Origin of the sequence: Sphingomonas sp., assembly GCF_036677245.1 — a bacterium.
In the GTDB taxonomy this organism is placed as follows: Bacteria; Pseudomonadota; Alphaproteobacteria; order Sphingomonadales; family Sphingomonadaceae; genus Allosphingosinicella.
Map to the genome: position 1 here is coordinate 1 of NZ_JAKFCG010000004.1, position 57,154 is coordinate 57,154.

Annotated in this window: 51 protein-coding genes and 2 tRNA genes (1 of these 53 cut by a window edge); 21 read left to right on the forward strand and 32 right to left on the reverse strand. The window is 66.4% G+C overall.

What is annotated here, in order from left to right:
• Positions 1–331, forward strand: a 331-nt coding sequence (locus V6M48_RS00245) for an energy transducer TonB (protein ID WP_332810510.1), incomplete at its 5' end; no start/stop codon positions are given.
• Positions 332–455: 124 nt separating this feature from the next.
• On the opposite strand, the gene V6M48_RS00250 is transcribed toward V6M48_RS00245, so the two are convergent.
• Together V6M48_RS00250 and V6M48_RS00255 are read right to left on the reverse strand one after the other, a co-directional pair.
• A complete protein-coding gene (locus tag V6M48_RS00250) occupies positions 456–2,105 on the reverse strand; it encodes a L,D-transpeptidase family protein (protein WP_332810511.1) in 1,650 nt (549 codons plus the stop codon).
• Between the two features lie 13 nt (positions 2,106–2,118).
• A complete protein-coding gene (locus tag V6M48_RS00255) occupies positions 2,119–2,478 on the reverse strand; it encodes a YMGG-like glycine zipper-containing protein (RefSeq protein ID WP_332810512.1) in 360 nt (119 codons plus the stop codon).
• A gap of 423 nt (positions 2,479–2,901) precedes the next feature.
• On the opposite strand from V6M48_RS00255, the gene V6M48_RS00260 reads away from it, so the two are divergent.
• The 8 genes from V6M48_RS00260 (at position 2,902) to V6M48_RS00295 (ending at position 10,630) form a co-directional block, all read left to right on the forward strand.
• Complete coding sequence (locus V6M48_RS00260; RefSeq protein WP_443019016.1) at positions 2,902–3,945, forward strand: lytic murein transglycosylase; 1,044 nt, start codon at positions 2,902–2,904, stop codon at positions 3,943–3,945.
• A gap of 147 nt (positions 3,946–4,092) precedes the next feature.
• Positions 4,093–5,265: a D-alanyl-D-alanine carboxypeptidase family protein gene (locus tag V6M48_RS00265; protein ID WP_332810513.1), complete on the forward strand. Its 1,173-nt coding sequence runs from the start codon at positions 4,093–4,095 to the stop codon at positions 5,263–5,265.
• A 16-nt stretch (positions 5,266–5,281) separates the two neighbouring features.
• On the forward strand, positions 5,282–5,905 hold the full coding sequence (tmk, locus tag V6M48_RS00270; RefSeq protein WP_332810514.1) for a dTMP kinase: 624 nt from the start codon (positions 5,282–5,284) through the stop codon (positions 5,903–5,905).
• On the forward strand, positions 5,902–6,915 hold the full coding sequence (locus tag V6M48_RS00275) for a DNA polymerase III subunit delta' (protein ID WP_332810515.1): 1,014 nt from the start codon (positions 5,902–5,904) through the stop codon (positions 6,913–6,915). Before tmk ends, V6M48_RS00275 begins: the two co-directional genes overlap by 4 nt.
• Positions 6,908–8,482 carry a methionine--tRNA ligase gene (metG, locus tag V6M48_RS00280; protein ID WP_332810516.1) on the forward strand — a complete coding sequence of 525 codons (1,575 nt, stop codon included), beginning with the start codon at positions 6,908–6,910 and terminating at the stop codon, positions 8,480–8,482. The genes V6M48_RS00275 and metG overlap by 8 nt, the downstream gene beginning before the upstream one ends.
• Positions 8,482–9,255, forward strand: a complete 774-nt coding sequence (locus V6M48_RS00285) for a TatD family hydrolase (protein ID WP_332810517.1) — start codon at positions 8,482–8,484, stop codon at positions 9,253–9,255. Before metG ends, V6M48_RS00285 begins: the two co-directional genes overlap by 1 nt.
• Positions 9,256–9,272: 17 nt before the next feature.
• Positions 9,273–10,037 (forward strand): MBL fold metallo-hydrolase, encoded by a 765-nt coding sequence (locus V6M48_RS00290; protein WP_332810518.1) that lies wholly within the window; start codon positions 9,273–9,275, stop codon positions 10,035–10,037.
• A complete protein-coding gene (locus V6M48_RS00295; protein ID WP_332810519.1) occupies positions 10,034–10,630 on the forward strand; it encodes a retropepsin-like aspartic protease family protein in 597 nt (198 codons plus the stop codon). The genes V6M48_RS00290 and V6M48_RS00295 overlap by 4 nt, the downstream gene beginning before the upstream one ends.
• A gap of 26 nt (positions 10,631–10,656) precedes the next feature.
• On the opposite strand, the gene V6M48_RS00300 is transcribed toward V6M48_RS00295, so the two are convergent.
• The 3 genes from V6M48_RS00300 to V6M48_RS00310 form a co-directional block, all read right to left on the reverse strand.
• Positions 10,657–11,220 (reverse strand): VOC family protein, encoded by a 564-nt coding sequence (locus V6M48_RS00300; RefSeq protein WP_332810520.1) that lies wholly within the window; start codon positions 11,218–11,220, stop codon positions 10,657–10,659.
• A 308-nt stretch (positions 11,221–11,528) separates the two neighbouring features.
• Positions 11,529–12,278, reverse strand: a complete 750-nt coding sequence (locus V6M48_RS00305) for a bestrophin-like domain (protein WP_332810521.1) — start codon at positions 12,276–12,278, stop codon at positions 11,529–11,531.
• Positions 12,279–12,573: 295 nt separating this feature from the next.
• Positions 12,574–12,933: a cytochrome c gene (locus V6M48_RS00310; protein ID WP_332810522.1), complete on the reverse strand. Its 360-nt coding sequence runs from the start codon at positions 12,931–12,933 to the stop codon at positions 12,574–12,576.
• 353 nt (positions 12,934–13,286) lie between these two features.
• On the opposite strand from V6M48_RS00310, the gene mazG reads away from it, so the two are divergent.
• On the forward strand, positions 13,287–14,048 hold the full coding sequence (gene mazG, locus V6M48_RS00315) for a nucleoside triphosphate pyrophosphohydrolase (protein ID WP_332810523.1): 762 nt from the start codon (positions 13,287–13,289) through the stop codon (positions 14,046–14,048).
• Between the two features lie 3 nt (positions 14,049–14,051).
• Here mazG and hflX read toward each other — a convergent pair whose 3' ends face one another.
• The 5 genes from hflX to dusB all read right to left on the reverse strand — a co-directional run bounded on the left by hflX (position 14,052) and on the right by dusB (position 20,762).
• A complete protein-coding gene (gene hflX, locus V6M48_RS00320; protein ID WP_332810524.1) occupies positions 14,052–15,362 on the reverse strand; it encodes a GTPase HflX in 1,311 nt (436 codons plus the stop codon).
• A 2-nt stretch (positions 15,363–15,364) separates the two neighbouring features.
• Complete coding sequence (hfq, locus tag V6M48_RS00325; protein WP_332810525.1) at positions 15,365–15,859, reverse strand: RNA chaperone Hfq; 495 nt, start codon at positions 15,857–15,859, stop codon at positions 15,365–15,367.
• 113 nt (positions 15,860–15,972) lie between these two features.
• Positions 15,973–17,367 (reverse strand): nitrogen assimilation response regulator NtrX, encoded by a 1,395-nt coding sequence (gene ntrX, locus V6M48_RS00330; protein WP_332810526.1) that lies wholly within the window; start codon positions 17,365–17,367, stop codon positions 15,973–15,975.
• A 4-nt stretch (positions 17,368–17,371) separates the two neighbouring features.
• A complete protein-coding gene (locus V6M48_RS00335) occupies positions 17,372–19,537 on the reverse strand; it encodes a sensor histidine kinase (protein ID WP_443019020.1) in 2,166 nt (721 codons plus the stop codon).
• A 226-nt stretch (positions 19,538–19,763) separates the two neighbouring features.
• A complete protein-coding gene (dusB, locus tag V6M48_RS00340; protein ID WP_332810528.1) occupies positions 19,764–20,762 on the reverse strand; it encodes a tRNA dihydrouridine synthase DusB in 999 nt (332 codons plus the stop codon).
• A gap of 127 nt (positions 20,763–20,889) precedes the next feature.
• On the opposite strand from dusB, the gene V6M48_RS00345 reads away from it, so the two are divergent.
• Positions 20,890–22,074 carry a bifunctional 2-C-methyl-D-erythritol 4-phosphate cytidylyltransferase/2-C-methyl-D-erythritol 2,4-cyclodiphosphate synthase gene (locus V6M48_RS00345; protein WP_332810529.1) on the forward strand — a complete coding sequence of 395 codons (1,185 nt, stop codon included), beginning with the start codon at positions 20,890–20,892 and terminating at the stop codon, positions 22,072–22,074.
• Positions 22,071–22,619: a CinA family protein gene (locus V6M48_RS00350; RefSeq protein ID WP_332810530.1), complete on the forward strand. Its 549-nt coding sequence runs from the start codon at positions 22,071–22,073 to the stop codon at positions 22,617–22,619. The genes V6M48_RS00345 and V6M48_RS00350 overlap by 4 nt, the downstream gene beginning before the upstream one ends.
• On the opposite strand, the gene V6M48_RS00355 is transcribed toward V6M48_RS00350, so the two are convergent.
• The gene (locus tag V6M48_RS00355; protein WP_332810531.1) at positions 22,544–23,041 is read right to left on the reverse strand and encodes a type II toxin-antitoxin system RatA family toxin; all 498 of its coding nucleotides are present in this window, start codon (positions 23,039–23,041) and stop codon (positions 22,544–22,546) included. The genes V6M48_RS00350 and V6M48_RS00355 overlap by 76 nt on opposite strands.
• Before the next feature lie 20 nt (positions 23,042–23,061).
• On the reverse strand, positions 23,062–23,997 hold the full coding sequence (gene lipA / locus V6M48_RS00360) for a lipoyl synthase (RefSeq protein ID WP_332810567.1): 936 nt from the start codon (positions 23,995–23,997) through the stop codon (positions 23,062–23,064).
• Positions 23,998–24,082: 85 nt separating this feature from the next.
• Between lipA and V6M48_RS00365 the strand changes: the two genes are divergently transcribed.
• Positions 24,083–24,715, forward strand: a complete 633-nt coding sequence (locus V6M48_RS00365) for a carbonic anhydrase (protein WP_332810532.1) — start codon at positions 24,083–24,085, stop codon at positions 24,713–24,715.
• Between the two features lie 146 nt (positions 24,716–24,861).
• Positions 24,862–25,431: a PAS domain-containing protein gene (locus V6M48_RS00370; protein ID WP_332810533.1), complete on the forward strand. Its 570-nt coding sequence runs from the start codon at positions 24,862–24,864 to the stop codon at positions 25,429–25,431.
• 57 nt (positions 25,432–25,488) lie between these two features.
• On the opposite strand, the gene V6M48_RS00375 is transcribed toward V6M48_RS00370, so the two are convergent.
• On the reverse strand, positions 25,489–25,830 hold the full coding sequence (locus V6M48_RS00375; protein WP_332810534.1) for a hypothetical protein: 342 nt from the start codon (positions 25,828–25,830) through the stop codon (positions 25,489–25,491).
• Positions 25,831–26,005: 175 nt separating this feature from the next.
• Positions 26,006–27,685: an energy-dependent translational throttle protein EttA gene (gene ettA, locus V6M48_RS00380; RefSeq protein ID WP_332810535.1), complete on the reverse strand. Its 1,680-nt coding sequence runs from the start codon at positions 27,683–27,685 to the stop codon at positions 26,006–26,008.
• Positions 27,686–27,783: 98 nt separating this feature from the next.
• Here ettA and V6M48_RS00385 point away from each other — a divergent pair, with 98 nt between their 5' ends.
• Positions 27,784–29,148, forward strand: a complete 1,365-nt coding sequence (locus V6M48_RS00385) for a M20/M25/M40 family metallo-hydrolase (RefSeq protein WP_332810536.1) — start codon at positions 27,784–27,786, stop codon at positions 29,146–29,148.
• Between the two features lie 59 nt (positions 29,149–29,207).
• On the opposite strand, the gene V6M48_RS00390 is transcribed toward V6M48_RS00385, so the two are convergent.
• The 13 genes from V6M48_RS00390 to V6M48_RS00450 form a co-directional block, all read right to left on the reverse strand.
• Positions 29,208–29,927: a sulfite exporter TauE/SafE family protein gene (locus V6M48_RS00390; RefSeq protein WP_332810537.1), complete on the reverse strand. Its 720-nt coding sequence runs from the start codon at positions 29,925–29,927 to the stop codon at positions 29,208–29,210.
• Between the two features lie 249 nt (positions 29,928–30,176).
• Positions 30,177–31,235, reverse strand: coding sequence for a hypothetical protein (locus V6M48_RS00395; protein WP_332810538.1), 1,059 nt, complete (start codon positions 31,233–31,235; stop codon positions 30,177–30,179).
• A complete protein-coding gene (locus V6M48_RS00400) occupies positions 31,204–32,586 on the reverse strand; it encodes a Dyp-type peroxidase (RefSeq protein WP_332810539.1) in 1,383 nt (460 codons plus the stop codon). The genes V6M48_RS00395 and V6M48_RS00400 overlap by 32 nt, the downstream gene beginning before the upstream one ends.
• A 12-nt stretch (positions 32,587–32,598) precedes the next feature.
• Entirely contained in the window at positions 32,599–33,204 is a 606-nt protein-coding gene (locus tag V6M48_RS00405; RefSeq protein ID WP_332810540.1) for a hypothetical protein, read from the reverse strand.
• A 27-nt stretch (positions 33,205–33,231) separates the two neighbouring features.
• A complete protein-coding gene (locus tag V6M48_RS00410) occupies positions 33,232–34,002 on the reverse strand; it encodes a transporter (protein WP_332810541.1) in 771 nt (256 codons plus the stop codon).
• A 762-nt stretch (positions 34,003–34,764) separates the two neighbouring features.
• The gene (locus V6M48_RS00415; protein WP_332810542.1) at positions 34,765–35,262 is read right to left on the reverse strand and encodes a hypothetical protein; all 498 of its coding nucleotides are present in this window, start codon (positions 35,260–35,262) and stop codon (positions 34,765–34,767) included.
• A gap of 142 nt (positions 35,263–35,404) precedes the next feature.
• Positions 35,405–35,481, reverse strand: a tRNA-Pro gene (locus tag V6M48_RS00420).
• Positions 35,482–35,563: 82 nt separating this feature from the next.
• Entirely contained in the window at positions 35,564–39,205 is a 3,642-nt protein-coding gene (gene putA, locus V6M48_RS00425) for a trifunctional transcriptional regulator/proline dehydrogenase/L-glutamate gamma-semialdehyde dehydrogenase (protein ID WP_443019018.1), read from the reverse strand.
• A 55-nt stretch (positions 39,206–39,260) separates the two neighbouring features.
• Positions 39,261–39,647, reverse strand: coding sequence for a hypothetical protein (locus tag V6M48_RS00430; protein ID WP_332810543.1), 387 nt, complete (start codon positions 39,645–39,647; stop codon positions 39,261–39,263).
• Positions 39,648–39,727: 80 nt separating this feature from the next.
• A tRNA-Ile gene (locus V6M48_RS00435) sits at positions 39,728–39,802 on the reverse strand.
• 58 nt (positions 39,803–39,860) lie between these two features.
• Positions 39,861–40,898: a polysaccharide deacetylase family protein gene (locus V6M48_RS00440; RefSeq protein ID WP_332810544.1), complete on the reverse strand. Its 1,038-nt coding sequence runs from the start codon at positions 40,896–40,898 to the stop codon at positions 39,861–39,863.
• A 26-nt stretch (positions 40,899–40,924) separates the two neighbouring features.
• Complete coding sequence (locus tag V6M48_RS00445) at positions 40,925–42,595, reverse strand: sensor histidine kinase (RefSeq protein WP_332810545.1); 1,671 nt, start codon at positions 42,593–42,595, stop codon at positions 40,925–40,927.
• A gap of 292 nt (positions 42,596–42,887) precedes the next feature.
• Entirely contained in the window at positions 42,888–44,120 is a 1,233-nt protein-coding gene (locus V6M48_RS00450) for a tetratricopeptide repeat protein (RefSeq protein ID WP_332810546.1), read from the reverse strand.
• Positions 44,121–44,374: 254 nt separating this feature from the next.
• Between V6M48_RS00450 and yaaA the strand changes: the two genes are divergently transcribed.
• The 3 genes from yaaA (at position 44,375) to trmFO (ending at position 49,455) form a co-directional block, all read left to right on the forward strand.
• The gene (yaaA, locus tag V6M48_RS00455; RefSeq protein ID WP_332810547.1) at positions 44,375–45,136 is read left to right on the forward strand and encodes a peroxide stress protein YaaA; all 762 of its coding nucleotides are present in this window, start codon (positions 44,375–44,377) and stop codon (positions 45,134–45,136) included.
• Positions 45,137–45,311: 175 nt separating this feature from the next.
• Positions 45,312–48,050 (forward strand): DNA gyrase subunit A, encoded by a 2,739-nt coding sequence (gene gyrA / locus V6M48_RS00460; protein ID WP_332810548.1) that lies wholly within the window; start codon positions 45,312–45,314, stop codon positions 48,048–48,050.
• Positions 48,051–48,126: 76 nt separating this feature from the next.
• Positions 48,127–49,455, forward strand: coding sequence for a methylenetetrahydrofolate--tRNA-(uracil(54)-C(5))-methyltransferase (FADH(2)-oxidizing) TrmFO (gene trmFO, locus V6M48_RS00465; protein ID WP_332810549.1), 1,329 nt, complete (start codon positions 48,127–48,129; stop codon positions 49,453–49,455).
• A gap of 34 nt (positions 49,456–49,489) precedes the next feature.
• On the opposite strand, the gene V6M48_RS00470 is transcribed toward trmFO, so the two are convergent.
• Together V6M48_RS00470 and V6M48_RS00475 are read right to left on the reverse strand one after the other, a co-directional pair.
• On the reverse strand, positions 49,490–49,921 hold the full coding sequence (locus V6M48_RS00470; protein WP_332810550.1) for an EF-hand domain-containing protein: 432 nt from the start codon (positions 49,919–49,921) through the stop codon (positions 49,490–49,492).
• A gap of 152 nt (positions 49,922–50,073) precedes the next feature.
• Entirely contained in the window at positions 50,074–50,766 is a 693-nt protein-coding gene (locus V6M48_RS00475; protein ID WP_332810551.1) for a squalene/phytoene synthase family protein, read from the reverse strand.
• A 184-nt stretch (positions 50,767–50,950) separates the two neighbouring features.
• On the opposite strand from V6M48_RS00475, the gene V6M48_RS00480 reads away from it, so the two are divergent.
• Genes V6M48_RS00480 through V6M48_RS00490 form a run of 3 tightly spaced genes read left to right on the forward strand, consistent with a single transcriptional unit; the run spans position 50,951 to position 54,380 of the window.
• Complete coding sequence (locus tag V6M48_RS00480; protein ID WP_332810552.1) at positions 50,951–53,077, forward strand: pilus assembly protein; 2,127 nt, start codon at positions 50,951–50,953, stop codon at positions 53,075–53,077.
• On the forward strand, positions 53,074–53,706 hold the full coding sequence (locus V6M48_RS00485) for a TadE/TadG family type IV pilus assembly protein (protein WP_332810553.1): 633 nt from the start codon (positions 53,074–53,076) through the stop codon (positions 53,704–53,706). The genes V6M48_RS00480 and V6M48_RS00485 overlap by 4 nt, the downstream gene beginning before the upstream one ends.
• 8 nt (positions 53,707–53,714) lie before the next feature.
• Positions 53,715–54,380: a TadE/TadG family type IV pilus assembly protein gene (locus V6M48_RS00490; RefSeq protein ID WP_332810554.1), complete on the forward strand. Its 666-nt coding sequence runs from the start codon at positions 53,715–53,717 to the stop codon at positions 54,378–54,380.
• Between the two features lie 21 nt (positions 54,381–54,401).
• On the opposite strand, the gene V6M48_RS00495 is transcribed toward V6M48_RS00490, so the two are convergent.
• The 3 genes from V6M48_RS00495 to V6M48_RS00505 all read right to left on the reverse strand — a co-directional run.
• Positions 54,402–55,823: a pyruvate dehydrogenase complex E1 component subunit beta gene (locus V6M48_RS00495; RefSeq protein ID WP_332810555.1), complete on the reverse strand. Its 1,422-nt coding sequence runs from the start codon at positions 55,821–55,823 to the stop codon at positions 54,402–54,404.
• Positions 55,823–56,830: a pyruvate dehydrogenase (acetyl-transferring) E1 component subunit alpha gene (gene pdhA, locus V6M48_RS00500; RefSeq protein WP_332810568.1), complete on the reverse strand. Its 1,008-nt coding sequence runs from the start codon at positions 56,828–56,830 to the stop codon at positions 55,823–55,825. The genes V6M48_RS00495 and pdhA overlap by 1 nt, the downstream gene beginning before the upstream one ends.
• A gap of 254 nt (positions 56,831–57,084) precedes the next feature.
• On the reverse strand, positions 57,085–57,154 hold the end of the coding sequence (locus V6M48_RS00505; protein WP_332810556.1) for an FtsB family cell division protein. It continues 224 nt past the right edge of the window; 70 of the gene's 294 nt are visible here — the last part of the coding sequence; its start codon lies off the right edge, out of view — the gene reads right to left on this strand; the stop codon is at positions 57,085–57,087.

The window sequence follows — 57,154 nt, forward strand, 5'->3', positions numbered from 1 at the left end:
GGGAAGCGGCCAGGGCGCCGGGGGCGAGGGGGCTGGAGCGGGCGGCGCGGTGCATGCGCAGCGGCGCAGCGGCAGCCTGCGCGACCGCGATTATCCGCCTGCGGCGCGGCGGGAAGGAGCGGAAGGCATCGTCCATGTGCGCTTCACCGTCGACACCGACGGCCGGGCCGGGGGCTGCACCGTGACCCGCTCGAGCGGCCATGCCGCGCTCGATACGACCACCTGCAGGCTGATCGAGGAGCGCTTCCGCTACCTCCCGGCACGCGACGCGGAGGGGCGACCGGTGCCGGAGACGATCAGCCTTTTCTATCAATGGGGCCTGCGGCGGTAGAGTGATTTCAAGTCAGGTAGAATCACCTGACGACTCGGAAATCACGGAAAAACAAAGAAAATTAGACGCAATCCGGGTTCAATCAAACCGGAATTGTGTCTGAGGCTGCACACGGTTAAGCCGGTCAGCGCCCCGCGAACACCCGGCCTTTCGATCTCGCCATCTGCGCGCCGTCACGGCCGTAGACGTCCGATCGGAACGCGATGCCGCGCCCTTCGGGAGCCGCCGTCAGATAGGTGATGTAGACCGGCACCGGCCGCGGCAGGTCCACCCGCGATTCGGGCGGGCCGGCCGGTACCTTGAGCGGCTTGCCGAACAGCCAGCGCGCCAGGCGCGCCGCGTCCTCGAGGCGCACGCAGCCGGAGCTGAACTGGCGCTCGTCCTTGCGGAGCAGATCCTTCTCGGGCGTGTCGTGGAGGTAGATGCCGAGCGCGTTCGGGAACATGAACTTCATCTTGCCCATCGCATTCTCAGGGTTTGGAAGCTGGCGGACGCGCAGCTCCTGCGGGCCGTCGAGCACCGCTTTCCAATCGACCATCGCCGGATCGACGACCCGCGCCCTGTCCGACCAGTCGGACAATATCTGATAATGCTTCTCGCGGAGAAAGCCTTCGCCATGCTCGAGCACGCCGGCGGCGACCCGCTTGCGGACAAGATCCGGCGGAATGTTCCAATAGGGATTGACCATCGCGAAGCGGATGACGCCGGCCATCATCGGCGTCTGCTCGCTCGGCTTTCCGACCACGACTCGCATCGTGTCGCGCACCTGCCCGTCTTCATAGGCATAGAGGCGGGCCGAGGCGGCATCGACGAGGATGTGGCGGCCGCGCGGATCGGCCGGCAAGGCGCGGGCGCGCTGCAGATTGATGCGCAACAATTGCTGCTGCTCCGGCGAAGCGCCGCGGGCGGCCGGAGCGGGACGATTGATCGCGGCGAGCGTGCGGGGGCCGAGCCGGCCGTCCTGGGGCAGGCCATTGGCCGCCTGGAAGCGGCGCAGCGCACTCGCCACCGAGGCGTCGAACTGGCCATCGCGCTCAAGGCCGAGGCGCTCGCGAAGCAAGGCGACGCGCTCGCCGGTTGCGCCGAGACCAAGCGTCGGACCGGCGGGAAGCGGCGCTTGCGATCGTGGCGGCGCACCAGCCAAAGCGGCGGCGAGCGCATTGCGAAGCTTGCCGTAGATCGGGTGCATCCATCCGATATCGTCGAGATGCTGCCGCAACGACGGCGCGGCTGCCGCGGCATCGAGCACTTCGCGGGCCTTCGGCACCCTCGGTGCCAGCGGCTTCTCGACATAATGCATGGCGGCGGCGCGCTGCTTGCGAACATCGCGAACATAATCCGTGAAGCGCCGCGAGAGCAGCATCTCGGCCTTGGCCAGCGCCTCGGGCGCGCCGGTTCGCGCCTCGTCGATCGCATCGGCCAGCGCCTGCGGCCGGTAATCGTCCGGATCGAGGCCTTCGACGTCAGCCGTCGCGACCAGATCGAGGAACTGGTCGGCCTCGGCGCCGATCGTCGCGCCGCGGATCCATAAAGGGCGATAGCCGCGCGCCTTGTAGAAGGCGCGGACGTCGCGGGGCCCGCCTTCGGAGCGCAGCGCTGCCTCGACCGCGGCCCCAGAAGCAGCCGACGACGCGTAAGTCGGAACGGGGCCCTGCGCCTGCAGCACGGCCGGAGCCGCCGCCAGCGCGACGGTCGTGGCAACGAGCCAAGTCCGGGAAGGGGGGGTACGCGCCGGCCGCTGAGGGCCGGCGCGATGGTGGAACATCAAACGCATAGACGGTGGGTTATCAGCCTCGCTCGCCGCTGCGGACTTGAGGCGGCGGCTCGTAAGCTGCCGGAGCGGGGGCGGCAGGAGCGCCCTGATAATATTGGCCTTCGCGGACATAACCGTCAGCATAGCCGTCCTTGTCCTGGTCCGCCCAGACGGCACCGGCAAGACCGCCTACGGCCGCACCGATCGCGGCACCTGCGATCGGCGAGAGGCCGCCGACGACTGCCCCGACACCCGCGCCAGCGACCGCTCCGATCGCAGCGCCCGTTCCGGCGCTCTGAAGCGTATTTTCCTCCTGGGGGGTCGTCTCGCATGCGGTGAGCGAGAGGGAGCCGGCAAGCGCCAGCGCCAAGGTGGACGTTTTTACATGGTTCATATGCATCTCCTCGCAAATCGGGCCGAGGATGAACTTGGTCCACTCCTCAACAAACGCCGTGATCGGATGCCGCGGCGGCCCACACGTTTGCCCCCGCCCAACGTGACTATTGGAGAAACGTTCCAGCCGGGCAACGGAGCGAGAATATGCGCGTTTCACTGCAACCGCCGCCTCTCACAGGGGTTCATGTCGACGTTGCGCGCCTGATCGGCCGATGCTCGAACCTGCCCCGGAGCGCGTGGCGGGGCCAGTGTGCCGCCCGCGTTTGAGCCCTGGCGTGCCGCTGGTGCGATGGACCGGATTTGAGGCCGCTTCGGCCTGTGGCACGCCCACCTGAGTTGAGGGGCCTGAGCTTAAGGGGTGAGCTTAAGGGGCGGAAGTTTAAGGGCCGGAGTTTGACGGCCGGAGTGTAAAGGGGTGAGTATGCGTCGATTGTCCTGCCTCGCCGTGGCCATTGCTGCCGCCATCATGCCCCCAGCGGCGCCCGCGATCGCGCAAAGCGGGGCCTATAGCGCCGAGGGGTTCCGCGCCTATCTGCCGGCGCTGCGCGCGCAAGCGCTGGCCGCCGGCGTCAGCCGCGCCACGATCGACCGGATCTTCCCCGGCCTGAGCTTCAGCGCGCGGACGATCGAGCTCGATCAGGCGCAGCCCGGGGGCACTGCGGGCAGCCCGGCGATCCCCCCGTTCGCGCCCTATCAGCAACGCCATGTCACGCCCGATCTGATCGCGCGCGGGGCGAGCCGCTATGTCGCCAATCGCGCGCAGCTCACCGACATCGCACGGCGTTACGGCGTCACGCCGTCGGTGCTGGTCGCGATCTGGGGCCATGAGACCAGCTACGGCGCCGTCACGGGCAATTTCGATCTGCTCGATTCGCTCGCCTCGCTCGCTTACGAGGGGCGGCGGCGCCAATTGTTCGCCGACGAGTTCATCGCGACCCTGAAGCTGATCGACCGCGGCATTCCGCGCAGTCAGCTCAAAGGCAGCTGGGCCGGCGCGACCGGCTATCCCCAATTCCTGCCGAGCGTCTATCTCCGCCTCGCGGTCGATTGGGACCGCAACGGCCGCGCCGACATCTGGGGCAGCCAGGCGGATGCGCTGGCGTCGATCGCCAACTACCTCAGCAATGCCGGCTGGAAGCCGAACGTGCCGTGGGGCGTGCGGGCGAGCGTCCCGTTCAACCTCGACCGGGCTTCGCTTGCTACGCGCCTCGTCTCGCCCCGTTGCGGCCGGGTCCACCAGCGCCACACGCGCTGGCTGACGATCGGCGAGTGGCGCGCGCTCGGCGTCATCCCGCAAGGCAGCGCGCGCCTCGGCGACCGCGAGCTGGCAAGCCTGATCGAGCCTGACGGCCGCGGCGCCCCGGCCTATCTGCTCACCACCAATTACCGCGCGATCCTCGATTATAATTGTTCGAATTTCTACGCCTTGTCGGTGGGCTTGCTCGCCGACGCTGTCGAGCGCTGAAGCGGCTGGCGAGCGCTGAAGCGGCCGGCGAGCGCCGAACCGGCTGGCGAACCGGCAACCCAGTGGTTAAGGGTGGCGATCGGCGGATCGCGGCGGGCGATCTCACGCCGCACCATTATGTCGGGCCACATTCGGGAAAGTTGATCTATGAAGCCTAAGGCGCTGCTTGTCGGGTTGTTTGCCACCGCCCTCACGCTTCCGGCCGAAGCCGCCGCGCCGCCGTTCGACACGCCCGCGCCGGTCGCCTTCCTCAAGGATCTCTCGTCGGGCGCGGTGCTCTACGCGAAGGATGCGGATCGGCGCATGCCGCCGGCATCGATGGCGAAGATGATGACCACCCATATCGCGTTCAACCTGATCAAGTCGGGCGAGCTCAAGCTCGAGCAGATGTGCACGGTGCGGCCCGAGACCTGGCAGCAATGGCACGGGCCGCAGGCGGGCTCGACGATGTTCCTCTCCCCGGGTGAGCAGGTTAGCGTGCGCAATCTGCTGCACGGCATCGTCACGCTCTCGGGCAACGATGCGAGCGTCGTCCTGGCCGAATGCATCCGCGGCACCGAGCCGGCGTTCGCCGCGCTGATGAACGAGGAAGCCAAGCGGCTTGGAATGAACAATTCCAACTTCGGCAATTCCAACGGCTGGCCCGACGAAGGCGTCACCTACACCACCGCGCGCGATCTCGCGACCTTGGCCGAGGCGACGATCCAGGGCACGCCCGACCTCTACAAGCAATTCTATACCCAGCTCGAATTCACCTGGGGGCGGACGATGGGCGCGGGCAATCCGATCACCCAGGGCAACCGTAACCCGTTGCTGGGGCGGATCGCCGGCGCCGACGGCCTCAAGACCGGGCACACCGAGGAAGCCGGCTACGGCTTCACCGGGTCGGCCGAGCAGAATGGGCGGCGGCTGGTGATGGTCGTCGCCGGGCTCACCAGCTTCAATCAGCGCATCGAGGAATCGGTCAAGTTCATGAACTGGGGCTTCCGCGCCTGGTCGGCGCAGCCGCTCTACCCCAAGGGCAAAAGAGTCGGCGAAGCTCAGGTCCAGCTCGGCGACGAGGATCAGGTCGGGCTGGTCGCGCCGCGCAACCTCGCCGTGACGCTTCCGACCGGCACGGCCAAGGGCAATATCCGGGTCAAGATCGTCTACAACGGCCCGGTCAAGGCGCCGATCAAGGCCGGCCAGCATATCGCCGATCTCGTCATCACCACCGGCGACACCACCCCGCAGACGATGCCGCTGGTGGCGGAGAAAGCGGTCGGCGAGGCGGGCTTCTTCGGGCGGATCTGGGCCGGCCTCGCCTCGTTCTTCGGCTGAGCATGGCAGCCTGAGCATGCCAGGGCGCTTCATCACGCTCGAAGGCGGGGAGGGGGTCGGCAAGTCGACCCAGCTGGATCGGCTCGCGGCGGCGCTGCGCGAACGCGGCCACGAAGTCGTCGAGACGCGCGAGCCCGGCGGCAGCACCGGCGCCGAGGCGATCCGCCGGCTGCTGCTCGAGGGCGACCAGGAGCGCTGGTCGGCACCCGCCGAAGCCTTGTTGTTCGCCGCGGCGCGCGCGGACCATGTCGCGCGGACGATCAGGCCGGCGCTCGCGGAGGGCAGATGGGTGCTGTGCGACCGCTTCCTCGACAGCTCGCTCGCCTATCAGGGCGGCGCCGGCGGCGTCGGCGCCGATGCGATCAGGCAGCTCCACGAGATCGGCAGCGGCGGCCTGCTCCCGGACCGGACCTTGCTGCTTCGGCTCCCCGCTGAGGCGGCCGCGGCACGAGCACGCCGCCGCGACGGCGATGGGGCAGACCGCATCGGCGCGCGCGACGCGGCCTATCACGGTGCGGTCGCCGCGGCCTTCGCCGCGCTCGCCACCGATGAGCCCCATCGATTTCGCACGATCGACGCCGATGGTCCGCCCGAGCAGGTGACCGGCAAGCTGCTCCACGCGCTCGAGGATTTGCTGTGACCCCGTTGATCGGCCATGATCAGGCGATCGCCGAGTTCAGCGCAGGGCTCGCGAGCGGCCGGCTCCACCATGCCTGGTTGATCAGCGGGCCCGAAGGCATCGGCAAGGGCCTGTTCGCACGCAAGGCGGCGCTGAGGCTGCTCGCCGAAGGGGCGGGCAACGCGGCGGGCGGCCCGGGAGGCGGCGGAGCGCCGTTCGATGTCCCCGATGCTCATCCGGCGGTGAGCCTGATCGAGGCCGGAAGCCACCCGGAATATGCCGTGCTCGAACGGCTGACGCGCGAACCGTCGGGCGAGCTCGCGCGCAGCATCGTCGTCGACCAGGTCCGCGCGCTGCAACGGCTGTTCGCCAACACCCCGGCGCTGTCGCCGTGGCGGGCGGTGGTGATCGACTCGGTCGACGATCTCGAACGTTCCGCGGCGAACGCCTTGCTCAAGAATCTCGAGGAGCCGCCCGCCAAATGCGTGTTCTTCCTGGTGAGCCACGCATCGGAGCGCGTGCTGCCGACCTTGCGCTCGCGCTGCCGCCAGTTGCGCCTGTCTCCGCTCGGCGATGACGCCATGACGTCAGCTTTGCAGGCGGCGCTTCCCCAAGCGGACGACGAGGAGATCGCCGGACTGGTGCGCGCGGGAGGAGGGTCGCCCGGGCGGGCGATCGCATTCCGCGGGCTCGAGATCGACACGCTCGACGCAGCGCTCGACGATCTGGTGCGCAACGGCGATCCGACCAATGCCAAGCGCAGCCGGCTCGTCCAGAGCTTGTCGGGCAAGGCGGCGCAGCCGCGTTACGAGGCGTTCCTCGCGCGCGTGCCCTCGGTGATCGCCGCCCAAGCCAAGCAGCGCCGGGGCCCCCCGCTTGCCGAGGCGCTGCGCTTATGGGAAAGGGCGCACGACCTGGCCGGGAGCGCAACGCCGCTGTCGCTCGAACCCCAGAGTGTCGTCTTCGAGCTCGCCGGGATGCTCGCGGCGCTCGCAAATCCACAGAATCGTGACCAAAAGGCAGATGGCTGACCCTTTCTACATCACCACCGCGATCAGCTACCCCAACGGGCGTCCGCACATCGGCCATGCCTATGAGGCGATCGCCACCGACGCGATCGCGCGCTTCCAGCGGCTCGCCGGGCGCGACGTCTTCTTCCTGACCGGAACCGACGAGCACGGTCTGAAAATGGCCCAGACCGCCCGCGACAAAGGCATCGAGCCGGCGGCGCTCGCCGAGGAGATGTCGGCCTATTTCAAGCAGATGGATGATCGTCTGAACATCTCATACGATCGTTTCATCCGCACCACCGAGCCCGATCATCATCGTGCCAGCCAAGCCCTATGGCAGGCGATGGTCGACCGCGGCGACATCTACCTCGGCCGCTACGAAGGCTGGTATTCAGTTCGCGACGAAGCTTATTACGACGAGAAGGAGCTGGTCGACGGCGACGATGGGCAGCGCCTGTCGCCGCAAGGGACGGTCGTCGAATGGACGGTCGAGGAAAGCTGGTTCTTCCGGCTGTCCGCCTATCAGGAGCGCCTGCTTGCGCATTATCGCGACCATCCCGACTTCATCCGCCCGGAAACGCGCCGCAACGAGGTCGTGCGCTTCGTCGAGGGCGGGCTCTCCGACCTGTCGATCTCGCGCAGCAGCTTCGATTGGGGCGTCAAGGTTCCCGGTGCGCCCGATCATGTCATGTACGTCTGGGTCGACGCGCTGACCAATTATCTGACCGGCGTGGGTTATCCGGACGATACAGAGGCTTACAGGAAGTTCTGGCCGGCCAATATCCACATCATCGGCAAGGACATCATCCGCTTCCACGCGGTCTATTGGCCGGCGTTCCTGATGTCGGCGGGCCTCGCGCTGCCGCGCCAGGTGTTCGGCCACGGTTTCCTGCTCAACCGCGGCGAGAAAATGTCCAAGTCGGTCGGCAACGTCGTCGATCCGCTCGCGCTCGCCGAGGCGTTCGGGGTCGACCAATTGCGCTACTTCCTGCTGCGCGAGGTGACCTTCGGCCAGGACGGCAGCTACGGCGCCGAGGCGATCGTCAATCGGGTCAACGCCGATCTCGCCAACAGCTTCGGCAATCTCGCGCAGCGCACCTTGTCGTTCATTGCCAAGAATTGCGACGGCGTGCTTCCCGAAGGGGGGAAGGGCGCTCCGGCCGATCAGGAGCTGCTCGCTTTGGTTTCGGCAGCGACGCGCGAGGAGGTGCCGCGCGCGTTCGAGGAATTGGCGCTGTCGCACAGCATCGAGGCGTGGCTGCGCGCGGTGTTCGCCTGCAACCAATATATCGACGCCCAGGCGCCGTGGGCGCTGCGCAAGACCGACCCGGAGCGGATGCAGTCCGTGCTCGCGACGCTCTATGCCGCGATCCGCGACCTCGCGATCGCGATCCTGCCGGTGATCCCAGCCTCCGCAGGACGCTTGCTCGACCAGATGGGCATCGCGGCGGAGGAGCGCACTTATGCCGCGCTGGCCGACGAGCAACGCTATTCGAGGCTGGCTGCGTCGGGCTTTCGCCTCCAGGCGCCGACCCCCATATTCCCACGGCTGGAGATGCCGGCAGACGCAGTTCAGACCGAGGCCTGATGTTCACCGACAGCCATTGCCACCTCAACTACAAGGGGCTGGTCGAGGACCAGGAGGGGGTGCTTCGCCGCGCGCGCGCAGCCGACGTCACGACGATGCTCAACATCTCGACCCGCGCGAGCGAATGGGACGAGGTGATCGCCGTCGCCGAGCGCGAGGATGACGTGTGGGCGTCGGTCGGCGTCCATCCCCATGACGCCGACACCCATCCCGACGTCGAGACGGCAACCCTGGTCGACAAGGCGCAGCATCCGCGGGTCGCCGGCATCGGCGAGACCGGGCTCGATTTCTACTACGACCGCTCCGACCGCGCTCGCCAGGCGGCCAGCTTTCGCGCCCATATCGCCGCCGCGCGCGAAAGCGGCCTGCCGGTGATCGTCCATACGCGCGATGCCGAAGCCGAGACCGCCGGTATTCTCGCGGAGGAGATGGAGAAGGGGCGCTACGGCGGCGTCATCCATTGCTTCACCGCGAGCACCGATTTCGCCCGCAAGGCGCTCGATCTCGGCCTTTATATCTCGATCTCGGGCATCGTCACGTTCAAGAACGCGCGCGACCTGCAGGAAACCGCCCGGGCATTGCCGCTCGAGCGGCTGCTGATCGAGACCGATAGTCCATTCCTCGCGCCGGTGCCGCATCGCGGGCGGCCGTGCGAGCCGGCGTTCGTCGCCGACACCGCCCGCTTCCTGGCCACGTTGCGCGGCGAGCCGCTTGAGCGGCTCGCCGAGGCGACGAGCGCGAACTTCCGCAGCTTGTTCGCCAAGGCGGCCTGAATGGCGGGCGCGGCGCGGTGAAGGTCCGCATCCTCGGCTGCGGCACCTCATCGGGCGTGCCGCGTATCGGCAACGACTGGGGCGAATGCGATCCCGCCGAGCCAAAAAACCGCCGCCGCCGCGTGTCGATCCTGGTGGAGGAGGGGGAGACGCGCGTGCTGGTCGACACCAGCCCCGATCTTCGCGACCAGCTGATCGACGCCGGTGTCACCGCGCTGAGCGCCGTGATCTGGACGCACGATCATGCCGACCATTGTCACGGCATCGACGATCTGCGCCAGCTCTACCATTTCCGCGGCGCTCCGATCCCGGGCTATGCGCGGCAGGAGACGCTCGACAGCCTGCATCAACGTTTCGGCTATGTGTTCAACGGTGCCGGCGGCTATCCGGCGATAGCCGAGGCCCATCTGCTTCCTGACCGGCTGACGATCGGCGAACTCGCGATCGCGATCGTCGATCAGCCGCACGGCCCGATCACTTCGGCGGGGATCCGCTTCGACGCCGGCGGGCGCTCAATCGTTTATTCGACCGATTTCAATGTGCTGACCGAAGAAATGGCGGCGCAGTTCAAGGGCGTCGACCTTTGGATCGTCGATGCGCTGCGGCGGCGCCCGCACCCGACCCACCCGCATCTCGATCAGGCGCTGGCCTGGATCGATCGCATCGCGCCGCGGCGCGCGATCCTCACGCACATGGATAATTCGATGGATTATCAGGCGCTTCGTGCGATGCTTCGAGAGGATGTCGAGCCCGGTTACGACGGCATGGCGATCGACTTATGAGCGCCGGCGATCAGGCGGTGAACTTCATCTATCTGCTGGGCGTGCTCGTGCTGGTGCTGAGCGCGCTGCTGGCGCAGCGTGTTCCGGTCCGCAAAAGCCTGCAGATGGCGGCGGCCTGGGCGCTGATCTTCGCGGCAGCCTTCGTCGCGTTCACGCTCAAGGACGATTTCGTCGATCTTGGCCGGCATGTCATGGCCCAGGCGCGGCCCGGCACGAGCGCGGTCGCCGAAGGCGAGACAATGCGCATCCGCCAGTCGCCCGACGGGCATTTCTGGGTCGCCGCGACGATCAACGGCAGGAGCGCGACGTTCATGATCGACAGCGGCGCCACGATCACCAGCATCTCGACCTCGACCGCGCGCGCTGCCGGGATCGAGCCGAGCGGAATGCCGGCGGTCGTGCAGACCGCCAACGGGATGGCGCGGGTCGAGCGCGGCCGCGCCGAGCGGCTCGCAATCGGCACGATCGAACGCGAAGACGTCGCCGTCCACATCAGCGAGGGCTTCGGAGAGGTCAATGTGATCGGGATGAACTTCCTGTCATCCTTGTCCGGGTGGGGCGTCGAAGGGCGCTGGCTGGTGCTCAAACCCTAAGCGCACCGGGCAACCAGGCCGCCCGCTCATGCAGGGGGAGGGCCGGGATACCATTCTTCCGGTTCGGGAAGCGAAAAATTCTCCGGCAGCTCGACGAGCTCGACCCCAAAGCCGGTCGAATTCTCGGTATCGACATAACAATAAGGCACCTGGCCCATGAAGCGGCCGCTCTGGGTGACCGTATAGCCGCGGCGGACGAATTCCTTGATCCGATCCTCATAGCTCATGCCGTTGCAGTCGACGGCGACGTGGTGGATGCTGTCGCCGTGCTTTTCGAGCCATTCGCTGTAGATCGAATTGCCAGTGAGCGGCTGGATGACTTCCCACCACATCGCGCCCGACCAGGCGATCGCGAGCCGCGCCGAATGGCCGTTCTTCTCGCCGCGATAGACGAGGTCTTCGATCAGATCGTCGTTGAACGTGTAGATCTTCCACGGTCCGATCCCGATGCGGACGAACTGCTCGAGCGTCCGGTATATGTCTGCGGTGACGACGCAGATCTGGAACGTCTCCCCGACGAAACTGTTCGAAAGGGTGGTCGGAGAGGTCACCTTCACATCCATTTTAACCACCGGCATCTCCTCGCCCATTGATTTTCTCCTTATGGTTCAGCTGGATCCCTCGTTGAGTTCGGGACGCTTGGCAGCTCCTATGGAAGGCGCCCCTGGTCACACGCCGCATGTCATTTGCCGCCGCGAAGGACGCTGCGACAGCACAAAGTGAGTATGTCGCATACGCAATGCATGTCAATCGAGCTGTCGGCCGACGCAAAGCTGCGCTCACCCGCCATGCGCATGCCAGGGAGAGATGTCGCGACGGCGTCTGGAGCGGCGGCAGATACTCCAGAATTCTGATCTGCGCTGCATTCCCACTTCGCGGAAGCGTGGGGCCGGGTGCCTCAGCGATCGAAACGTTGGGGTGGCTGCGACTTGAGGGTCTCGAGGAGCATGATCATTGCCTTCTGGGACTCGCGGGCATGACCCGATACCGGACGGTTGAGGTCCGCAATGATGGTGATGGAGAGCGAGACCAGAAGAAACAGGACAAGCGCGGCGCGCTTGCCGCGCGGTCCGTCCACCTGGCGACCGACCACGGCGGCAGTGACGCCCAGATAGACGATGATGAGCAACAGCACCTCGACCGGAACGCGCAGATCCCAGGCGATCTTTCGCTTGGCATCGAGATCGATCACCTCGTTGAAGGTCGTCAGCAGGGCGGTCGTCAGCCCGTGCGCCGCAGCGGAGTCGCGCGCCGCCTTCACATTTGCCCAGATCTCCACCAGCAGGGCGTCGTTGCGCCTGAGATAGTCGCCGGCACCCGCACCTGCGGTCGCAAGCTGAATGCGGTTCTGGGTGTAGTTCACCAGGAGCTTGCTGAGCGCTCCACGATGAGGCTCGTCGAGGAGCTGGGCGCGCAAATAGGCGGTGCCGATCGCATTGGCTTCCTGCGTTACCAGCTCGCGCCGCGTCTCGTAGCGGTTGAGTGCCATTCCAAAGGTGAAGCCAAGCAACAGCCCGAGAAGCCCGAGCACGCCCCCAAGCAAATAGCCTTCCTGCGCGACCGAGGACTCGGTTTCCTGCTCCCGATGGCGCGCACGGCGCCTTGCGGCACGGCGCACCACCTGGCCCCCCGCGGCCGAGATCAGCATCAGCGCGAACGTTCCGATCGCAATTGCAGGAACGGACAGATCGGACAGCCAATCCGATAGCGACCCAGGCTGCATTCGGGGTCTCCTCCCACCAATGCTCTCGATAGAATAGGGCTATTCGCGACCAATCGCTACCGTCCGGCCTTCAAGCCGATGGTCTGCGGTCTTCTCGCCGGCGGCATCGGTCGGCTTTCGGGGAGGGCCGGGGTCGCGATCGCTACGTCGGGGCCGGGCGTCTCGACCCTGGTGGCAGGCCAGGAACCTGTCGCCTGGGTAGGTGCGGCGGCGCCGCAGGTTACCAGTCCGGGGTTCGCCGATAACTCGGGTCCCTCAGCGTCATCATGTAATCGACCAGGGCTCGCACTTCGGGCTCCCGGAGATAGAAGTCCATCTCGCGCGGATAATTGTGGGCGCCGCGAAGCCAGGCCGCAAGCGTTTCGGCTGTCAGGCCTTCCTTATTAACGATGACCTCGAAGGACGGCGCGTTGGAACGGGGCGACATATCGGATCGGCCGGTACCATGGCAGGCGGCGCAGGAGACCTGCGCCAAAGCTTGCCCCTCGGCGGGCGCCACCGGCTGCGTCGAGATAGCTCCCGGCTCATGATGGGCTGCTGCGACGAGCAACGGCAGGCAAAGCAGGAGCGGAGGTTTCACGTCTCTTCTCCTTGAAGGCTCTTCATGCGAGCGTACATCGGATCGGAGCGCGTATGTTCCGGCTCTAAGGGATGAAATTCCATAAGGAGAAGTCCTTAGTCCGCTGGGCGTGGACGAGGCAGATGGGACGCGAACAGGATGCGCTCCCGCCAAGCCTTGCTGATTGACGATGACCGGGAAACAAGGGGCGTTCGATCTGCGCGACGTTCCGGTCCGTTCGATGACATCGCACGGGGGACGTGAGGGCTTGGCGGCCAGCGAGGCCGAAGTCGCTTGCGCGCATTTCGCCGGTGCCTAGGGTGGCGAGATGTCACACTCCAAATTTTACATAATGTATATTATCGGACTTTTAGATGGATGATGCCAGAGCGGCCCCCACCGGTACAGGGCTCCCCCGCCTGATCGAGATCATGCGCCGCTTGCGCGATCCAGATGGCGGTTGCGCCTGGGATCGCGAACAGACGTTCGAGACGATCGCGCCTTATACGATCGAGGAAGCCTATGAAGTCGCCGACGCGATCCGCCGCGGCGACCTTGCCGAACTCAAGGATGAGCTTGGCGACCTGCAGCTCCAGGTCGTCTATCATGCTCGGATCGCTGAGGAATCAGGCGCTTTTACGATCGATGACGTCATGACGGCGGTTTGCGACAAGATGGTCCGCCGCCACCCCCATGTGTTCGGCGACCAGGCGGAAAGCCCGGGCTGGGAAGCGCTCAAGGCGGCCGAGCGCGGCGAGAAGCAGGATCCGAGCCTGCTCGCCGGGGTGGCGCTCGCCTTGCCGGCGTTGAAGCGCGCCGAGAAGATCCAGAAGCGCGCCGCGCGCGGCGGCTTCGACTGGCCGGATCCCAGCGGTCCGCGCGCCAAGATCGACGAGGAGCTGGCCGAGCTCGACGACGCGGGCTCGCACGACGAGCGGGTCAACGAGCTAGGCGACCTGCTCTTCTCGATCGTCAATTACGCCCGCCACCTCGACATCGACCCCGAAGCGGCGCTGCGCGGCGCGGTCGACAAGTTCGAAGCGCGCTTCCGCACCGTCGAGGCACTCGCGCAGCGCCCGCTCGCTGAGATGGACCTTGAGGAGCTCGAAACCTTGTGGCAGCAGGCCAAGGGTTGAGGATTAAAGCGCGCGCTGAAGGCTTTGAAAGCGCGACCAATTCTCGTCGGATATCCTGACCTGGAGCTCGGTTTCCATCCCATTGTGCTGCTGCTCGACGACCTCGCCATTGGCGTGGAGCCAGGCCAGGGCCTCGCCGTCGCCCGCCGGCAAGGTCAGCCGCCGCAGCTTGCTGCCGGCGCGCAGCCGTTCGGCCGCGGCCAACAGCAGGCGATCCACCCCCTCGCCGGTCAGCGCCGAGATCGGCACGACTTCCTCCTTGCGCGCCGCCTCCGCCTCGACCCGCTCGCGCTGGTCGGCCGGAAGCAGATCCACCTTGTTCCACGCCTCGATCCGGGGCGCGCCACCCTCGCCCGGCCCTGAGACCAGGCCGATCTCAGCGAGCACCTGCTCGACGTCCTCGCGCTGCGCGTCGCTGTCGGGATGCGCGATGTCGCGGACGTGGATGATCAGGTCGGCCGAGAGGACCTCCTCGAGAGTCGCACGGAAGGCGGCGACGAGCTGGGTCGGGAGATCGGAGATGAAGCCGACCGTATCGGAGATGATCGCCTTGTCGAAGCCGGGCAGCGCGATCTCGCGCATCGTCGGGTCGAGCGTCGCGAACAGCAGATTTTCCGCCATCACGCTGGCATTGGTCAGGCGATTGAACAGGGTCGATTTGCCGGCATTGGTGTAGCCGACCAGCGCGATCACCGGCCACGGCGCCTTTTGCCGCCGCGCGCGGTGCAGCCCGCGGGTGCGCGCGACCTGGTCGAGCTCGCGCTTGAGCTTGGCGATGCGATCGCGGATCAGGCGCCTGTCGGCCTCGATCTGGGTCTCGCCCGGGCCGCCGAGGAAGCCGAAGCCGCCGCGCTGCCGCTCGAGGTGGGTCCACGAGCGCACCAGCCGGCCCGCTTGATAATCGAGATGCGCGAGCTCGACCTGCAGCCGGCCTTCGGAGGTCGCCGCGCGCTCGCCGAAAATCTCGAGGATCAGGCCGGTCCGGTCGATCACCTTGGCCTTGGTCGCGGTTTCGAGGTTGCGTTGCTGGATCGGCGTGATCGCGGCGTCGACGATCAGCAGTTCGGCGCCGCTCTCCGCAACCGCGGCGGCGATCGCCTCGACCTGGCCGGAGCCGAGCAAGGTCGCCGCCTTGGCCGAGCGGACCCGGAAATAAAGCCGTTCCACCACCACGATGCCGATCGCTTCGGCCAAGCCGGTGGCTTCATCGAGGCGCGCCTCGCTATCGCGCACGGCGGCGCCGCCGAGATCGGGCACGACAATGACAGCTTTTGCGCCGCGGCTGACATCAGCCTCGGATGGATTATCGGACATGATTAGGCAGTCGGATCCTCGGCTTGCTCGACGAAGCTCACAGGATTTTCCGGCTGAACGGTCGAGATCGCATGCTTGTAGACGAGCTGCGACAGCCCGTCGCGCTGGAGCAACATGCAGAACAGGTCGAACGCGACGATCTCGCCCTGCAGCATCACGCCGTTGATCAGGAACATCGTCACCGGCTCCTGGGCGCGGCGCACCGCGGTGAGGAACACCTCCTGGAGCAGAGCGGGCTTCTTCTTCTCCACCTGCTCGGCGAACAGCCGTTCGATGTCGCCGAGGTCGAGCGCCTGCGACGGCATGATCGTCGAGATCGCATGCTTGTAGATCAGCTGCGCCTGCCCGTCGCGGCGCAGCAGCACCGAGAAATTGTCGAACCAGGTGATGATGCCCTGAAGCTTGACGCCCTTGACCAGAAACATCGTGACCGGTGTCTTCGAGCGACGCAGGCCATTGAGAAACATATCCTGAAGGTTGTTGACCTTATCGGCCATCGCCTTTCTCCTTATTGGCAGGCGGCCGGCCCAACGGGCACCCGCGGTGGGTCAAGCTCCCTTATAGCTTCACCGCCACACTTGTTCCACTGGAGTGCGACCAACCGGGCAAATCAGTTCTTGTCCCCCTCCTCGCCCTTGGTCTCGCCGATCCCGAGCGCCTTGAGCTTGCGGTGGAGCGCCGAGCGTTCCATGCCGATGAACGTCGCCGTCCGCGAGATGTTGCCCGAGAAACGGCGGATCTGAACGCGCAGATATTCGCGCTCGAACGTCTCCCGCGCCTCGCGCAGCGGCGTGCCCATGATCGCCTTGACCGCCTCCCCCGGGCTGAGCTGGGCCTGATCGTTGATGATCTCGGGCGGCAGCATGTCGATCTCGATCGCGCCCTTGCGCGCACCCGGCGCGAGGATGATCGTCCGCTCGATGACGTTGCGCAGCTGGCGCACGTTGCCCGGCCAGTCGTACGCCTGCAGCGCGGCGATCGCGTCCGACGAAAAATTGGGCGTCGGGAAGCGCTGCTCGGCGGCATAACGCGCGGCAAAATGGTTGATCAGCTCGGGAATGTCCTCGCGGCGGTCGGCCAGCGCCGGCAGGTGCACCGGGACGACGTTGAGCCGGTAGAACAGATCCTCGCGGAAGCGCCCCGCGCCAATCTCCTCGGCGAGATCGGTCGCCGTCGACGAGACGACTCTCATGTCGACCTTGACGACGCGTTGCCCGCCGACCCGAGTGAAGCTCTGATCGGTCAGCACGCGCAGGATCTTGGCCTGGGCGGGGATCGGCATGTCGGCGATCTCGTCGAGGAACAAGGTGCCGCCATGCGCCTGCTCGAGCAGCCCCGGGCGGACCAGTTCGTCCCCCTCCTCCACCCCGAACAATTCCTCCTCGACCCGTTCAGGCGTCATCCGCGCGGCGCTGACGACGACGAACGGCGCCCTGACACGCGGGCTCCAGTCGTGCAGCAGGCGCGCCGCGACTTCCTTGCCCACCCCCGCCGGACCGCTGAGCAGCACTCGGCTGCCGGTCCCGGCGACCCGCTTCAATGTCGCGCGCACCGCATTGATCGCGACGCTCGATCCGGTCAGCTCGGTGTCCTGCCCGATCTGCGCCCTGAGCGTCTCGTTCTCGCGCCGCAGCCGCTCGGTCTCGGTGGCGCGGTTGACGAGATGCAGCAGGTGCCCCGCCTCGAACGGCTTTTCGATGAAATCGGCCGCGCCCTGGCGGATCGCGGCGACCGCGGTGTCGAGATTGCCGTGACCGGATATCATCAGCACCGGCAGGGTCGGATCGCGCCGCTTGATCTCTTCGAGAAGCTGGAGCCCGTCGAGCTTCGAGCCCTGCAGCCAGACGTCGAGCAGCACCAGCGACGGCCTGCGTTCGGCCAGCGCGGCGAGCGCCTGGCGGCTGTCGGCCGCGGTCCGCGGCGAATAGCCCTCGTCCTCCAGGAAACCCGATACGAGATCGCGAATGTCCTGCTCATCGTCGACAATAAGTACATCTAATGCCATGATATCAGCCGTTTACCGCTTTATCTGAGGAATAGTTCGTATTGGCGCTGTCGAGCCGGGCCAACGTCTCGGCGTCGAACAACAGGCGCACCCTTGTGCCTCCCCCGGGCGCATCGTCGAACACAATCGTCCCGAAATGCTCCTCGACGATCTTCTTGACGATCGCGAGGCCAAGGCCGGTGCCCTTGGCGCGGGTGGTCATATAGGGTTCGGTCAATGTCTGCCGGTCGGGGGGCAAGCCGACACCGGTGTCGGTGACGTCGATCCGCAAGGCGGTGCCTTCCTGGCTGATCGCGACACTGACCTTGTCCCGGCCTCCGCCCTTCCCTGCGCCTGAGCCCGAGCCTGAGCCTGCGTGGTCGGTGCCCGCCTGTTCCTTTTTCTGCTGAATGGCTTCGACGCCGTTCTTGACCACATTGGTGAGCGCCTGCCCCAATTGGCGCCGGTCGCACACCAGCTTCAGCGGCGGCTCCGGCGCCTCCAGCTCGAACGTGATGTCGGTATGCGCCACCTCGTGGAGGAACAGCACCTGCCGCGCGATCTCGGCGACCGCTTCCTCGCGGAACACCGGCTTCGGCATCCGCGCGAACGACGAGAATTCGTCGACCATCCGGCGCAGATCGCCGACCTGGCGGACGATCGTCCCGGTCAGCCGCTCGAACGTACCCGGATCGGACTTGACCTCGCCGCCGTAGCGGCGCTGCAGCCGCTCCGCGGCAAGCTGGATCGGCGTGAGCGGGTTCTTGATCTCGTGGGCGATCCGGCGCGCGACGTCGGACCAGGCCGCACGCCGCTGATCGACCAGCTGCTCGGTGATGTCGTCGAAGGTGACGACATGGCCGGCCTGCACGCCGACGTGCTTGACCGCGAGCGTGCGCGGCTCGCCGCCCGAGGCGAACTGGATGATGTCCTCGCGCGCATCGCTGTCGAGCTGACGGTCGAGCTCGGGCGCGAGATCGCTCAGTTTCTGGCCCACCGCCATCGCATTGCTCGTCTTGAGCAGCGCTTCGGCCGAGCTGTTGATCAGCCGCACGTGGCGATCATGGTCGACCGAGACGACGCCGGCGGTGACGCCGGACAGCACCGCTTCGATGAACGTCCGGCGGCTGTCGAGCTGGTTGTTGGCCGTGACCAAAGCGCCGGTCTGCTCCTCGAGCCGGCGAGTCATCCGGTTGAACGCATTGCCGAGCGTGCCGACCTCGTCGTGAATCCGCGACGGCGGCACGCGCGCCGAAAGATCGCCAGCGGCGACACGCCGGGCGGCATCGACCAGCTGGCCGACCGGCCGGACGAGCCGGTCCGCCAAGGCCAGCGCGGTCCAGATCGCCAGCGCGACGATCAGCAACGAGATCACCAGCAGCGCGGCATTGAAACGGAACTGCAGGGTCCGCGATCGCGCCAGCAAGGCGGTGTAGTCGCCGACCACGGCTTCCGCGCGCCCAAGCTGGCTCGTCATCTCCGGGTCGAGCACGCGCGCCGCATAGACATAGGTCGTATCGCCGATCGGCAGCCGGGTAACCGCGCCGATCCGGTCGCTGCTCTGCAGCGGCACGCTGGTCCGCCCTTCGCGAAGCTGCGCGATCACCTGCGGCGTCACCACCTTGTCGAGGGGTCGGTCGTAGGGATTGACCAGCACCAGCGAATGGATGCCGCCATCGGCGGCAACGTTGAGGATCACCGCTTCGGAAAGGTTGCGGTAGTAAACCTGACGCGCAAAGCTCTCTGCGAATTGGGGATTATCCAATTGCCATTGGGAGAGATAGCCCGCCAGGTCGGTCGCCATCGTCTCGGTTTCCTTGCCGACCCGTTCGACCTCCTGCTTATTCGCCTCGCGCGCGATCGTCGCGGCATTCTCGAGCATCGCGCGGGCACGGTCGGAGAACCAGAAATCGGTTCCGCTCTGGAAAAGCATCGAGGCGAAGATGACGACCAGCAAGGTGGGCACGCTGGCGACGACCGAGAATAGAGCGACGAGCCGAACGTGGAGCCGCCCCCTCCCCCCGATCGGCGACGCGGCGGCCCGCCGCATCGCGATCCGGCGCGCCGCGAGCACCATCAGCGCCATCGCGGGAACGAGGTTCGCGACCAGCAGCATCGCCACCATCGGCGGCGTCAGCAAAGGCTGCGGCGAACTCTGCCCAGTCAGCACGAAATAGCTGACGACGATCATCGCGACGAGCGCGACCAACGCGCCGACCTCGAGCAGCGGGATGAACGGACTGCGCCGCAACGCGATCGAAAGCCGGCGCCACCAGCGCGGCTTTTCGCTAAAAATGGTCGGCGCTTCGACGTTCACGTTGCCGTCCTACCACAAGAATGTGGCCGGAAAAACACAGCGGCTGCTACGAAGATGTTCGTTTCGGCGCGGGAGACGATACGCTCGCCGCTTCCAAGCTCTAGGCGGCAGCTTTTTCGAGCCAGGGCGCGTAGAAATCGGCGAGCATCGCCCGGGCGCGGTCGGCGTCGGCTTGCTGATTGAAGGCGTTGCGGAATTCGGCCGAGCCGTGCAGTCCACGGGTGTACCAGCCAATGTGCTTGCGCGCGACATTGGTGCCGACTTCCCGCCCATAATGGCTGAGCATTGCGTCATAATGGCTTGCGATGACGTGATATTGCTCACTGATGCTCGGATCGGGGCGCTGCTCGCCGGTCTTCAGCCAATGCATCATCTGGCCGAGCAGCCACGGCCGACCATAAGCGCCCCGCCCGATCATCACGCCATCCGCGCCGGATTGGTCGAGCGCCGTCTCGACATCGTCCACGGAGCAGATGTCGCCGTTGACGATCACCGGCAAGGTCACCGCTTGCTTGACGTTGCGCACGAACCGCCAGTCCGCCTCGCCCTTGTACATCTGATTGCGGGTGCGGCCGTGGACGGTGATCATCTGCACGCCCAGATCCTGCGCGATGCGGGCAAGCTCGGGCGCGTTGAGCGAGGCGTGGTCCCAGCCCATGCGCATCTTGAGCGTCACCGGCAAGGTGACCGCCTTGACGGTCGCATCGATGATCGCGGCCGCGAGCTTGAGGTCGCGCATCAGCGCCGAGCCGGCCTCGCCGTTGACCACCTTCTTGACGGGGCAGCCCATATTGATGTCGATGATCGCCGCGCCGCGATCCTGGTTGAGCTTGGCGGCTTCAGCCATCTCGGCGGGCGCGCAGCCGGCGAGCTGCATCGACACCGGATCCTCGATTGGGTCCCAGGCCGCCTTCTGGAGCGATTGGCGCGTCTCGCGGATCATCGCCTGGCTGGCGATCATCTCGGTCACCGTCAGACCCGAGCCATAGGTCTTGACGATGCGCCGGAACGGCCGATCGGTGACGCCGGTCATAGGCGCGAGGATGACGGGCGCATCGATCCGGACGGGGCCGATCGAGATGGGTGAAAGCCGGGTCATAAGTGGCTGAAGCCCTTAGTCGTTCAGACGTCGGGCGGCAAGCCGGGGCGACTTGCCGCACGCTTCGACGGTACCTCGGCACGGCAGATCATTTCACCCGCGCCTGAAATCGTCTAGGGCCTCCGCGATGAGTGGTCCGGGCAGAACAGTGGCGCTGGTCGTGGCGGCCGGAGCCGGCAGCCGCGCCGGCGGTGCGCTCGCCAAGCAATTTGCCCCTCTGGCAGGCGAAACGGTGCTTGCCCATGCGGTCGACCATCTCCGCCACCCGCAGATCGACGAGCTGCAGCTCGTGATTGCTCCCGGGCAGGAGGATCTGTGCCGCCGCGCGCTCGGGAACCGTGCCCTCCCCGCCCCCGTTGTCGGCGGTGCGACGCGGCAGCAGTCGGTCCGCAACGGCCTCGAAGCGCTGGCTGGGCGAGGCGATGTGGCGCGGGTGCTGATCCATGACGCCGCGCGGCCGTTCGTCCCCGACGCGGTCGTCGACCGCCTGCTGGCGGCGCTGGAGCAGAATGAAGGAGCCGTCCCCGTGCTTCCCCTCGCCGACAGCCTCGCGCTTGCAGACGGTAGCCCGGGAGCCGATCCCATGCTGGGCGATGCCGTGCCGCGCGACCGGCTGGTGCGGGTGCAAACGCCGCAAGCGTTCCGCTTCCCGGCCATCCTGTCGGCGCATCTTGGCTGGGCGGGTGCGGCCGACGCGACCGACGATGCGCAGGTCGCGCGTGCGGCCGGGCTCAGGGTGGCGACCGTACAGGGCGACGATAGGCTCGACAAATTGACCTTCGCCGAGGATTTCGAGCGTGCCGAGCGCCGGATCGCGTCAGCGATGACGAGCTGCACCGGGCTCGGGTTCGACGTCCACGCCTTCACCGCGGGCGATCATCTCTGGCTCGGCGGCGAGCGCATCGCGCACGAGCGCGGCCTAGCCGGCCACAGCGATGCGGACGTCGTGCTCCATGCCCTGACCGACGCCTTGCTCGGCGCTTGCGGCGCGGGCGATATCGGCGATCACTTCCCGCCGAGCGATCCGCGCTGGCGCGGCGCCGCCTCGTCGGGCTTCGTCGGTCATGCGGCGGCGCTGATCGCGGGGCGCGGCGGCCGCATCGACCATGTCGACGTCACGATCATCTGCGAGGCGCCGCGCATCGGACCGCACAAGGAGGCGATCCGCGCCAATGTGGCGCATCTGCTGCAGCTGCCGCCGGCGCGGGTCAGCATCAAGGCGACCACAACCGAACGGCTCGGCTTCACCGGCCGCGGCGAAGGCATAGCGGCGCAGGCCGTCGCCACGGTTCGACTTCCGGAGGAAAAATGAGCGACAATCGGGACTATTGCCTCCCGCCGCAATTGGTGGAGCTGGCGCGGCAGGTGATCGAGGCCAATCGCGCGGCCGGGCTTCGGGTGGCGGTGGCGGAAAGCTGCACCGGCGGGCTGGTCAGCGCCGCGCTGACCGAGATTGCGGGCTCGTCCGACGTGTTCGAGGCGGGTCTCGTCACTTACGGCAACCAGGACAAGATCAACATCCTGAAAGTCAGCGAGGAAGTGCTCGACACGTTCGGCGCGGTCTCGGTCGCGACCGCCTGGGCTATGGCGCAGGGCGCGCTGCGGATCACCAGTGCCGACACGGCGGTGGCGATCACCGGCGTTGCCGGCCCTGCCGGCGGCAACGAGCGGAAACCGGTGGGGACGGTGGTGTTCGCGCGCGCGCGCCGCGGCGCGGATCCGGACGAGGTCGTCGCCGATCGCAAGGAGTTCGGCGATCTCGGCCGCGGCGGGATCCGCCTTCAGGCGGCGCTGTGCGCGCTCGAGCTGCTCATGCCGGTCGACGCGCCGCGGTTGGAGACCTCCCCTTCCCCATAAAGCGCATGCGCGCGCTCCTCGAACGCGACGATCATCCGCCGCAGGGCGCGATCGAACATCTGCCCGGCGATGGCCTCGAAGATGCGCGACTTGAACGCGAAGTCGACGCAGAAGTCGAGATGGGTGCCGCCCTTGCCGTCCGGCTCGAAGCCCCATTCGTTGCGCAGATATTTGAGCGGCCCTTCGATATATTCGACGAGGATCTTGCGAGGCCGCTGCTTGGTGACTCTCGAGGTGAACGTCTCCTTCAATGATTTGAAGCCGACCACCAGGTCGGCGATCATCAAGGTCTCGCTGTCGGACCGGATCCTCACCGCGGCCACCCACGGCAGGAATTCCTGGTAGCGTTTGACGTCGGCGACGAGGTCGAACAACTGCTCCGGCGTGTAGGGCAGGTTTCGTTTTTCGGTGTGGCGGGGCATGCTCTAACCCTTCGTGCCCCTCAAGACGCAGTGGCCGGCAGCTTCGCCGCGATCTTGAGATCGCGCGCCGCCTTCATCTTCGCGAAATCGTCGCCGGCGTGATAGCTCGACCGGGTCAGCGGTGTCGCGGCCACGAGCAGGAAGCCCTTGGCGCGCGCAATCGCGGCATAGGCCGCGAACGCCTGCGGCGTGACGAACTCCTCGACGCTGGCATGGCGCGGCGTCGGCTGCAGATATTGGCCCATCGTCAGGAAATCGACGTCGGCCGAGCGCATGTCGTCCATCACTTGGTGCACCTCGAGCCGTTGCTCGCCGAGCCCGACCATCACGCCCGATTTGGTGAAGATCGTCGGATCGTGCCGCTTGACGCTCTCGAGCAGGCGCAGCGAGGCATAATAACGCGCGCCCGGCCGAATCGTCGGGTAGAGGCGCGGCACCGTCTCGAGATTGTGATTGTAGACATCCGGGCGCGCGGTGACGATCGCCTCGACCGCGGCCTCGGACTTGTTGCGGAAATCGGGCGTCAAGATCTCGATCGTGGTCGACGGCGTGGCGCGGCGAAGCGCCTCGATGACCTTGACGAACTGGCTCGCGCCGCCGTCGGGCAGGTCGTCGCGGTCGACCGAGGTGACGACGATATGCTCGAGCCCCAATTCGGCCGCCGCGACGGCGACATGCTCTGGCTCGAGCGGATCGACCGCGCGCGGCATGCCGGTCTTGACGTTGCAGAAGGCGCAGGCACGCGTGCAGGTGTCGCCGAGGATCATCACCGTCGCATGCTTCTTGGTCCAGCATTCGCCGATGTTCGGGCACGCCGCTTCCTCGCACACCGTGGCAAGGTTGAGCCGGCGCATCAGCGCCCTGGTCTGGGCAAAGCCGGTGCTGGTCGGCGCCTTCACCCTTATCCATTCGGGTTTGCGCACGCGGGGCGGAGCGATCGGAGCGGCCTCTGACATCAGCGCGAGATAGCGATCCGCGCGGCGACTTGCCACCCCCGCTTTGCTCTCCTAACGGGCGCGAGACTCATTGAGGGAGCGTCGAATGGCGGATTTCAGCGACCTTCTTTCCGGCTATCGCCGTTTCCGGCAAACCGGCTGGAAGCACGAGCGCGACCGCTGGGCGGCGCTTGCCGAGGGGCAATCGCCCAAGGTGATGGTGATCGCCTGCTCCGACAGCCGGGTCGATCCGGCGACGATCTTCGACACCTCGCCCGGCGAGATGTTCGTCGTCCGCAACATCGCCAACCTCGTTCCGCCGTTCGAGGTCGGCGGCGGACGGCATGGCGTCTCGGCCGCGCTCGAATTTGCCGTCACCCAACTCGAGGTTCCGGAGATCGTGGTGATGGGGCATGGCCAGTGCGGCGGCGTCGATGCCGCTCTGTCGCGCCGCCTCGAGCATGCGCCGCCCGGAGCGGGCGGCTTCATCGCGCATTGGATCGACCTGCTCGACGAGGCGCGCGACCGGATCACGGCCGAGCTCGGCACCGGCCCCGAAGCGCTGCACGCGCTGGAGCTCGAGACGGTCCGCCTCAGCCTTCAGAATCTGCGCACCTTCGCCGCGATCCGCGAGCGCGAGGCGGCGGGCAAATTGGCGCTGCACGGCGCCTATTTCGCGATCGCCGACGGGCGGCTCCACCTGCTCGACGAAGCAAGCGGCGAGTTCAGCCCCGCCTGAGCGCGGCTTGCGCGATCGGAGACACGACAGGGCATTGCGGCGGCTTTGTGCTTTTTTGACAACGGCCGGGTCTCGGAGCGGAACCCAAGCAGTTGATCCACGTTAAGCAGCCCGGGGGAAATCTATCTGTCCAAGCCGAATCACCGATGCACGTAGCAACCGTAAAACCGGAAGAAATCGTCTCTGCCGCCATGGCGGCGATGCGCCAGCAATCGGCGCCGCTCGACTTCCTCGATGACGTTCCGGCTGCGGTCTACACGACCGATGGCGCCGGGCGGATTACCTATTTCAACCGCGCATGCATCTCGCTGGCCGGGCGGACCCCGGTCGCCGGTGAGGACCAATGGTGCGTCACCTGGAAGCTCTACGGCGAGAACGGCGAGTTCATCCCCCACGATCGCTGCCCGATGGCCGTCGCGATCACCGAGAAACGCCCGGTGCGAGGCGTGGAGGCGGTCGCCGAACGCCCCGACGGCAGCCGGATATCGTTCCGGCCGTTCCCCACACCGCTGCTCGACGAGCAGGGCGAGGTCGTCGGTGCGGTCAACGTGCTGCTCGCGACGACCGATCGCCGCCAAGCCGATTATCTGCGGACCCAGGCCCAGCGCTGCCGCCGTCTCGCGCGCTCGATCGACGATCGCGCCGCTGCGGCCACGTTGCTGCGGCTGGCCGAAGATTATGAGGAAAAAGCAGGCAGTCTCGATCGACTGCACTGATCCGTAGCCGATGCGGGCTCGACGGGGGCTGCGGCGCAGCCCCCGCTCTCGCTTCGTTCAACAGCCTCTGTTGTAATCGTAGATCCGGTCGCCGCGGCCATCGACATAATAGCAATAGCCCTGGCTGTCCCGGTACCACCGGCGGTCGTTCGCGGTCGCAGCACCGATCGCCGCGCCCGCAACCGCGCCCACCGCGGCACCCTCGACGGGAGTGACGCCATCGACGGCAGCGCCGAAGCCTGCGCCGACAGCACCGCCGATCGCTGCACCGGCCGCGGCGCGGCCGAGCTGATCGTCGTTGGTGCTGTACCTGTTGCCGTAGCGATCGGTGGACGTCGCGCACGCGCCGAGCGAAAGGCTCGCCGCCAGGATTGTCACGATCTGCACTGATTTACGCATAACGAACTCCTCCAACATGATGCGGAGGCGGTGCGCGAGACGCCGGGAAATCCATGGCAGGAGGTCCATGCGCATCGGCATCGCCCCGTGCCAAGTCGAAGAACGACAGGTCGGTGCTTTCGTTCCGGTGGTGAAGCGCACGGGGGCCGGGCACATCGGCCGGGCCGCGCCCACTTTAGCGGGTGAGCTTCCGATAGGTCATGCGATGCGGGCGGGTGGCCTCGTCGCCGAGCCGGCGCAACTTGTCTTCCTCGTAGGATTCGAAATTGCCTTCGAACCATTCGACGTGGCTGTCGCCTTCGAACGCCAGGATGTGAGTCGCCAGCCGATCGAGGAAGAAGCGGTCGTGGCTGATCACGACCGCGCAGCCGGCGAAGTTCTCGAGCGCATCCTCGAGCGCCCGCAACGTCTCGACGTCGAGGTCGTTGGTCGGCTCGTCGAGCAAAAGGACGTTGCCGCCCTCCTTGAGCATCTTCGCCATATGGACGCGATTGCGCTCGCCGCCCGACAATTGGCCGACCTTCTTCTGCTGATCCGACCCTTTGAAGTTGAATGCGCCGACATAGGCGCGGCTGGCGATCTCGTGCTTGCCGAAGCGGAAGACGTCGGCGCCGCCGGACACTTCCTCCCAGACGTTCTTGGTCGGGCTGAGCGCATCGCGGCTCTGATCGACGTAGCCCAGATGGACGGTCTCGCCGATGCGGATGCTGCCGCTGTCGGGTTGCTCGACGCCGGTGATCAGCTTGAACAAGGTGGTCTTGCCCGCGCCGTTGGGCCCGATGACGCCGACGATGCCGCCGGGCGGCAGGCTGAAGGTCAGGTCCTCGAACAGCAATTTGTCGCCATAGGCCTTCGACAGACCCTTCGCCTCGATCACGGTGCCGCCGAGCCGCTCGGGCACCTGGATCAGGATCTGCGCCTTGCCCGGGGTGCGGTTCTCCTGCGCCTCGACCAGCTCGTCGAACGCCCGGATGCGGGCCTTGGACTTGGTCTGGCGCGCCTTGGGCGAACGCCGGATCCAGTCGAGCTCCTCCTGGATCGCCTTTTGCTTGCCCGCGTCCTCGCGCTCTTCCTGCTCGAGCCTCTTGGCCTTCTTTTCGAGATAGCCCGAATAATTGCTCTCGTAGATGTAATAGCGGCCGCGATCGAGCTCGAGCACCCAGTTCACGACATTGTCGAGAAAGTAGCGGTCGTGGGTGACGAGGATAACGTTGCCCTTATAATCGACGAGGTGCCGCTCGAGCCACGCGACGCTTTCGGCATCGAGGTGGTTGGTCGGCTCGTCGAGCAGCAGGATGTCGGGCTTGGCCAGCAGCAGGCGCGTCAGCGCGACTCGGCGCTTCTCGCCGCCCGAGAGGCTGGCGACCTGGCTGTCGCCCGGCGGGCAGCGCAAGGCGTCCATCGCCAGCTCGAGCTGGTTGTCCAAGGACCAGCCATCGACCGCGTCGATCTTTTCCTGAAGCTCGCCCATTTCGGTCATCAGCGCGTCGAAGTCGGCATCCTCAGGCGGATCCGCCATCAGGTTGGAGATTTCGTTGAAGCGGTCGACGAGGTCGGCGACCGGCCGGACGCCCTCCATGACGTTTTCCTTGACCGTCTTGGTCGGATCGAGCTCGGGCTCCTGCTCGAGATAGCCGACGCGGATCCCGTCGCCGGGCCAGGCTTCCCCCGAAAATTCGGTGTCGCGGCCGGCCATGATCTTCATCAAGGTCGATTTGCCCGAGCCGTTCGGCCCAATGATCGCGATCTTGGCGTCCGGATAGAATTGCAGATTGATGTTGTTGAGCACGGGCTTGGGCGCGCCCGGAAAGGTTTTCGTCATGTTCTTCATGACGTAGCTATACTGTGCGGCCATGGTGGCGCGTCTCTCCATGAGGATGTACGGAATTGCCGCCGCCCTACCCTCGTTCACCGCCATTGGCAAACCATCCAGCTGCTTGTAATCGCTCGGCGATGCGCGCGATCGTTCCGTTGCTTCTCTTGCTGCTCGGGGCGCCGCAAACGGCATCGGCGCGATCAGGCGGCGCGGCGACCGCCGCCGGGACCGCAGACGCGGTCGCATGGGATATCATCGAGGGGCTGACCACCGAAGTCGGCCCGAGGCCTGCCGGAACCGAAGCGGAGGCACGGGCGCGGCGCTGGGCAGTCGCCAAGCTCAAAGCACTCGGCTTCAGCAACGTCCATGTCGAGGAATTTCGGATGCCGGTCTGGGTGCGCGGCGCCGAGACTGCCGAGATCGTCTCGCCTTTTCCGCAGAAGATGGCGGTGACGGCGCTCGGCTCGAGCGCATCGACCGGCGAGGCCGGGATCATTGCGGAGGTGATCGGTTTCATGGGCCTCGAAGCCTTGCGTGCCGCGCCGGCGGGAAGCCTCACCGGCAAGATCGCCTTCATCGACCACGCGATGCAGCCGACCCAGGACGGCTCGGGCTATAGCGCGTTCGGGCCGGTCCGGTTCGAGGGACCTGCGATCGCCGCCGCAAAGGGCGCCGCGGCGGTGGTGATCCGCTCGGTCGGCACCGACCACCATCGCAATCCGCACGCCGGGCAGACCTATTTTCCGGCCGGCGTTAGGGCCATCCCTGCCGGGGCGCTGTCCGTCCCCGACGCCGAGAATCTGCAGCGCATGCTCACCCGCGGCAAGCCGGTGACGATGCGGCTGGTGCTGACGCCCCGCAATCTGGCCGACCAGCCGTCGGGCAATGTCGTCGCCGAGGTGCCAGGCAGCGACCCAAAGGCCGGAACCGTGCTGATCGGCGGCCACCTCGACAGCTGGGATCTCGGCACGGGCGCGGTCGACGATGGCGCCGGCCTCGCGATCACCACCGCGGGCGCCAAGGCGATGCTCGCGGGTCCACGCCGGCCACGGCGGACGATCCGAATCGTCTGGTGGGGCGCCGAGGAAGTCGGCGGGTTCGGCGGCAACGCCTATTTCGACCGTCACCGTGACGAGAATGTGGTGCTGGTCGCGGAAGCCGATTTCGGCGCGGACCGCGTCTGGCGCTTCCAGCACGGCTTCGCCGCGACGAACAATGACCTGGCCGATCGGATCGCGGCTGCGCTCGCGCCGCTCGGCATCGCACGCTCAGATGATCCGGCGGACGGGGGCGCCGACGTCGATAAATGGGTCAAGAGCGGGGTCGCGGTCGTCGATCTCGACCAGGACGGAACACGCTATTTCGACCTTCACCACACGCCCGATGACACGCTCGACAAGATCGATCCTGTGCAACTGCGGCAGAATGTCGCGGCGTGGACCGCATTGCTGTCGATCGTGGCCAATGACCCCGGCCCGATCGCGCGCCGCCAGCCGCAATGATCCAGGTCGATCCAGCATGACCTCACGCCTTGCGATCCTGCTGGCCGCCCAGCGGCTTCTCAGCTGAAGATGAGCTTGGCGCCGGCGATCACGAGAACAAAGCCCAGCGCCTGCAACAATCGCTGGGTCGGCAGGATCGACAGGCCCAGCCTGGTGCCGATCAAGGCCCCGGTCACGACGGCGGCCATGAAATAGGGCAATTCGCGCGGCAGCCCGCCGACGCTGCTGAGATTGCCGGCAAGCCCCGCAATCGACACGCACAGAATGAAGGCGGCGGATATCCCGGATGTCTTGCGCACCGACTCCCAGCCGAAGAACAGGATCAACGGGCTGAGGAAGATGCCGCCGCCGGTTCCCGTCAGGCCGGACAGAAATCCGATGCCGGCGCCGCTCCCGATCGCGAGGATCGGCGGTGGAGGCTTCGGCGCTTCGGCCGAGCCAAGCGGCGTCGGCCACAAGAAGCGCAGCGCCGCGATCCACAGCACCAGTCCCACGATCGGGCGATAGGTGCTGCCGGGCAAGCTGATCCCGCCGGCGACGAAGGCGGCCGGGACCGCGCCGAGCACAAACAGCACGAGCAGCCTCGGGTTGATCTGGCCGGCACGCACGAAGCGAAAGGTCGTCAGGCTCGCGACGATGATGTTCAGGACCAGCGCCGTAGGCCGCATCGTCGCCGGCGCCACCGCGAACAGCGCCATGATCGCGAGATAGCCGGAAGCACCTGCGTGGCCCACCGAGGTATAGAGCGCCGCCGCCAGCGCCATCAGCGCCGCGACCATCAGGATCGTGGAGGTGTCCATGTTCGAGATCACGCCCCCGGGTCGCGCCAAGCTACGGCAGAAGTTGCTGCGGGGAACAGCCGTATCGCCGAACGGCCTCGTGTGGAAGAAACCCCAGTCGCCGGGGTCAGAATGGTCGGGAGAGAGGCACCCGATCAATTTTTTACTCTTGCCAAGTCACTGAGAACATCGCGTTGCCGCTAAACGCGAAGTCTCGACTGCCCCTGGAGCGGCCTTCATGGAGCCACGTCAGTGCGCCATTTGGGGTTCGCGGACGAGCCGCGTCGTTTCGTGTCGACCTGGCATCAGGGCCACATTCCGCCAGAACTTCTCGAGGCTTGCCGTGCCCCCGAACAGGGTCGTGAAATGAGTTGAATCGACCAGCACGATGTCGCCAGCTCGGTCACCTTCCGGTGGCATCCAAAGTACGATGTTGAACTCGGTATTCCCTGCGGCGGTGAATGGATGGGGCCGCTCCAGATTGATCGGCTGGCGGGCGAGTACGCGTATGCGGTCGCTGCCTGGCTCCGTTACCTCATAGTGCGGCAAATGGGGGTGGAAATTGAGGGTCGGAACGCCCTCGAGCAGCCCGAGCCCGTCCGCTTCAGGGAACTTGGTCAGTGGCGCGATGTCGCCATCCTTACGGGCCGGATGCAATCCCCAGACATTGTGCACCGGAACGCCGAGCCCGGCCATCAAATCACGCGTATAGGTCGTGAAGCGCTGCTGGCGCGGGACCAGCGCATCGCCATGGTGGAGATACTCTATCTGCCGCTGGTCAAAGTCGTCGGTAAAGCCGACGTCGTGATGCGGCGCCAAGAGCAGGCAGGTGCCGTCGCGCTTCAGCCATTTGCCGATTGCTTCGATCTCGGCTGGATCGGCCTTCTCGTCGCCGGGAAGGTGGTCGAGCCCGAACACCATTAAAGTGTCGCAATCGTCGAGAATTCGCTCGTCGATCGGCTGGCGGAATCCCGCCTGGTCGACCCGCTGGAACACCGCGACGGGATGGCCGGTGCATTCCTCGGCAACGCGCTGAAAGCTCAGCGCCGAAGTGTGAAACAGCTCGAGCGTCCCGTCGATCCCCTGCAGGAAGCCGTCGATCTGATATTGCGGCGTTTCATAGGCCGGCCACAGTACATTGCGGACCTCGGTGAAGGTCGAGAACCGATTCTCCAACAAAGCTGGATTGCGCTGGACCTCCCACGGGTAGCTCCACGTCCAGTAGATGCTGATCCGGCGCTTGCCGGGAGTTAAGGGTCGCGAGACGTGCTTTTGATTATACGTCCGTGCCGACGGGGACTGTGCCATGGCAAATTCCCTCCTTTTGGTGGGTCGCCCGGGCGTCGCCGCCGAGCTTGGTCAGATAGGAAAGCGCCTTGATCCCAGGCAGGAAGAAGTAGGCGCCCCCCCTGACTGTGGTGAAGGCGGGAAGCCCAGTGATCTTCTTGCGGATTGGCCGCCTGGGGATCTTATATTCCAGCGTCCCGTCCTGGTTGCCGATGATCGGATCGCGCTCGTTGCCCAGTTCGTGGAAATTCTTGTCGTTGATCCAGACGTTCTGGGCGAATTCGAATTGGCGGATCAGGCTCGCGCAAATGACGAAGGCGGCGATTCCCCGCTCGACGCCGTCGTCGGGACGACCTTCGGGCAGGTGCGGGCCGTAGGTGGCACCGCGGCGGATCATCCGGCGGCGGTTCATGTTGACCCCCGTGTCGCGCGGATTCATGCGCCGGATGTGCGAGCCGAGCGGGACCGCATAGCCGTGCGGATCCTTGTCCTTATAGTTGAAGTCGTTGGACCTGCTGAGGTCGGCACCGAGTTCCGGGTCGTCCTTGTCGGGCGCCAGGGTCAGCGGAGCGCCGCTACGCCACCGCCCCATCAGCTTGGCGGCGATCAGTTCCTGCTCTTCGGTTGTCGAGGCATGCTCGGCGAGGAAATCGCGAAACCTGCCAACATGCTCTTCAAGCCGGCGATAGGCCAGATAGCTGCCGTTGCGTGACAGGATTTCGGGCTGCGGCATCGGATAGGGTTGCCCGCTCTCGTCGGGATAGCCGAGGATGAACTCCCCGGCCTTGAGCGGTCCGCCGGAACCGGCATAGGGTATGTCCTCGGTGCCTTCGATCACCGGTTGCGACAGCCGGTCGCGATATCCGAAATGATCGTGCGCGAATTCAAATGGCGGAGTCGCTTCGAGTGCCAGTGTCGAAATGACCCGGACACCTGCGCAGCGCTCCAACAGTGCGGCGTGGGTATCGTCGCAACGATCGCGCTCTGCAGCGTCGCGCGCGAACAGGATCGCGATGGCATGGAGGTCCGGGCTGGCGCCGCCGTCACGCCAGTGATCGGGATGACTCTCGCCGGTATCGCCCAGCACTTCCGCCCGGGCCGCCATCCCCTGCTTAAACTCCTCCGGGAAGCTCGCCAGCGACGCCTCGTCGACTCCGAGGCGCCGCAGGCCGTTCCAGGTGAAGGCGACGGTTACCCAGCGTTTGTCCGCTTCCGTAACCCCGACCGTCGCGGCGGACCGGACGGTCGACAAAATCTCCGATAGCCAGGCCCGGCCGCTGGCGGCATCCGCGAACGACATGAAATCATATCGCCCCGTGAGCGCCGGCGTCCGGGTCAGGAGAATGTGCTGGATGTCGTCGAGTTCGAGCATGATGCCGCTCCCCTACATCTGCATGTTGTCGAGAACCTCGGCGAGGCCGTTCTTCACCGCCAGCGCGCTCTTCACCTCCTTTGAGGAGACATAGGAATATTCGGCATATTCCAGGAAGCTCGGGCAATGGTGGTCGCGCACGAATTGGACGAACGCCGCCGGATTGGTCTTCCAATCCGTCGGAAATCCCACGAGATTCTCGAACGACGTGCTGAGGCCGACCGACGAGAAGATGTTGACCGCGTCCTCGGTATATTTGTCGAAATCGGTGTCGAAGATTCCCTGGTACATGAAGTAGGTGTCGCCCTTGATGTCGAACATCACCCACCTCAGCGTGTGGAGCTTCAGGACATCGAGAACATCGGGCGTCGCAGCGACGGCTTTCTCGAGGGTGCGTGCATATTCGTACAAATTCTCCTCATGGCCGGGTTTGACCTGCGCGATGATCGTAAAGCCGTAATTGACCGGCGTGCGCGGGTAGGTCGGACCGAAGCGGCCCTGCTCCACCTTGTCCGGAAAATAGCCGCCCTTTGGGATCGCCATGGCCGATTGCCGGCCCTTCACCTTCTCCGCAGGGAGTGCATTTGAGACGGGCGGTTTTTCGAGGGTGGTTGCCATTGATTTTCTCCTTTGAAGAGGCTGGTTTCACAGCACGAACCCCAGGATGGCGCGCGCCATCCAGCCATTGGGGCCATGTTCGTTGCGGCTGACGACGCCGCCGTAGCTGAGCCGCAGTGACGCCCTGCGGCTCAGCGCGAAGGTGCCGGTAGCGCCGAGCGACAGCGCACTCTGAAAATTGCCGGCGTCGATGCCGTCGACCTCGACTTCGCCGCCTCGACGCCAAAGCAGATCGAGGGATGCCCAGAAATTCTCGTGGAAGCCGCGGGTGAGGTGACCTTCCAGAGTGAAGAGCGGCTTCTGCTTGGTCTGCTCCGCGCCGAGCGGGTCTTCATTCTTGCCGTAGAAGGTCACCGTCGGCATGAGCTCGACGGTCATCAGTTGCCGATCGCTCATCCGCTCGCCGATCGCGTAGACGATTGGCGCGCCCAACCTCAGCGCGAAGCGGTTGGCACCGATATTGATCGAACGAGACTCGCTATATTTCCCAGTCGGAAAGAAGATTTTGGCGAGCAGGTTCACCGCCAAACCGGGCGGATGATTGCCATAATCGGCCGGCGAAAGTGATGGGGTTCCATGGACGCCCAGCACGAAGCCGAGCTGGGCGTCGCCAAACCCCGAAATGGATTTCGGGGCGCCGTCGCCGGGCATCGTCGCCTCGGCTTCGATCCGGCTCATCGGAACCACCAGGAAAAGGAACGACTGACCGTCCAGGACAGTGAGCGCCTGGACGAACTGGAAAACCAGCAAGTTTGTATTGAGATCATCCTCGGCGACCGTCCCAGGGTCGACCGCCAAATTGCTTCGCAGCAAATGCCCCCTCGCAGAGGCGATTGTCGTGCCCTGGGGAACCATCATGTAAAGCCGCGCGCCGTCGTCCTGTGCCCAAGTCGGGGATGCGAAGAATATGGGTACAAGACACAGCAAAGCGCGCAGAAAGCGTGGGACAGCGCAGCCTTGTATTCGGACGCACCATAGTCCTTGCGGGAAACCGCCACGATCTCGCACCTTCTGTATCTTTCGCGCTCCAGCAGAATTCAACTTGCGCTTGGTCCTGCGGCGTCAATATCGGTGATTCACCCTAGAAAGGGCTGGAAGCGCACCCGATGCTGGGAGAAGCGAGTGACCGATTTGCGGAAATCCGCCGCCTGCTAATCAAAACGAATAGCGAGGCAGCTTTGCGGTAGCGAAGAGTGGAGGAGCCGACGGCCCGCAGACGGCCTGTTCCGGTAGAGCGCTAAGCGCCAGTCCCAGCTCTGAGGGCGTTCGCGTGCGTGCCGAGCGGAAACCCGACGCGCTGCAAAGCACCTAGAGCGGGATGCGCGATATCTGGATCACGCATCCCGCTCTAATCCTCTGTTACCGCATCACTTGCTGCGCAAAACCGGTTCCCACTTTTGCGCACGATGCTCTAGCTTCGGCCGGACGGCTTCAATCCTGTCCGAGGCAGCGCGGATCATCACACCGGCACCAGCAGCGGCGGCCCCGCCCCGCGCATCCTGCCACGGCAACGCGATCGGCGGCGATCATGGCAATTGCCGCAAAGAGTCTCATGCCAACTCAGTTCGGGAGGATGAACGTTTCGGTGGAGCTCGATGTCTCGGAGTATTTTGTTGTGACGCTCACCTCCGGCCCCTCTATCTTGTAGGTAATGATCTCATCCATTGGTGCGGTACGCCAACGACCCTTTCCGCTCTGAGGGCCGAAAGCTTCGATTGTGCGCAAAATCACGCGGTTGCCTATCACCCGACACTCATTCGTCCAGACTTTGCCATCACTGGCATCGGCGTAGCGGACTTGCACAAGCTCGCCGCTGTTCCCGCTGACTTTCACGATATCGGGGTCATGATCGTTGAGGGCGGCAACCGTTGCTCGGCAGACTCTCGCCAAATCGGGAGCAGCGAGCTTGTCGGCCCCTGCGACCGCAGCGGGATCGGTCGGCTGCGGAGCGGTCGCTTCTGTCGGTGCGGTGTACGTCTCCTCCGCTGGACCACATTGAGCCAGAGCGATGGAGGACGCCAGCAGGAAGGCGCCGCGAGACATTGTCTTGTTACGCATCCCCAATCGTTAGCGCGTCGAACCGCCGAGGTCGATTGCTCCCCGCTCCCGTGAGTTCAACGGCGCGCTTTCTTCACACCAAGCGCGCGGCCGACGCGATCGATGTGATCGCTCGCAAGCGTCACGTGTATCTTGGGGAGAATGGTCGGGGAGACAGGATTCGAACCTGCGACCCTCTGCTCCCAAAGCAGATGCGCTACCAGGCTGCGCTACTCCCCGACGAGCGTGGTCAAAGCCTATTTCTCAGCGCGTTGCCAGATCAAAATGCGAAACGGCGTGCGCGACCGCCGCCGCCATGCCGTCAAGCGATCGTCATCAAGCTGGCGTTGCCGCCCGCGGCCGTGGTGTTGATCGACGTCGTGACCTCCTCACACAGCCATTCCAGCCGATAGGCGGGCCCGGCGGCGCACCGCTCGGGACTTGCGGCCTGGGTCAGCACCAGCGGCCCTCCCCTCTCCGCGATCGCGCGAAGCGTCGTGATCACCCGGTCGGGCGCGCCCTCGACCAGCGCCCCGGCGACAGGCTCGCTCGAAAATTCGACCAGCCGCGCGCGGACGCTGTCCGGCGCGTCGCGGAGCGCCTGCATCAAGGATGGCGGCGCGTCGATCATCGCGCGATTGCCGGTCGCGAGCACCGCGCCGAGCTGATCGAACAGCCCCTGCAAAGTCTCGGGCCGGAGCAGGATCGGGCCGCGTGGCTCGAGCGCGTAGAGGTTGCGCTCGCCGACCGGACCGGGAAGCTCCGCCGTATAGCCGACCGGTGAGGCAGAACCGTAAGCGCGTGCCTTGGCCGCGGCTTCCCCCTCCCCTTTGGCTTCGAGCCAGACGGCATAATCGAGCAAGGCTGGAGCCGGGCCGTTGTGCTGCCTAGCAAGTGGCTCGCCCGAGGGATCGGTGACCAGCCGCTCGAGATAGAGCGGCCCGCCGGCCTTGGGGCCGGTGCCCGAAAGCCCGCGCCCGCCGAACGGCTGCACGCCGACCACCGCGCCGATCATGTTGCGATTGACGTAGAGATTGCCCGCCTCGATCTTCGAGGTGACATGCGCGATCGTCTCGTCGAGCCGGCTGTGGAGGCCGAAGGTGAGCCCGTAGCCGGTCGCGTTGATCTCCTCGATCAAGGAGTCGATCGCATCGCGTCGGTAGCGGACGACGTGCAGCACCGGGCCGAAAATCTCGCCAGGCAAGTCCGACACCTTGTCGAGCACGATGATCGTCGGCGCGACGAACGTGCCGTGGGCCGCCTCGGGGCCGAGCGGAAGCCGGTGCACCGGACGCCCCAGCGCGCGCATCGCCGAGACGTGGCGCTCGATCGCGGCGGCGGCCTCGGCGTCGATCACCGGGCCGACATCGACGGCGAGGCGATCGGGGCGGCCGATCGCAAGCTCGGCGAGCGCGCCTTCGAGCATCTCGATGATGCGATCGGCGACTTCATCCTGCAGGCACAGGATGCGCAGCGCCGAGCAGCGCTGGCCGGCGCTGTCGAACGCGGAGGCGATCACGTCGGCGACGACCTGCTCCGCCAGCGCCGAGGAATCGACGATCATCGCGTTCGCGCCGCCGGTCTCGGCGATCAACGGGATCGGCTTGCCCGCCGGCGAGAGCCGTTCGGCGAGCTGGGCCTGGATCAGCCGCGCGACCTCGGTCGAGCCGGTGAAGATCACGCCCGCGACCTCGGGCGCGGCGACGAGCGAGGCACCGATCGCGCCGTCGCCGGGGACGAACTGGAGCGCATCGTCCGGGATGCCCGCCGCGTGCAGCAGGCGCACCGCCTCGGCGGCGATCAGCGGGCTCTGCTCGGCGGGCTTGGCGAGCACCGCATTGCCCGCGGCGAGCGCGGCGGCGATCTGGCCGGTGAAGATGGCGAGCGGGAAGTTCCACGGGCTGATCGCCACCACCGCGCCGAGCGGCGATTGCCCGTCCTCAAGCCGGAGGCGCGCCTGCGCGGCATAATAACGCAGGAAGTCGATCGCCTCGCGCACTTCGGAAATGGCGTCGGCTGTGGTTCGCCCAGCCTCGCGGATGATCAGGCCGGCCAGGACCGGCATCCGCGCCTGCAGGACATCGGCGGCACGTTCGAGGCAGGCGGCGCGATCGGGCACCGCGACGTCGCGCCAAGCCGACGCGGCAGCCCGTGCGACCGCGAGCCTGGCCTCGTCCGGTGTCGCTTCGGTCACATGCCCGACGACATCGCGGTGATCGGCGGGATTGAGCACCGCGCGCGGGCTGCCGGAGGCGCCGGGCGGCGCAGCCATCCACTCGATCGCCACGCTCGCCCGAAGGCCCTCCCCGAGCGCCTCGAGCGCGCTTTCGTCGCTGAGGTCGATTCCCCTGGAATTGGGGCGATCCGGATAAAGCTCGGCAGGCAGCCTGATCAAAGGATGCGGCGCGCCGGGCACTTCCATAGCGCGCACCGTCTCGACCGGATCGGCGATCAGCGCGTCGATCGGCACCTCGCGGTCAGCGATGCGGTGGACGAACGAGCTGTTCGCGCCATTCTCCAGCAGGCGCCGGACGAGATAGGCGAGCAATGTCTCGTGCGTGCCGACCGGCGCGTAGATGCGGCACGGCCGGTTCAGCCCGCCCGGACCGACGACCTCCTCGTACAGCGGCTCGCCCATGCCGTGCAGGCACTGGAACTCGTAATCGCCTTGCTCGAAACCGGGCCCGGCCAGATGATAGATGGTGGCGAGGGTTTGGGCGTTGTGGGTGGCGAATTGCGGGAAGACCGCATCCTTGGCGGCGATCAGCTTTCGCGCGCAGGCGATATAAGCGACGTCGGTATGGGCCTTGCGGGTATAGACCGGGAAGTCGGCCAGCCCGTCGACCTGCGCGCGCTTGATCTCGGCGTCCCAATAGGCGCCCTTGACCAGCCGCACCATGATCCGCCTCCCCGAGCGGCGCGCGAGGTCGACGAGATAGTCGATCACGTAGGGGCAGCGCTTGCCATAGGCCTGGACGACGAAACCCAGTCCGTTCCAGCCCGCCAGGTCCGGATCGAGCGCGAGGCTCTCGAGCAGGTCGAGCGACAGCTCGAGCCGATCGGCTTCCTCGGCGTCGATGTTGAGCCCGATGTCGTAGGATCTGGCCGTCATCGCGAGTGCCTTCACCCGCGGCAGCAGCTCGCTCATCACCCGCTCCGCCTGAGCGCGCGCGTACCGCGGATGAAGCGCCGACAATTTGATCGAGATGCCGGGTCCCGCCAGCACGCCGCGCCCCGCGGCGGCCTTGCCGATCGCATGCACCGCGCTTTGATAGGCGCGATCGTAGCGCACCGCGTCGGCCGCCGTCGCCGCCGCCTCGCCCAGCATGTCGTAGGAATAAGTGAAGCCCTTGGCTTCCATGGCGCGGGCGCGGCGCAACGCCTCGTCGATCGTCTCGCCGGTGACGAACTGCTCGCCCATCATCCGCATCGCCATGTCGACGCCGCGCCGTACGACCGGCTCGCCCGCCCGCGCGATCAGGCGGGTGAGCGCCGCCGCGAGACCGCTGTCGTTGACGCTCGCCGAGAGCTTGCCGGTGACGACCAGACCCCATGTCGCGGCGTTGACGAACAAGGATTGATCGCCGCGCAGATGCGATTTCCAGTCGCCTGCAGCGATCTTGTCGCGGATCAGGGCATCGCGGGTCGCGGTGTCGGGTATCCGCAGCAGCGCTTCCGCGAGGCACATCAGGGCAACGCCCTCCTGGCTCGAAAGCGCATATTCCTGGACCAGCCCTTCGACGCCGCCACCGTCATTCTTGGCCCGCAACGCCGTCACCAGCGCCCGCGCCGTCGCGGCGACGTCGGCGCGCAAGGCGTCGGGCAGGCTTGCCGCTTCGATCAGGCCGGGCAGGCAATCGGGCTCGGGGCGGCGCGCGGCGGCGGTGATCGCGCGGCGCAGCGGCCCCTGCTCGCGGATCGGCGGGGCGAAGGCGGCGAACGGCGGAAGAGTCTCGGTCATCATGGCGATATAGTGGTTGGGCGCGTGGCGATCAGCCTGCGACCGAGCAGCGAGCCGCTCAGGATGCCACGGCGACGGCGGCCAAAATTGCTCCGAGGATGCTGAGGCCGGAGATGGCGAGAAGCCATTTCCTGAGGACCTGCACCTCGTGGATCAATACATTATTGGCCTCCGCGAGGCTGCTGATCAGCTCGGTCGCTGCGATCAGCTCGCTGTTCAGCACGCCGACTTTTTTCTCGAGAAGGAGCAACGCTGCCGCAGTCTGGTCGTCGATGCTGCCATTGGCTGGCGAAGGGGCGTCGTCGGGCGCCAGATCGGCGCTTTGATTACGGCCCGACGATCGCGTCATGCGAACCAGCTTCTGTGCCGCATCGAAGATGCGGGGACCGTTCTTGATCAGGAGCGGCCACGGTATGAGTCCGATAAGGGCGGTCGGCGCCGGCATATGGCTCCCCTGTGTGAATGTCGTTGCAACGTCATGCCATGGACGGGATGGCGCGGTCAAAGCGGGCGATGGCGGAAGATTGGTGGGCCCGGAGGGATTCGAACCCCCAACCAAGCCGTTATGAGCGGCCGGCTCTACCGTTGAGCTACAGGCCCCAACCGTGAGCGTTGCGGATAGCGGAGGCCTCGCGCGCTTGGCAAGCGGGCTGGCCGGTCACGCCGCCGGCGCAGGCCGCGTCGCTTCGGCGGCGGCGAGCACCTCCTCGATCGAGGCGGGCGTGACGCCGCGCCTGGCGAGGAAGTCGAACACACCGTCCCACCAGGCGTGGAAGCGAGCCAGGTCCGCAGCGTCGCGCACATAGGGGGTATGGCCGGGCTCGACCGTCGGCGAATGGAACGAGATGCTGAGGATCTGCGCATCGTCGTCAAGCAGCAGCGCGATCGCTGCGAGCACGTCGGCGAGCGGCATATCTTCGGGGCTGAGCGCGACTCTCGCGAGGAGCCCGCTGCGCGCGAGCAGCCCGCGCAGCCGCGGCACCCGCGCCGAGGCCGGATAAAGCGAACCGCCGAGGCGGCGCAGGCGCCCCGTGAAGGCCGCGCTCAGCGGCACCTCGAGGAGGCGTCCGTCGCCGACCCAATAGGGCTGCGGCCGCACGCGTGAGAAGTCGGGCCCGCCCCCCGCTTTGTAATCGAACAGCGCGCGGACCGAGACGTCGACCTTGTAGCCGGCCTCGTGGAGCAGCGCGGCGCTGTGCTCGCCGACGCCGTAGCGGCCGGCGCGGTAGACCGTGGGGTGTTCCCCGAACGCTTTGTCGATCGCTTCGGTCAGCGCGGCGAGCTTCGCGCGCTGCAGCGCCAGCGGCAGATTGCCGGTGAAGCTGTTATAGGGCGTGACCTGTTCGTCGAACGGCGGATTGACCCAGGGATGAAGCTGCGTCCCGATCGTGCATTCGCCGTCTTCGCGCCACGCCCGCAGCATCGCGACGCTGGCGGCATCGCTGACGATCGGATGATCGATCAGATAGACGGGCTTCACCCCGGCGGCGCGCAGCCGCGCGTGCATCGCCGGCATCGCCCGCATCGCGCTGGTCGCGCGATTGTCGCGGCTGAGCGGCTTGCCCCAGTCGAACTCTTCTTCGGTGTCGATGAAGATGGTGAAGCGTCGTCCGAACGTCTCCGGCAGCCGAATATAGCAATGCTCATCCGGCGGCGCGTCGAGCCGGACGTACCCTGCCGATTGATTCTGGGCCATGCCGGGCAAGGCAGTCGGCGCCGCGCTCAGCCGCCCTGCCCCAGCGAGCGGCCGGCGGGCTCGAGCGGCGGCAGGTAGAGGAAGAAATGCTGGTCGCCGATGATCAGCGCGCCGCCCGCCGCCTCGGCGAGGTTGCGCACCAGCCGCAGCGCGAAGCCAAGCCCGAGCGCGGGCGCGCCCGGCCAGTCGCCGTCGGGACTGTAGCCGGGATCGAGCAACGCCGCCTCGTCGAGCTCGGCGATCGCCTGCGGGCGGTCGAGCGCGAGGCAGAGCATCTCCTGGCCGGCGATCTGCCCCATCGTCATCGCCGCGGCGATCGCCTCGCCTTCCTGCGCGAGCCCGATCGTCGCCGCGAGCATCCGCGCGATCATCCGCTCGGCGGTGGCCGGCTCGACCTTGGCGGGCGGGAGATCGGGCATGGCCTCGATCGTGATCGTCGAATTGCGCTCGCCCGCGACCATTTGATAGGAATCGTGCAGTCGGTAGAGCAATGCGACCGCGTCGACCGAGCTTTCATCGAGCACCAGCCGGCTGGTCGAAATCCGCGCCGCCGTGTCGAGATCGTCGACCGCGGAAAGCAATTTGCCGGCCTGCTCCATGATCTCCTTGGCGCGAGAGCGATAGGGCGCGCCCGCCGGGCCCATATATTGGCCGTCGATCAGTTCGGCAAAGCCCGCGATCGCGTTGAGCGGGGTGCGCAGCTCGTGGATGAGCTGGCGCAACGCATCGGCAGAGACGTCCGTCCCGAACAGGCCGGGCGAACTCGCTTCGTTCGAATGGGCACGCGCGACCTCGTCGACGCGCGGGCGGCGCGCGCTGCCGCGATAGCCGAGGAAATTCCCACGGCGCGGGTCGAAGAACGGAACGCCCGAGATGCGCCAGTCGCCCGAGACTGCGCCGGCGCCGACCACGCTGAACCGCGCATCGCGGAAAGGCGCCCTCTTCTCGAACGCGCCCGCCGCCTGGCCATCGACGCCGAACTGGCCGCGATCGGCGATGGTCGCGATCGTCTGGCCGATCAGCGGCCCGCGCGGCGCATCCTCGACCCAGATGATCACGCCGTCCGCGCCGGTCTCCCAGCGGAACGCCTCGACCGGCGCGACGGCAGGCCCGCCGCTTTCGCCTGCGGCTTCCGAGCGGCGCTTGCGCTCGCGGAATTCCTCGATGCGCGCGACCAGCTCGCGGATCTGCGCCTCGCCGCCCTCGGCGGCCGGGTTGAGGCCAACGCCGGCAAGCCTTCCCGCTTCAGGTGCGATCGTCCCGGCGAGGACGAAGTCGCTCGAGCCGAATGCGGCGAGTGCCTGGGTGACCTGGTGCGGCAGATCGCGGCGGTGCCGCAACAGCGCGCGCGCGGTCGGCCCCATCGCCGGCAGCACGTCGAGCCATTCCTCGGCGGAAAGCCGCGCGGTGGCGATGATCGGCGTCGCGATGGCGGGATGATCTTCACCGAAGAATCGGATCAGGAGCGGCGATACGCGCCGCCCGGCAAGCGCGCGCGCGATCTCGGTGCGAACCCGGCCATCGATCTCGCTGCGGTGATGGCGCAGGAATGCGAGCGCCTCATCGACCTCGCGGCTCCCAAGATGCTCGCGGCGCTGCGCGAGCAGGTCGACGAGCTGGCGCCATTTCGCCGCGCGCGCGGCGGCATTTGCAGCCGGCTGCGCCAGGACTGTCGCGAGCGTATCGTCGAAACGCACCAGGCCTCCCACTCCCTCCACCAACGAAGTCAGGAGCCTCGCCTCCCGGTGCTGCTGCCCGGCGCGAGTCCGCCCGAGCGACGCCCCCGATCGTTAACGCGCCTCTAACCGTGGCGAAAGCGGCAAAACCGGCCCGTTGCAATATGGGACGCGGCAGATCGAAGGTCTGAGGCGTCCAGTTCCGCGCGGCAGCCGACCGCCGCCTGCCAGCCACGAAAGCAGCCACGAAAAAGGCAAAAAAAAGGGGCGCCGGACCTGATCCGACGCCCCCTTTCTTAGCCGGTTTCGGGGTTCAGGCGCGCTGCGACAGCCACAGCATCCAGAAATTCGCGAGCTCGGCGCGCGCGCCGCTCACGTTGCGGAACGCCGCTTGCGCCTCGGCCTTCTGCCCGGACAGCGCGAGCGCCATGCCTAGGCGCATGTTGGCGAGGCTGGTGTCGACACCGCCCTTCTGCAGCGCCATACGGTAGAAGCTTATCGCCTTGGCGAAATCGCCATAGCCGTAATAGACATCGCCAAGGTCGAGCGCCGCGGCGCCGGTCGCGGACGCAGTGGCTTTCTTCTCGAGCCCCGGAAGCGTGCTCTTGTCTTCGGCGATCTTGCTGTTGGCGGCCGTCCGCAGCTGCGCGAACGGAGCCTTCGTCGGCTCGAACATCTTGGCGGCCACGCCTTCATCGAGCAGCGCCTTGACCTCGCCCGGATAGCCCGAGCGGTCGAGGGTGTTGGCCAGCTCGGCATAATCGCGTTCGCCCGCGAGCGCCTTGGCCGCCCGCATCAGACGGCGCGTGTCGAGCGTGGTCGTGCGATCCGGCTGCGCCAGATCGATGTAGATCAGCAGCGAATCACGCCAGTTGGTCGGGTTCGGATAGGCGGTGATCAGGTCGCGGCTGGCCTTGATGCTCTGCGGCACGAGCCGGCCCTGATAGGCGAGCGCGAGCACCCTTTTGTACCAATTCTCCGGAATCGTCGTCCCGGCGGCCTTGCGAATGCCGATCGAACGATCGAGCATCGTCACCGCCTCGGGGAACCTCTTCTGGCGGGCGCGCAGCTCGGCCAAGGTGGCAAGCGCGTCGGGATCGTTGGGGTTCATCTGGGTGAGCTGGTTCAGCGCATTCTCGGCCTTGGCGAAGTTGTTCGCTTCGAACGCCAGCCCGGCCTGGTTCTTCAACAGCTCGGGGAGCGCATCGGCCGGCGCGGCGCCGCTCGCGATCAAGGCGTCGATCGCTTGCGACTGCATCTGCTTGTTGCTCAACAGGCCGCCGAGCTGAAGCTGCAGCGCGGCGACCGAATATTTCGCGTCAGCGCCCTTGGCGGCGGCTTGTGCGGCCGCAAGCGCGGTGGTTGCGGCGGCGGTATCCTTCTTCTGCACCGCGGTCTGAAGCGCAACCAGTGTCTCGCGTTCCGGCTTGCTCAAGCTGAGGCTGCGCTGCGCCGACTTCTTCTGCGCAACGGCAGGCGTCGTGACCAGCGAAGCGCCGCACAACACAAGCGCCGCGCCCAGTGCAGCATGCGAAATCAACTTCATCGTAGCTCCCTCCTAATCGCGTCGCGCAACCGCGATCGCCTGAAATTCACCAATATGTGCCGCTCTCTAACGACAATCGCCGGGGCTTGCTAGGGCGGCCGCGCTGAACGCCTGTTGAACCGAAAGCTCCGGAAGACGCTGGTAAAATCGCCTCTCCCTGGACGTTGGACTGGCCGCGTCCGCCGCTCCGATCCGCCTTCCAATCGAAGCGGCGGATTTGACCGGCATCGCTCCGGCCACTACCGCCGCAGGCGATGCTTGCCCTGATCTCCCCCGCCAAGACGCTCGACTACAAACGGCCGTTCCCGGATCTTCCCGCCACCGGCCCGCGCTTCCTGCAAAATGCGGAGGCGCTCGCCGGCGCGGCGGCCAAGCTTTCGCAGAACAAGCTCTCCCAGTTGATGCATATCTCGCCGTCGCTGGCGAAGCTCAACGTCGATCGGTTCCGCAATTTCGCCGACGCGCCCGAGCGGCCGGCGATCTTTGCGTTCGCCGGCGACGTCTACGCGGGCTTCGAGGTCCACAGCCTCGACGAAGAGGCGATCGTCTTCGCGCAGGATCATCTGCGCATCCTCTCCGGCCTTTACGGGCTGCTGCGCCCGCTCGACCGGATCAAGCCCTATCGGCTCGAAATGGGGACGCGGTGGGCACCGCGCCGGCGGGACCTTTATGCCTATTGGGGCCGGGCCATCGCCGAGCATGTCGAGCAGGACCTCGAAGCCCTCGAAAGCCGCACCGTGATCAACCTCGCCAGCAAGGAATATTGGCAGGCGGTCGGCAGCCGTCTCGATCCATCGGTAAGGGTCATCGAGGTGGATTTCCGCGAGCCTGGCCCGGATGGGCCCCGCTTCAACACCTTCGCCGGAAAGCGCGCGCGGGGCATGATGGCGCGCTTCATCTGCGAGCATCGCCTCGATCGCCCCGAGCAGCTCAAGGACTTCGACAGCGACGGCTACAGCTTCGATCCGCAGGGATCGGACGAGCAGCGCTGGCGCTTCATGCGCGCCTCTTCATAACGCGTGAAGGCCTCTTTCGACGGGTGCGTGAAACGCTCCGATCGCAGGCGATTCTGGTTCGCGCCCTCGCGCGCGCACGCGTGCGCGGGGTGGCGCTTTCGGCCGCGATCGGCTAAGCTCGCGCGCATCCCGCGCCCAACCGGCGCTCCACCCGTGACAGATTCAGGAACGTAACTTGGCCAGCTCTGCGCCGCCGATCGAAAACAGCGACATCTCGCCCATCTCCATCGTCGAGGAGATGCGGACCTCCTATCTCGATTATGCGATGTCGGTGATCGTCAGCCGCGCGCTGCCGGACGTGCGGGACGGCCTCAAGCCGGTGCACCGGCGGATCCTCTATGCGGCGCATGAAAGCGGCTACGTCGCCGGCCGGCCGTATCGCAAATCGGCGCGCCTGGTCGGCGATGTGATGGGTAAATATCACCCGCACGGGGATTCCTCGATCTACGACGCGCTCGCGCGGATGACGCAGGATTGGTCGATGCGCGTGCCGCTGATCGACGGCCAGGGCAATTTCGGCTCGATGGACCCGGACCCGCCGGCGGCGATGCGCTACACCGAAGCGCGGCTTGCCCGCGTCGCCAACACCCTGCTCGACGACATCGACAAGGACACGGTCGACTTCCAGCCTAATTATGACGCCTCCGAGCGTGAGCCGCAGGTCCTGCCCGCGCGCTTCCCCAACATCCTGGTCAACGGCGCCGGCGGCATCGCGGTCGGCATGGCGACCAACATCCCGCCGCACAATCTGGGCGAGGTGATCGACGCCTGCACCGCCTATATCGACAATCCCGGCATTACGATCGACGAGCTGATCGAGATCATCCCGGCGCCCGACTTCCCGACCGCGCCGCTGATCCTCGGCCAGGCCGGCGCGCGCAGCGCCTATCACACCGGCCGCGGCTCGATCATGATGCGCGCCCGCCACACCGTCGAGCGCCGCGGCGAGCGGGAATCGATCGTGCTCACCGCCATCCCCTACCAGGTCGGCAAATCGGGGCTGGTCGAGAAGATCGCCGAGGCCGCCAAGGACAAAAGGATCGAAGGCGTCTCGGACATCCGCGACGAATCGAGCCGCGAGGGCGTCCGCGTCGTCATCGAGCTGAAGCGCGATGCGACCGCCGACGTCGTGCTCAACCAGCTCTGGCGCCACACGCCGGCGCAGTCGAGCTTCCCCGCCAACATGCTTGCGATCCGCGGCGGTCGCCCCGAGACGCTGACCTTGCGCGACATCATCGAGGCGTTCGTCCGCTTCCGCGAGGAAGTGATCACCCGCCGCGCCAAGTTCGAGCTCGCCAAGGCCCGCGACCGCGCCCACATATTGCTCGGCCTGGTCATCGCCGTGACCAACCTCGACGAGGTGGTGCGCATCATCCGCGGGTCCGGCTCACCCGCCGAGGCGCGCGCCGCCTTGCTCGCGCGCGATTGGGACATGGCCGAGATCGCGCCCTATATCGCCCTGGTCGAGGCGATCGAGCCGGCGGCCGGCCAGAGCAGCTATCGCCTCAGCGACGCGCAGGTCCGCGCGATCCTCGAGCTGCGTCTCCACCGGCTCACCGCGCTTGGCCGCGACGAGATCGGCAGCGAGCTGCGCGGCCTCGCCGCGTCGATCACCGACTTGCTCGAGATCCTCGGCAATCGTGCCAAGCTCTACGAGGTGATGCGCACAGAGTTCGAGGAGGTCCGCGCGGCCTATGCCACGCCGCGGCTCGCCGAGATCGTCGCCGCCGCCGACGGCATCGACGACGAGGATCTGATCGAGCGCCAGGACATGGTCGTGACGGTGACCCTCGCCGGCTACATCAAGCGTACCCCGCTCGATGCCTTCCGCACCCAGAATCGCGGCGGCAAGGGCCGCGCCGGCATGGCGACCAAGGACGAGGATGCGGTCACCAAATTGTTCGTCACCTCGACCCACACGCCGGTGCTGTTCTTCTCGACCCACGGCAAGGTCTACCGGATGAAGGTATGGCGCCTGCCCGAAGGCGCCCCGCAGACCCGCGGCCGGCCGATGGTCAATCTGCTGCCGCTCGCGGAGGGCGAGACGATCTCGACCGTGCTGCCGCTGCCCGAGAATGAGGAGGAATGGCGCAACTTGCACGTCATCTTCGCGACCGCGCATGGCGGCGTCCGCCGCAACAGCATGGACGCATTCACCAACATCCCGACCAACGGCAAGTTCGCGATGCGCTTCGACGAGGATGCGACCGACCGGCTGATCGGCGTGGCGCTGGTCACCGAGGACGAGGATGTCCTGCTCGCGACCCGCAACGGCAAGGCGATCCGCTTCAGCGCGACCGACGTGCGCGAATTCCAGAGCCGCACGTCGACCGGCGTTCGCGGCATCAGCCTGCTCGGCGGCGACGAGGTGATCTCGCTCTCGATCCTGCGCGGGTTCGCCGCCACCACCGACGAACGCGACGCCTATCTGCGCGCCGCGGCGTGGAAGGAGGAACGCGCCGGCGATGCGACCCTGCCGCCCGAGCGGATGGCCGAATTCGCCGCCGCCGAGGAGTTCATCCTGACGGTCACGGCCAACGGCTACGGCAAGCGCACCTCGGCCTATGAATATCGCCGCACCAACCGCGGCGGCCAGGGCATCACCAACATCGAGACGTCCGAGCGCAACGGCAAGGTCGTCGCGAGCTTCCCGGCCCACAATGGCGAGCAATTGATGCTCGTCACCGACCAGGCAAAATTGATCCGCACGACGGTCGGCGATATCCGCATAGCCGGGCGCAACACGCAGGGCGTTACCATCTTCCGCGTCGCGGACGAGGAGCATGTCGTCTCCGCCGCGCGGATCGAGGAAGGCGAGGAAGAGGCCGAAGTGGTGGTCGACGTCGAGACGCCAACCCTCGCCTCGGACGATGCGATCATCGGCGGCGCGGACGGCGAAGACCAGGACGGATAGAACAGCCCGTCGAACCTTATTCCAGCTCGTCGATAAGCAAGGTTCTTCGACAGGCTCAGCGCGAACGGCGGCTGCAATGACTCATCAGGTCCACATCATCGGCGGCGGGCTTGCCGGGTCCGAGGCGGCGTGGCAGCTCGCCGAAAGCGGCGTCAAGGTGCGCCTGTCGGAGATGCGCGGCGTCGAGGGCACCCCCGCGCACCACAGCGACCAGCTGGCCGAGCTGGTCTGCTCCAACAGCTTCCGGTCCGACGATGCCGAGCATAATGCGGTCGGCCTGCTCCACGCCGAGATGCGCGCGCTCGGCTCGCTGATCATGCGCGTCGCCGACGTTCACAAGGTGCCGGCGGGATCGGCGCTCGCGGTCGACCGCGACGGCTTTGCGGCGGCGGTCACTGCGGAGATCGTCGGACATCCCAACATCGAGCTGGTGCGCGAGCGGGTCGACATGCTGCCGGCATCGGGACCGACGATCGTCGCGACCGGCCCCCTCACCGCCCCTGCGCTCGCGGAGGCGATCCGCGCCGCGGCGGGACGCGACCAGCTCGCCTTTTTCGACGCGATCGCACCGATCGTCTACCGCGACAGCGTCGACATGGACGTCGCCTGGATGGCGTCACGCTGGGACAAGGGTTCGCCGGACGGCGACGGCAATGATTATATCAACTGCCCGCTCGACAAGGAGCAATATCTCGCCTTCCACCAGGGCCTGCTCGATGGCGAGAAGACCGAGTTCAAGGAGTGGGAGAAGGACACGCCCTATTTCGAGGGCTGCATGCCGATCGAGGTGATGGCGGCGCGCGGCGTCGACACGTTGCGCTACGGGCCGATGAAGCCGGTCGGGCTCGACAACCCGCGCACCGGGCGATGGCCTTATGCCGTCGTCCAGCTCCGCCAGGACAATGCGCTCGGCACCTTGTGGAACATGGTCGGCTTCCAGACCAAGCTCAAGCATGCCGAGCAGGTCCGCCTGTTCAGGACGATTCCCGGGCTCGAGAAGGCCGAGTTTGCTCGGCTCGGCGGGCTGCATCGCAACACGTTCATCAAATCACCGGACCTGCTCGATCCCACGCTGCGCCTGAAGGCGGCGCCGCATATCCGTTTCGCGGGGCAGATCACCGGCTGCGAAGGCTATGTCGAGTCGGCCGCGATCGGCCTGCTCGCCGGGCGGTTCGCCGCGGCCGAGCTGCGCGGCGCGACGATGGCCCCTCCCCCGCCCGCGACGTCGCTGGGCGCATTGCTCGGCCATATCACCGGCGGCGGCGACGCGGCGCTCTACCAGCCGATGAACGTCAATTTCGGCCTCTTCCCGCCGATCGAGGGGCGCAGCAAGAAGGCCGATCGCAAGGCGCTCTATACCGCGCGCGCTCGGGAGGCGCTGCGCGAGTGGCAGGCCGCCATCTAAGGATTTAGGATCCGCCGCGCGGCCGCAAAAATCCTCAACAGGCGCATTTTCCGGCCTTGGTCTCGCGCCTGGTCGTCAGGAATTCGGCGCGGTCGAGCGTGGCCGAGCGGTCACGATCGGCGGTGGCGAATTTGTCGGCGGTCGCAACCGCCCACTCCTCGAACGTAAGCACCCCGTCGCCGTCCTTGTCGAGCTTGGCGAACGGCTTGCGGCGCGTGTCCATCATCTCGGCGCGCGTGATGATGCCGTTCTCGTCGGCGTCGTAGCGCGCGAAGCGCCGTTCCTCGCGCGAGCGCTCGGCATTCGGCGGTTCCGGCGAGAGGCTCTGGCGTAGCGGCGTCATCAAGCCGGTCGCCGACGGCACCGGCGGGACGACCCGCTCGCCATCGGCCGAGCCTCTCCAGAGCAGCATGATCGCCGTGAACAGCAGCACGGCCGACACCGCGACGGCGAAATAACGAGCCATGCCACTCCTCCTGCATCAGCAGTGGTTTCGCTTGGGCTCCCCGCGCAACTCGGAGCAGCAGAAGGATGGCATGGGCAAAGGCTCGGGTCCAGCGCCACGGGACGGCACGTCGATCTGCTATCCCGCGCCGCCGTCACGACACGCCCGCCCGATCATTTGCCGGTGAGACGATGGCGCGCCATGGCGAGCATCCGCGCCGGCGCTCCCTGCCGCTCGAAGCGGCCGATGCCGCGACCGGCATCGCGCCGTGCGAGCGCGGCGAGCATCCCGAGCGGCCGAAGCGCTGCGGGCCAGCGACGCCCGAACAGCCCGGCGATACCCAGCCGGGCGGCGTCCATCGCCTGCTCGGCTTCCTCGGCGGCGCCGCTGCGGCGCGCGAGATCGACCAGCGCCCATGCTTGGCCGGCGCATTCCACCTCGTCGCCGGAGGGGTGCCCCAGCAAGACGGCTGAGCAGCGGAACAGCAAGCCGCCGCGCTGCCGTGCATAGGTGGTGAGATCCTCCTGCCGGACCGTTTCCGCCGTCAGCAATATCTCCCACCCTTCGGTCATTTCGGCGAGCGTGGCGCCGGTCAGCCCGGCGGGAAGCAAGCCCCGCGCCACCGCCTGGAGCAAAGGCTCGGCCGGCGGTGGCGCCTGGTCGAGCGCCTCCAATGCCTCGCGCCACCAGGCGAGCTTGATCTGCGTCACCATCGGCTGGCTACCGCTCGCGAGCAGCCCGCCGAGCGTTGAGTCCAGCCGCCACAAGGTGGCGAGCGCACCGCGCCGCGCGGCCGGCACGTAGCTCAGCGCAAGCTGCCGTTCCGTGTCGAGCCGGCCATCCGAGCCGTCCAGGGCGTTGCTCATCGAAACTTACGTCGCGCAGCCGGTTGCACCCGCGAGCGCCGAGACGTCGGGAGCGTCAACACTGCGTTTACCCTTTCAGTTTAGGTGCCCTTAGTAGGCACAATGCCAAGAGCCGAAAACGAGCCAGAATTTGCCTCGTGGGGATCAAATGCGGTTTCAATCTAACAAACTAGCGCCCGCGAAGGTGCCCAGCAACAGGGCCGGCGGCACCATGGCGGCCGGCGGGGGCTTCCTGCGGCGCCTCGCGCGCAACACGGCCGGCAACACTTTGGTGATCATGGGGATGGCGGTCATTCCCCTCGCCGGCCTGGTCGGCGGCGCCGTCGACGTCAGCCGCCTCTATCTCACCAAGACGCGCCTGCAGCAGGCATGCGACGCCGGCGCGCTCGCCGGCCGCAAGGTGATGGGCGGCGGCGCGTGGAACGCCAACAGCAATGCGGCGAACACCGTCGCGGTCAATTTCTTCGACTCCAATTTCCAGAATGGCGCTTATGGCACGACCGGCCGGACGCGCGCGTTCACCGAGAGCGGCGGCAAGGTCACCGGCACCGCCTCCGCGGTCGTGCCGATGACGATCATGAAGATCTTCCGCCAGTCGGCACGCACCTTGACGGTCACATGCGACGCGGAGATGGCGCTTCCCAATACCGACGTGATGTTCGTGCTCGACGTCACCGGCTCGATGGCCGAGGTCATCCCGGGCGACAGCTCGCGGAAGATCGACGGCATGCACCGCGCGGTCAAATGCTTCTACGAAACGCTCGCGAAGCTCGACACGACCGAGAATTGCGGCACGACCCCAACCGGAGGGACGAGCAGCCAAGTCCAGATCCGCTTCGGCTTCGTCCCCTATTCGACCAACGTCAACGTCGGCAAATTGCTGCCGGCCAGCTATTTCGCACCGACCTGGAAATACCAGACGCGGCTCGCGCATTACACGGCGGGTTTCTACCCGGTCATCAGCGCGACGACGGAAACCTACTGGGAATATTATACCGGGTCGACCGCGCCTCACGTCTCGCGGACGCTGACGACCACCACCGCCACCCTCACCGAGGAACAGTGCGAATATTTCATGGAGAACCGCAGTATCAGCGGCCTCTTCACGCGGACGGCATCGACCTCCGGCGGCCCGGCGCCGGCCGACGAGTTCACCAGCGAATGGGACGATGACGGCAACGCGACCGCCACCAACGGCGGCGGTTGGGGCGGTGGTCCCTCCACCCCCGGCGAATGGGGCTGGAGCGGCGCTTACGATACCAGCGGCACCAACCGCAGCTGCCGGCGCCTGCGCACCGACACGCGCAAGGATTATAGCGACACGCTGAAATACCGGTTCAACGGTTGGACCTATAAACAGGTCGACGACGTCGACGTGACCGATTTCGTCGCCGACCCGGCTGATGACGGCGTTCTGATCGCGACCAGCAACGACGGCTACGTCTCCAACTCGGGGACGTACGACATGCGCGAGCTCGCGGCCGCACCCGGAGCGACCGGCATCAGCACCACCACCTCACGCTGGGACGGCTGCATCGAGGAACGGCCGACGGTTCAAAGCGTCACCGATTTCGATCCGATCCCGGGCACCGCTTACGATCTCGACATCGATCTGGTGCCGAGCTCGGGCAATCCGAACTCCTTGTGGGGCCCGATCTGGAATCGGCTGCATTTCTCCCGCAGGAGCGGCTCTTCGGCCACGACCAGCGAGCGCGTCTATTCCGCGACGGCCGACGACAGCGAGAGCGATGCCAACCGCAGCTCATACAGCTGCGCGCCCCCAGGGAAGCTGCTGCAATCCTGGGCCGACCCGACATTGTTCGAAACCTATGTCGCCACCCTCCAGCCGACCTCGAACACCTATCACGACATCGGCTTGCTGTGGGGCGCGCGGCTGCTGTCCCCCACCGGAATATTCGCCGCCCAAAATGCCGCGACTCCAAGTGGGGGGACGATCGAGCGTCATCTGATCTTCATGACCGACGGCACGGCAGTCGCCGACAGCATGAACCAGACTGCCTACGGCGTGGCGTGGTACGATCGGCGCCAGACCGCTTCCGGTACGGCGCCGACCAACGCCGAGCTCGTGACGCAAATCCAGGAGCGCATGCAGGGCCTGTGCATGGCGGTCAGGAACAAGAACATCACGCTGTGGGTGATCTATTTCGGCTCGGTCAGCAGCGGCGATGCGACGCGGATGGAGGCTTGCGCGACGCCCGGCAAATATTATGCGGCGTCGAACAACAGCCAGCTGGCGACGATCTTCGCCTCGATTGCCACGCAGATCTCGCAGCTGAGGCTGACGCAATGACCAGGCTCGGCGCAATGACCCGCGCGGGCCGCAGCCTACGCGTGCCGGGATCCACGCTTCGTGACGACAGTCGCGGCGCGACGATCGTCGAGTTCGGCTTGGTCCTGCCGGTGATGGCGCTGCTGATCATGGGCGCCTATGACGTCGGCCACACGCTCTATGCGACCACGACCATCCAGGGCGCGGTCCAGAAAGCGACCCGCGATTCCGGCCTCGAGACCGCCTCGGTCGCGCAGCAGGCGATCATCGATGCGCGAGTGACGAAGCAGGTCAAATTCCTCGCGAAGGACGCCAACATCACGATCACGCGGCGCAACTTTCGCAGCTTCGCCGCGGCGACCAATGTGATGGAGCAATATACCGATACGAACAACAACGGCACCTGCGACAACAATGAGCCATATGACGACGACAACCGCAATGGCACGCGCGACCAGGCCGGCACATCGGGCCAGGGCGGCGCGAAGGATGCGGTGCTCTATACCGTCGTCGCCACCTATCCGCGCATGTTCCCGCTTGCTGGCATGATCGGCGTAGCGCCCACGACCACCGTCAAGGCGTCGACGATCCTCAGCAACCAGCCCTACGGCGACCAGGTCCAGGCCGCGGTCGGCCATTGCAACCCCTAGGAACAGGCATGGTCCTCGCTCGCGCCCTTGCCAGCCTCCGCTCGGTGTTCCGCGATCGCCGCGGCGTCGCTTATGTCGAATTCGCTTATTCGCTGCCGATGTTCCTCACCTTGATGCTCGGCGGCGCGGAGATCAGCAACTACGTCACCACCAAGATGCGGATGAGCCAGCTTGCGTTGCACCTCGCCGACCATGCCGCACGGATCGGCACCGGCAGCCAGCTTGCTGCCAAGACGGTCAGCGAGACACAGATCAACGACGTGCTGACCGGCGCCGGGCTGCAGGCAGGCGGACTCAACCTCTATTCGAAGGGCCGGGTGATCATTTCGAGCCTCGAGCCGGTGGCGAATCCCAACACCACCAGTCGCTACAAGATCGGCTGGCAGCGCTGCCGCGGCATCAAGAACGTGACGTCGAGCTACGGCAATGCCGGGCAGACCAACATGACCGGCATGGGGCCGGCCGGCAGGCAGGTGATCGCGCCGGACGACAGCGGCACGATCTTCGTCGAGCTGGTCTACGACTACAAGCCGATCATCTCGAACAGTTGGGCGCCGACCCTGACGATCCGCGAGATCGCATCGATGCCGATCCGCGATCGCCGCGATCTGACCCAGGTCTACAACAACGAGGGTGCGCCGCAGCATCTCTGCAGCCAGTTCACGACGACCTGAGCGGCCATTTGGTTTGATGTTTTAGCGGTAGCAGACCTTGCGTGCCGCCTCGACGACATCTTCGACCTTGATCAGCGCGAGCTTCTCGAGATTGGCCGCATAGGGAAGCGGGACGTCGGCGTTGGTCACCCGCAGCACCGGCGCGTCGAGGTCGTCGAACCCTTCGGTCATCGCGATGGCGATGATTTCCGACGAGATCGAGCAGACCGGCCAGCCCTCCTCGACACAGACGAGACGGTTGGTCTTGGCCAGGCTGGCGAGGATCGTCGCCTTGTCGAGCGGACGCAGTGTCCGCAGATCGATCACCTCGGCGTCGATCCCCTTCTCGGCAAGCTTTGTCGCAGCATCGAGCGCAACGCCGACGCCGATCGAATAGCTGACCAAAGTGACGTCGTTGCCGGCGCGCACGATGTTCGCCTTGCCGATCGGCAGCACGTAATCGTCGATCTGCGGCACGTCGAAGCTTTGCCCGTAGAGCAGCTCGTTCTCGAGGAACACGACCGGATCGGGGGAACGGATCGCCGCCTTGAGCAGGCCCTTGGCGTCCGCGGCCGAATAAGGCGAGACGACGATCAGGCCCGGGACGCTCGCATACCAGGGTGCGTAATTCTGGCTGTGCTGCGCGGCCACTCTCGAGGCCGCGCCATTGGGGCCGCGGAACACGATCGGACAGCGCATCTGGCCGCCCGACATGTAATTGGTCTTGGCCGCCGAGTTGATGATCTGGTCGATCGCCTGCATCGCGAAGTTGAAGGTCATGAACTCGACGACCGGGCGCAGGCCGCCCATCGCGGCGCCGGTGCCGAGGCCGGCAAAACCATGCTCGGTGATCGGCGTGTCGATCACGCGGCGCGCGCCGAATTCCTCGAGCAGTCCCTGGGTGACCTTGTAGGCGCCCTGATATTCGGCGACCTCCTCGCCCATCACGAAGACGCGATCATCGGCGCGCATCTCTTCGGCCATCGCATCGCGCAGCGCCTCGCGGACAGTCATCCGCACCGTCTCGGCGCCCTCCGCCGCGTCGGGCGCGACCGTGAGGCTGGCCGGAGCCTTCTCGCGCTCCACGGGACGGGTTGCCGCCGTCGCCTGCTTCTCGCTCGCCTCTTCGGCTGGAGCTTCGCCGGCGACCTGCCTGTCGACCTGGGCGTCGGCCTGGCTGCCGGATTCAGACGGAGCCCGTGCCACGACGCCGTCATCATCGCCTTCGGTCGCGAGCAAGGCGATCGTCGTCCCGACCTTCACTTCGTCGGTGCCGTCCTTGACCAGGATCTTGGCGATTGTGCCCTCGTCGACCGCTTCGAACTCCATCGTCGCCTTGTCGGTCTCGATCTCCGCCATGATGTCGCCCGAGGCGACCTTGTCGCCCTCCTTGACGAGCCACTTGGCGAGCGTGCCTTCTTCCATCGTCGGCGACAGCGCCGGCATCTTGATCTCGATCGGCATCAGTAGGTCCCGACCAGCACGTCGGTATGAAGCTCGGCGGCATCGGGCTGAGGTGCCTGTTCGGCGAAATCGGCGGCTTCGCTCACGATCTGACGAATATCCTTGTCCACGGCCTTGAGATCATCCTCGCTCACCCCTGCCGCGACCAGCTCGCGCTTGACCGCTTCGATCGGGTCCGATTTCTCGCGCACCGACTGGACTTCCTCGCGCGAGCGATATTTGGCCGGATCGGACATCGAATGGCCGCGATAACGGTAGGTCTTGAGCTCGAGCAGGATCGGCCCCTTGCCGGCGCGGACCCATTCGAGCGCGGTCGTCGCGGCGCCGCGCACCGCGAGCACGTCCATGCCGTCGACCTGGATCCCGGGAATGCGGAAGCTCTCGCCGCGCTTGTAGAGCTGATCCTCGGCGCTCGAGCGATTGACGCTGGTGCCCATCGCATATTGGTTGTTCTCGATCGCGTAGATCACCGGCAGCTTCCACAGCTCGGCCATGTTGAAGCTTTCGTAGACCTGGCCCTGGTTGGCCGCGCCGTCGCCGAAATAGGTGAGGCAGACCCCGCCATCGGCGGCATATTTATGCTTGAACGCGAGACCGGTGCCGAGCGACACTTGCGCGCCGACGATGCCGTGGCCGCCGTAGAAGCCATGCTCGACCGAGAACATGTGCATCGAGCCGCCCTTGCCCTTCGAGATGCCGGCCTCGCGGCCGGTCAGCTCGGCCATGATCAGCTTGGGGTCGATGCCGTAGGCGAGCATGTGGCCATGGTCGCGGTAGCCGGTGATGACGCTGTCCTTGCCGACCGTCATCGCCGACTGAAGGCCGACGGCGACCGCTTCCTGGCCGATATAGAGGTGGCAGAAGCCGCCGATCAGGCCAAGCCCGTAGAGCTGGCCGGCGCGCTCCTCGAAGCGGCGGATGAGCAGCATCTGGCGATAATATTCGAGCAGTTCGTCGCGGCTGGCCTGGTGGCGCTGCGGCTCGGGAGGCCGCTCGCGATTGGGAATTTGCTGATCGGCTGTCGAAGGGCGGCGCGTGCCGCTTGCACCTTTCGACGTCGATGTCTTGGCCACGATCGAGGGCCCCTTCCTACACAGTCGATGATCCCAGTGGCGGGTCTATGGCGGCAAACGACGGGCGGCGCAACGGGTTGCCCGGCGCATTCCACCGCCGGAAAAGCCGTGGCGCGGGGCCGAGCGGCAAGCCCAGACCCAGACGCGCACGAGGCCTCCGGCTGGCCGGATCGCAGGCAATACCCAGGTTAGGGTTGGAGCTGGATGATCACTTCGTCGGGGCGGACGAGGCCGAGCTGACTGCGCACCATCTCGTCG

Bases quoted from the DNA above. Each gene is read 5' to 3' on its own strand.
- V6M48_RS00335 (WP_443019020.1), bottom strand. From the start codon at position 19,537: ATGATCGTCGTCAGCTATTTCGTGCTGACTGGGCAGAGTTCGCCGCAG.
- V6M48_RS00395 (WP_332810538.1), bottom strand. From the start codon at position 31,235: ATGGCACAGTCCCCGTCGGCACGGACGTATAATCAAAAGCACGTCTCG.
- V6M48_RS00370 (WP_332810533.1), top strand. From the start codon at position 24,862: ATGCACGTAGCAACCGTAAAACCGGAAGAAATCGTCTCTGCCGCCATG.
- yaaA (WP_332810547.1), top strand. From the start codon at position 44,375: ATGCTTGCCCTGATCTCCCCCGCCAAGACGCTCGACTACAAACGGCCG.
- V6M48_RS00485 (WP_332810553.1), top strand. From the start codon at position 53,074: ATGACCAGGCTCGGCGCAATGACCCGCGCGGGCCGCAGCCTACGCGTG.
- dusB (WP_332810528.1), bottom strand. From the start codon at position 20,762: ATGACCCGGCTTTCACCCATCTCGATCGGCCCCGTCCGGATCGATGCG.
- V6M48_RS00475 (WP_332810551.1), bottom strand. From the start codon at position 50,766: ATGAGCAACGCCCTGGACGGCTCGGATGGCCGGCTCGACACGGAACGG.
- V6M48_RS00260 (WP_443019016.1), top strand. From the start codon at position 2,902: ATGCGTCGATTGTCCTGCCTCGCCGTGGCCATTGCTGCCGCCATCATG.
- mazG (WP_332810523.1), top strand. From the start codon at position 13,287: ATGGATGATGCCAGAGCGGCCCCCACCGGTACAGGGCTCCCCCGCCTG.
- V6M48_RS00450 (WP_332810546.1), bottom strand. From the start codon at position 44,120: ATGAAGTTGATTTCGCATGCTGCACTGGGCGCGGCGCTTGTGTTGTGC.
- ettA (WP_332810535.1), bottom strand. From the start codon at position 27,685: ATGGCCGCACAGTATAGCTACGTCATGAAGAACATGACGAAAACCTTT.
- V6M48_RS00300 (WP_332810520.1), bottom strand. From the start codon at position 11,220: ATGGGCGAGGAGATGCCGGTGGTTAAAATGGATGTGAAGGTGACCTCT.
- V6M48_RS00350 (WP_332810530.1), top strand. From the start codon at position 22,071: ATGAGCGACAATCGGGACTATTGCCTCCCGCCGCAATTGGTGGAGCTG.
- V6M48_RS00365 (WP_332810532.1), top strand. From the start codon at position 24,083: ATGGCGGATTTCAGCGACCTTCTTTCCGGCTATCGCCGTTTCCGGCAA.
- V6M48_RS00390 (WP_332810537.1), bottom strand. From the start codon at position 29,927: ATGGTCGCGGCGCTGATGGCGCTGGCGGCGGCGCTCTATACCTCGGTG.
- V6M48_RS00295 (WP_332810519.1), top strand. From the start codon at position 10,034: ATGAGCGCCGGCGATCAGGCGGTGAACTTCATCTATCTGCTGGGCGTG.
- metG (WP_332810516.1), top strand. From the start codon at position 6,908: ATGGCTGACCCTTTCTACATCACCACCGCGATCAGCTACCCCAACGGG.
- lipA (WP_332810567.1), bottom strand. From the start codon at position 23,997: ATGTCAGAGGCCGCTCCGATCGCTCCGCCCCGCGTGCGCAAACCCGAA.
- V6M48_RS00415 (WP_332810542.1), bottom strand. From the start codon at position 35,262: ATGCGTAACAAGACAATGTCTCGCGGCGCCTTCCTGCTGGCGTCCTCC.
- tmk (WP_332810514.1), top strand. From the start codon at position 5,282: ATGCCAGGGCGCTTCATCACGCTCGAAGGCGGGGAGGGGGTCGGCAAG.
- V6M48_RS00405 (WP_332810540.1), bottom strand. From the start codon at position 33,204: ATGGCAACCACCCTCGAAAAACCGCCCGTCTCAAATGCACTCCCTGCG.
- V6M48_RS00355 (WP_332810531.1), bottom strand. From the start codon at position 23,041: ATGCCCCGCCACACCGAAAAACGAAACCTGCCCTACACGCCGGAGCAG.
- hfq (WP_332810525.1), bottom strand. From the start codon at position 15,859: ATGGCCGATAAGGTCAACAACCTTCAGGATATGTTTCTCAATGGCCTG.
- V6M48_RS00430 (WP_332810543.1), bottom strand. From the start codon at position 39,647: ATGCCGGCGCCGACCGCCCTTATCGGACTCATACCGTGGCCGCTCCTG.
- V6M48_RS00490 (WP_332810554.1), top strand. From the start codon at position 53,715: ATGGTCCTCGCTCGCGCCCTTGCCAGCCTCCGCTCGGTGTTCCGCGAT.
- V6M48_RS00400 (WP_332810539.1), bottom strand. From the start codon at position 32,586: ATGCTCGAACTCGACGACATCCAGCACATTCTCCTGACCCGGACGCCG.
- V6M48_RS00385 (WP_332810536.1), top strand. From the start codon at position 27,784: ATGCGCGCGATCGTTCCGTTGCTTCTCTTGCTGCTCGGGGCGCCGCAA.
- hflX (WP_332810524.1), bottom strand. From the start codon at position 15,362: ATGTCCGATAATCCATCCGAGGCTGATGTCAGCCGCGGCGCAAAAGCT.
- V6M48_RS00285 (WP_332810517.1), top strand. From the start codon at position 8,482: ATGTTCACCGACAGCCATTGCCACCTCAACTACAAGGGGCTGGTCGAG.
- V6M48_RS00255 (WP_332810512.1), bottom strand. From the start codon at position 2,478: ATGAACCATGTAAAAACGTCCACCTTGGCGCTGGCGCTTGCCGGCTCC.
- trmFO (WP_332810549.1), top strand. From the start codon at position 48,127: ATGACTCATCAGGTCCACATCATCGGCGGCGGGCTTGCCGGGTCCGAG.
- V6M48_RS00495 (WP_332810555.1), bottom strand. From the start codon at position 55,823: ATGCCGATCGAGATCAAGATGCCGGCGCTGTCGCCGACGATGGAAGAA.
- V6M48_RS00375 (WP_332810534.1), bottom strand. From the start codon at position 25,830: ATGCGTAAATCAGTGCAGATCGTGACAATCCTGGCGGCGAGCCTTTCG.
- V6M48_RS00305 (WP_332810521.1), bottom strand. From the start codon at position 12,278: ATGCTGATCTCGGCCGCGGGGGGCCAGGTGGTGCGCCGTGCCGCAAGG.
- V6M48_RS00345 (WP_332810529.1), top strand. From the start codon at position 20,890: ATGAGTGGTCCGGGCAGAACAGTGGCGCTGGTCGTGGCGGCCGGAGCC.
- V6M48_RS00265 (WP_332810513.1), top strand. From the start codon at position 4,093: ATGAAGCCTAAGGCGCTGCTTGTCGGGTTGTTTGCCACCGCCCTCACG.
- V6M48_RS00250 (WP_332810511.1), bottom strand. From the start codon at position 2,105: ATGCGTTTGATGTTCCACCATCGCGCCGGCCCTCAGCGGCCGGCGCGT.
- ntrX (WP_332810526.1), bottom strand. From the start codon at position 17,367: ATGGCATTAGATGTACTTATTGTCGACGATGAGCAGGACATTCGCGAT.
- V6M48_RS00470 (WP_332810550.1), bottom strand. From the start codon at position 49,921: ATGGCTCGTTATTTCGCCGTCGCGGTGTCGGCCGTGCTGCTGTTCACG.
- V6M48_RS00440 (WP_332810544.1), bottom strand. From the start codon at position 40,898: ATGGCCCAGAATCAATCGGCAGGGTACGTCCGGCTCGACGCGCCGCCG.
- putA (WP_443019018.1), bottom strand. From the start codon at position 39,205: ATGATGACCGAGACTCTTCCGCCGTTCGCCGCCTTCGCCCCGCCGATC.